At 61.3% G+C, this 57,671-nt stretch carries 51 protein-coding genes (2 of these 51 only partly in view); 17 read left to right on the forward strand and 34 right to left on the reverse strand.

From position 1 onward, the window contains the following. A protein-coding gene (cls, locus tag IF189_RS28515; protein WP_192552610.1) for a cardiolipin synthase crosses the window boundary here: on the forward strand, positions 1 to 92 show its 3' end. It extends 1,348 nt beyond the left edge of the window; only the last 92 of its 1,440 coding nucleotides appear in the window; the start codon falls outside the window, past its left edge; its stop codon occupies positions 90 to 92. A gap of 1 nt (position 93) precedes the next feature. On the opposite strand, the gene cfaB is transcribed toward cls, so the two are convergent. From cfaB to hflK (IF189_RS28540), 5 genes are all read right to left on the reverse strand, one after another. Beyond that, positions 94 to 1,281 carry a C17 cyclopropane fatty acid synthase CfaB gene (cfaB, locus tag IF189_RS28520; protein ID WP_085708771.1) on the reverse strand — a complete coding sequence of 396 codons (1,188 nt, stop codon included), beginning with the start codon at positions 1,279 to 1,281 and terminating at the stop codon, positions 94 to 96. A gap of 177 nt (positions 1,282 to 1,458) precedes the next feature. After that, positions 1,459 to 3,366, reverse strand: coding sequence for a heavy metal translocating P-type ATPase (locus IF189_RS28525; RefSeq protein WP_192552611.1), 1,908 nt, complete (start codon positions 3,364 to 3,366; stop codon positions 1,459 to 1,461). Further along, on the reverse strand, positions 3,363 to 4,421 hold the full coding sequence (hflK, locus tag IF189_RS28530) for a protease modulator HflK (RefSeq protein WP_085708769.1): 1,059 nt from the start codon (positions 4,419 to 4,421) through the stop codon (positions 3,363 to 3,365). The genes IF189_RS28525 and hflK (IF189_RS28530) overlap by 4 nt, the downstream gene beginning before the upstream one ends. Beyond that, positions 4,418 to 5,461 carry a protease modulator HflC gene (hflC, locus tag IF189_RS28535; RefSeq protein ID WP_192552612.1) on the reverse strand — a complete coding sequence of 348 codons (1,044 nt, stop codon included), beginning with the start codon at positions 5,459 to 5,461 and terminating at the stop codon, positions 4,418 to 4,420. Before hflC ends, hflK (IF189_RS28530) begins: the two co-directional genes overlap by 4 nt. After that, complete coding sequence (gene hflK, locus IF189_RS28540) at positions 5,458 to 7,416, reverse strand: protease modulator HflK (RefSeq protein ID WP_192552613.1); 1,959 nt, start codon at positions 7,414 to 7,416, stop codon at positions 5,458 to 5,460. Before hflK (IF189_RS28540) ends, hflC begins: the two co-directional genes overlap by 4 nt. A gap of 194 nt (positions 7,417 to 7,610) precedes the next feature. Between hflK (IF189_RS28540) and lpdA the strand changes: the two genes are divergently transcribed. Further along, the gene (lpdA, locus tag IF189_RS28545) at positions 7,611 to 9,011 is read left to right on the forward strand and encodes a dihydrolipoyl dehydrogenase (protein WP_192552614.1); all 1,401 of its coding nucleotides are present in this window, start codon (positions 7,611 to 7,613) and stop codon (positions 9,009 to 9,011) included. A 7-nt stretch (positions 9,012 to 9,018) separates the two neighbouring features. On the opposite strand, the gene IF189_RS28550 is transcribed toward lpdA, so the two are convergent. Beyond that, positions 9,019 to 9,492 (reverse strand): Lrp/AsnC family transcriptional regulator, encoded by a 474-nt coding sequence (locus tag IF189_RS28550; protein WP_007954205.1) that lies wholly within the window; start codon positions 9,490 to 9,492, stop codon positions 9,019 to 9,021. Between the two features lie 144 nt (positions 9,493 to 9,636). Between IF189_RS28550 and IF189_RS28555 the strand changes: the two genes are divergently transcribed. Then, the gene (locus tag IF189_RS28555; protein ID WP_192552615.1) at positions 9,637 to 10,266 is read left to right on the forward strand and encodes a LysE family translocator; all 630 of its coding nucleotides are present in this window, start codon (positions 9,637 to 9,639) and stop codon (positions 10,264 to 10,266) included. Here IF189_RS28555 and IF189_RS28560 read toward each other — a convergent pair. From IF189_RS28560 to IF189_RS28585, 6 genes are read right to left on the reverse strand one after another with little or no spacing between them, the layout of a single operon-like run. After that, positions 10,263 to 12,398 carry a tetratricopeptide repeat protein gene (locus IF189_RS28560; RefSeq protein ID WP_192552616.1) on the reverse strand — a complete coding sequence of 712 codons (2,136 nt, stop codon included), beginning with the start codon at positions 12,396 to 12,398 and terminating at the stop codon, positions 10,263 to 10,265. The genes IF189_RS28555 and IF189_RS28560 overlap by 4 nt on opposite strands. After that, the gene (locus IF189_RS28565; protein ID WP_134828573.1) at positions 12,385 to 13,581 is read right to left on the reverse strand and encodes a DUF3142 domain-containing protein; all 1,197 of its coding nucleotides are present in this window, start codon (positions 13,579 to 13,581) and stop codon (positions 12,385 to 12,387) included. The genes IF189_RS28560 and IF189_RS28565 overlap by 14 nt, the downstream gene beginning before the upstream one ends. A 55-nt stretch (positions 13,582 to 13,636) precedes the next feature. Beyond that, positions 13,637 to 14,452 (reverse strand): class I SAM-dependent methyltransferase, encoded by an 816-nt coding sequence (locus tag IF189_RS28570; protein WP_134828574.1) that lies wholly within the window; start codon positions 14,450 to 14,452, stop codon positions 13,637 to 13,639. Continuing rightward, complete coding sequence (locus IF189_RS28575) at positions 14,446 to 15,360, reverse strand: class I SAM-dependent methyltransferase (protein ID WP_192552617.1); 915 nt, start codon at positions 15,358 to 15,360, stop codon at positions 14,446 to 14,448. Before IF189_RS28575 ends, IF189_RS28570 begins: the two co-directional genes overlap by 7 nt. Next, complete coding sequence (locus IF189_RS28580; protein WP_134828576.1) at positions 15,357 to 16,661, reverse strand: glycosyltransferase; 1,305 nt, start codon at positions 16,659 to 16,661, stop codon at positions 15,357 to 15,359. The genes IF189_RS28575 and IF189_RS28580 overlap by 4 nt, the downstream gene beginning before the upstream one ends. Continuing rightward, complete coding sequence (locus tag IF189_RS28585) at positions 16,655 to 18,214, reverse strand: glycosyltransferase (RefSeq protein ID WP_225739934.1); 1,560 nt, start codon at positions 18,212 to 18,214, stop codon at positions 16,655 to 16,657. Before IF189_RS28585 ends, IF189_RS28580 begins: the two co-directional genes overlap by 7 nt. Before the next feature lie 428 nt (positions 18,215 to 18,642). Between IF189_RS28585 and IF189_RS28590 the strand changes: the two genes are divergently transcribed. Genes IF189_RS28590 through IF189_RS28625 form a run of 8 tightly spaced genes read left to right on the forward strand, consistent with a single transcriptional unit; the run spans position 18,643 to position 27,628 of the window. Then, positions 18,643 to 19,557, forward strand: coding sequence for a GDP-mannose 4,6-dehydratase (locus IF189_RS28590; protein ID WP_134828578.1), 915 nt, complete (start codon positions 18,643 to 18,645; stop codon positions 19,555 to 19,557). Then, entirely contained in the window at positions 19,554 to 20,525 is a 972-nt protein-coding gene (gene gmd / locus IF189_RS28595) for a GDP-mannose 4,6-dehydratase (protein WP_192552619.1), read from the forward strand. The genes IF189_RS28590 and gmd overlap by 4 nt, the downstream gene beginning before the upstream one ends. 3 nt (positions 20,526 to 20,528) lie before the next feature. Next, a complete protein-coding gene (locus IF189_RS28600) occupies positions 20,529 to 21,971 on the forward strand; it encodes a mannose-1-phosphate guanylyltransferase/mannose-6-phosphate isomerase (RefSeq protein WP_192552620.1) in 1,443 nt (480 codons plus the stop codon). Continuing rightward, positions 21,972 to 22,769 (forward strand): ABC transporter permease, encoded by a 798-nt coding sequence (locus tag IF189_RS28605; RefSeq protein WP_134828580.1) that lies wholly within the window; start codon positions 21,972 to 21,974, stop codon positions 22,767 to 22,769. Next, entirely contained in the window at positions 22,769 to 24,019 is a 1,251-nt protein-coding gene (locus IF189_RS28610; RefSeq protein WP_134828581.1) for an ABC transporter ATP-binding protein, read from the forward strand. Before IF189_RS28605 ends, IF189_RS28610 begins: the two co-directional genes overlap by 1 nt. Continuing rightward, positions 24,016 to 25,383, forward strand: coding sequence for a glycosyltransferase family 4 protein (locus IF189_RS28615; RefSeq protein WP_192552621.1), 1,368 nt, complete (start codon positions 24,016 to 24,018; stop codon positions 25,381 to 25,383). The genes IF189_RS28610 and IF189_RS28615 overlap by 4 nt, the downstream gene beginning before the upstream one ends. Continuing rightward, positions 25,367 to 26,497, forward strand: coding sequence for a glycosyltransferase family 4 protein (locus IF189_RS28620; RefSeq protein WP_192552622.1), 1,131 nt, complete (start codon positions 25,367 to 25,369; stop codon positions 26,495 to 26,497). Before IF189_RS28615 ends, IF189_RS28620 begins: the two co-directional genes overlap by 17 nt. Then, entirely contained in the window at positions 26,498 to 27,628 is a 1,131-nt protein-coding gene (locus IF189_RS28625; RefSeq protein ID WP_134828584.1) for a glycosyltransferase family 4 protein, read from the forward strand. 4 nt (positions 27,629 to 27,632) lie between these two features. Here the strand turns inward: IF189_RS28625 and IF189_RS28630 are convergent, their stop codons facing one another. The 3 genes from IF189_RS28630 to IF189_RS28640 form a co-directional block, all read right to left on the reverse strand. Beyond that, positions 27,633 to 29,657, reverse strand: coding sequence for a pyridoxamine 5'-phosphate oxidase family protein (locus IF189_RS28630; RefSeq protein WP_192552623.1), 2,025 nt, complete (start codon positions 29,655 to 29,657; stop codon positions 27,633 to 27,635). 45 nt (positions 29,658 to 29,702) lie between these two features. Next, complete coding sequence (locus IF189_RS28635; protein ID WP_192552624.1) at positions 29,703 to 30,329, reverse strand: glutathione S-transferase family protein; 627 nt, start codon at positions 30,327 to 30,329, stop codon at positions 29,703 to 29,705. A 104-nt stretch (positions 30,330 to 30,433) separates the two neighbouring features. After that, positions 30,434 to 31,360 (reverse strand): LysR family transcriptional regulator, encoded by a 927-nt coding sequence (locus tag IF189_RS28640; RefSeq protein ID WP_134828587.1) that lies wholly within the window; start codon positions 31,358 to 31,360, stop codon positions 30,434 to 30,436. A 228-nt stretch (positions 31,361 to 31,588) separates the two neighbouring features. Here IF189_RS28640 and IF189_RS28645 point away from each other — a divergent pair, with 228 nt between their 5' ends. The 6 genes from IF189_RS28645 (at position 31,589) to IF189_RS28670 (ending at position 36,775) form a co-directional block, all read left to right on the forward strand. Further along, the gene (locus IF189_RS28645) at positions 31,589 to 32,365 is read left to right on the forward strand and encodes an ABC transporter substrate-binding protein (RefSeq protein WP_134828588.1); all 777 of its coding nucleotides are present in this window, start codon (positions 31,589 to 31,591) and stop codon (positions 32,363 to 32,365) included. Between the two features lie 89 nt (positions 32,366 to 32,454). Continuing rightward, positions 32,455 to 33,144, forward strand: a complete 690-nt coding sequence (locus tag IF189_RS28650; RefSeq protein WP_102359135.1) for an ABC transporter permease — start codon at positions 32,455 to 32,457, stop codon at positions 33,142 to 33,144. 13 nt (positions 33,145 to 33,157) lie between these two features. Further along, positions 33,158 to 33,856, forward strand: a complete 699-nt coding sequence (locus IF189_RS28655; RefSeq protein ID WP_192552625.1) for an ABC transporter permease — start codon at positions 33,158 to 33,160, stop codon at positions 33,854 to 33,856. Between the two features lie 9 nt (positions 33,857 to 33,865). Next, positions 33,866 to 34,978, forward strand: coding sequence for a succinylglutamate desuccinylase/aspartoacylase family protein (locus tag IF189_RS28660; protein WP_192552626.1), 1,113 nt, complete (start codon positions 33,866 to 33,868; stop codon positions 34,976 to 34,978). Positions 34,979 to 34,996: 18 nt separating this feature from the next. Then, positions 34,997 to 35,761 (forward strand): ABC transporter ATP-binding protein, encoded by a 765-nt coding sequence (locus IF189_RS28665; protein ID WP_134828591.1) that lies wholly within the window; start codon positions 34,997 to 34,999, stop codon positions 35,759 to 35,761. A gap of 105 nt (positions 35,762 to 35,866) precedes the next feature. Continuing rightward, a complete protein-coding gene (locus IF189_RS28670; RefSeq protein WP_134828592.1) occupies positions 35,867 to 36,775 on the forward strand; it encodes a MurR/RpiR family transcriptional regulator in 909 nt (302 codons plus the stop codon). 46 nt (positions 36,776 to 36,821) lie between these two features. On the opposite strand, the gene IF189_RS28675 is transcribed toward IF189_RS28670, so the two are convergent. The 19 genes from IF189_RS28675 to mnmG all read right to left on the reverse strand — a co-directional run. Further along, positions 36,822 to 38,228: an amino acid permease gene (locus tag IF189_RS28675; protein ID WP_134828593.1), complete on the reverse strand. Its 1,407-nt coding sequence runs from the start codon at positions 38,226 to 38,228 to the stop codon at positions 36,822 to 36,824. Positions 38,229 to 38,325: 97 nt separating this feature from the next. After that, a complete protein-coding gene (gene hutH, locus IF189_RS28680) occupies positions 38,326 to 39,858 on the reverse strand; it encodes a histidine ammonia-lyase (protein ID WP_192552627.1) in 1,533 nt (510 codons plus the stop codon). A gap of 2 nt (positions 39,859 to 39,860) precedes the next feature. Next, positions 39,861 to 41,552, reverse strand: coding sequence for a urocanate hydratase (hutU, locus tag IF189_RS28685; RefSeq protein ID WP_192552628.1), 1,692 nt, complete (start codon positions 41,550 to 41,552; stop codon positions 39,861 to 39,863). 404 nt (positions 41,553 to 41,956) lie between these two features. Beyond that, positions 41,957 to 43,789 (reverse strand): glutamine--fructose-6-phosphate transaminase (isomerizing), encoded by a 1,833-nt coding sequence (gene glmS, locus IF189_RS28690; RefSeq protein WP_192552629.1) that lies wholly within the window; start codon positions 43,787 to 43,789, stop codon positions 41,957 to 41,959. 2 nt (positions 43,790 to 43,791) lie between these two features. After that, positions 43,792 to 44,568: a DeoR/GlpR family DNA-binding transcription regulator gene (locus IF189_RS28695; protein WP_085713102.1), complete on the reverse strand. Its 777-nt coding sequence runs from the start codon at positions 44,566 to 44,568 to the stop codon at positions 43,792 to 43,794. A gap of 132 nt (positions 44,569 to 44,700) precedes the next feature. Beyond that, a complete protein-coding gene (glmU, locus tag IF189_RS28700; RefSeq protein ID WP_192552630.1) occupies positions 44,701 to 46,068 on the reverse strand; it encodes a bifunctional UDP-N-acetylglucosamine diphosphorylase/glucosamine-1-phosphate N-acetyltransferase GlmU in 1,368 nt (455 codons plus the stop codon). Positions 46,069 to 46,186: 118 nt separating this feature from the next. Next, entirely contained in the window at positions 46,187 to 46,612 is a 426-nt protein-coding gene (locus tag IF189_RS28705; RefSeq protein WP_007954164.1) for a F0F1 ATP synthase subunit epsilon, read from the reverse strand. A 45-nt stretch (positions 46,613 to 46,657) separates the two neighbouring features. Beyond that, a complete protein-coding gene (gene atpD / locus IF189_RS28710; RefSeq protein WP_007954162.1) occupies positions 46,658 to 48,034 on the reverse strand; it encodes a F0F1 ATP synthase subunit beta in 1,377 nt (458 codons plus the stop codon). 27 nt (positions 48,035 to 48,061) lie between these two features. Next, on the reverse strand, positions 48,062 to 48,922 hold the full coding sequence (atpG, locus tag IF189_RS28715; protein ID WP_008084419.1) for a F0F1 ATP synthase subunit gamma: 861 nt from the start codon (positions 48,920 to 48,922) through the stop codon (positions 48,062 to 48,064). 50 nt (positions 48,923 to 48,972) lie between these two features. Further along, the gene (gene atpA, locus IF189_RS28720; protein ID WP_085606310.1) at positions 48,973 to 50,517 is read right to left on the reverse strand and encodes a F0F1 ATP synthase subunit alpha; all 1,545 of its coding nucleotides are present in this window, start codon (positions 50,515 to 50,517) and stop codon (positions 48,973 to 48,975) included. 21 nt (positions 50,518 to 50,538) lie between these two features. After that, the gene (locus tag IF189_RS28725; RefSeq protein ID WP_007911956.1) at positions 50,539 to 51,075 is read right to left on the reverse strand and encodes a F0F1 ATP synthase subunit delta; all 537 of its coding nucleotides are present in this window, start codon (positions 51,073 to 51,075) and stop codon (positions 50,539 to 50,541) included. A gap of 12 nt (positions 51,076 to 51,087) precedes the next feature. Then, on the reverse strand, positions 51,088 to 51,558 hold the full coding sequence (locus IF189_RS28730) for a F0F1 ATP synthase subunit B (RefSeq protein WP_192552631.1): 471 nt from the start codon (positions 51,556 to 51,558) through the stop codon (positions 51,088 to 51,090). Between the two features lie 58 nt (positions 51,559 to 51,616). Further along, positions 51,617 to 51,874: a F0F1 ATP synthase subunit C gene (gene atpE, locus IF189_RS28735; protein ID WP_003097235.1), complete on the reverse strand. Its 258-nt coding sequence runs from the start codon at positions 51,872 to 51,874 to the stop codon at positions 51,617 to 51,619. 134 nt (positions 51,875 to 52,008) lie between these two features. Continuing rightward, on the reverse strand, positions 52,009 to 52,878 hold the full coding sequence (gene atpB, locus IF189_RS28740; protein WP_085686128.1) for a F0F1 ATP synthase subunit A: 870 nt from the start codon (positions 52,876 to 52,878) through the stop codon (positions 52,009 to 52,011). 16 nt (positions 52,879 to 52,894) lie between these two features. Beyond that, positions 52,895 to 53,302 (reverse strand): F0F1 ATP synthase subunit I, encoded by a 408-nt coding sequence (locus tag IF189_RS28745; protein WP_003229783.1) that lies wholly within the window; start codon positions 53,300 to 53,302, stop codon positions 52,895 to 52,897. 148 nt (positions 53,303 to 53,450) lie between these two features. Further along, positions 53,451 to 54,323 carry a ParB/RepB/Spo0J family partition protein gene (locus IF189_RS28750; protein WP_085713100.1) on the reverse strand — a complete coding sequence of 291 codons (873 nt, stop codon included), beginning with the start codon at positions 54,321 to 54,323 and terminating at the stop codon, positions 53,451 to 53,453. A 9-nt stretch (positions 54,324 to 54,332) separates the two neighbouring features. Next, complete coding sequence (locus IF189_RS28755) at positions 54,333 to 55,130, reverse strand: ParA family protein (RefSeq protein WP_085713099.1); 798 nt, start codon at positions 55,128 to 55,130, stop codon at positions 54,333 to 54,335. 18 nt (positions 55,131 to 55,148) lie between these two features. Further along, on the reverse strand, positions 55,149 to 55,793 hold the full coding sequence (gene rsmG, locus IF189_RS28760; protein WP_007911906.1) for a 16S rRNA (guanine(527)-N(7))-methyltransferase RsmG: 645 nt from the start codon (positions 55,791 to 55,793) through the stop codon (positions 55,149 to 55,151). Next, positions 55,790 to 57,671 carry the 3' portion of a tRNA uridine-5-carboxymethylaminomethyl(34) synthesis enzyme MnmG gene (mnmG, locus tag IF189_RS28765; protein ID WP_114886523.1) on the reverse strand. 17 nt of this gene lie beyond the right edge of the window, so 1,882 of the gene's 1,899 nt are visible here — the last part of the coding sequence; the start codon falls outside the window, past its right edge; the stop codon is at positions 55,790 to 55,792. Before mnmG ends, rsmG begins: the two co-directional genes overlap by 4 nt.

Consider the following 57,671-nt stretch of genomic DNA (forward strand, 5'->3'; position numbering starts at 1 on the left):
CCTACGAAATTGCCAAAGAAGAAGGCCGGGAGATCCACCGCCTGCAACAGCTCGGCATGCGGATCGCCCGGCTGATTTCACCGATTCTCTAGCTCAAGGGTTGTAGATGTCGTCACGGGTCCACGGCAGTTCATGGCTGCCATCGGCGTGGGCCTTCACCGCGAGAATCTGGTGCAGATTGATCCAGCCACGGGCAAACGCGTAGGCGCAACCGGCCAGGTACAGGCGCCAGATACGCAGGGCCTGATCCGGCACCAGTTTGCCGGCGGCTTCGAGGTTGTCTTCCAGTCGTTCGCTCCAGTGGTCCAGCGTGCGCGCGTAATGCAGACGCAGGCTCTCGACATCGACGATCTCCAGACCGGCCTCGCTGATCTCGGCCGAGATCATCGCCAGGTGCGGCAGTTCGCCGTTGGGGAACACGTATTTCTCGATGAAGTCGCCGGCACCGCGTCCCACCGGACGGCCATCGGTGTGCTTGGCGGTGATGCCGTGGTTCATCACCAGACCGCCCTCTTTCACCGCGCCGAACAAGGTCTTGCAGTACTCGGCCAGATTGGCGTGGCCCACGTGCTCGAACATGCCGACGCTCACCACTTTGTCGAACCGCCCGTCCTGCGGCAGATCGCGGTAATCGAGCAGTTGCAGTTCGACCTGGTCTTCCAGGCCTTCGGCTTTGACTCGCTCCCGAGCCAGCGCCAGTTGTTCCTTGCTCAGGGTGATACCGAACACCTTGGCACCGAACTCACGGGCGGCGTAACGCGCCAGACCGCCCCAGCCGCAGCCGACGTCCAGCAGGTAATCGCCCGGTTGCAAACGCAGCTTGCGACACAGGTGCCGGAACTTGGCCTGTTGCGCCTGCTCCAGGGTCTCGCTGCCGGTTTCGAAATAGGCGCAGGAATACGCCATGTCGCTGTCCAGCCAGAGCTGATAGAACGCGTTGGACAGGTCGTAGTGATAGGAAATGGCTTTGGCGTCGGTTTCCTTGTCGTGCACGGTTCGCACCGGCTGACTGTCTTCATCTTCATCGAGCAACGCCGTGCTCAATTCGTCGCAAACCCGGATGACCTCGCTGATCGAGCCCTCGAGTTCGAGTTTGCCCTCGACGAACGCCGCCCCCAGCGCGTCGAGACTTGGATGGGTCAACTGGGACACCATCAACGGGTCCTTGACCACGATGGTGACGCTGGGCGTCGGGCCCAGATTGAATTCATGGCCGTCCCAGAGTCGCAGGCGAAGCGGAAGCTGCAGATTCTGTAAGGCCGGTGGAAGTTGCGCGAGCATGGAATATCCCCCTGGTTTCAGACGTCTGATCTGAGGGTAGACCATCCTTGAAAATTAGCAGGCTATCGATTCGATAGTCGCCACCTATCAGCCAAATCGGCCGTAACGGCACCGATCTCCGTGCTTCAGTGCGCCTTCTCTGAAGACTTCAAGACCGGCGCACAGTTCGAAAAATGATCAGTTCTGCTCGTTCAACTTCAACAGCGGCTCCTGGAATCGCAACAAACGACCGGCATTGCCCAACACCAGCAATGTGCTGAGGTTGTGCAGGAGCGCAGCAATCATTGCCCCGGCCGCGCCCAACCAGCCGAACGCCGCGAACACCACGATGGCCAGCGTCCACCCCAAACCGATGATCACGTTCACTTGCAGCGTGCGCCGGCATTGGCGACTCAGACGCACACAGGTGCCGAGCCGGCGAAGGTCGCTGCCGATCAGCACGATGTCGGCGGACGCCAATGCGATGTCCGCACCGCCCGCCCCCATCGCAACCCCCACCACCCCGGCCTTGAGTGCCAGCGAATCGTTGATGCCGTCGCCGACCACCATCGGCCGGAAACCGTTGTCGATTTCCTTCAACACTCGATTGAGTTTGTCTTCGGGCAAGGCTTGAGCTTCGACTTCATGCAGGCCGACATCCCGCGCCAGGGTTTGCGCCACGCTCTGACGGTCGCCGGTCAGCAACAGTTGCCGACCGAGGCCCAATTCGCGCAGTTCGCTCAAGGCGAAGCGTGCTTCCGGTTTGACGCTGTCAGCCAGTAACAACCAGGCGAGAAACTCACCATTCAAGGCCAGGCCGGCGATCGGGCCGTCGTGATCGGGAACCGATGTGGTCGGGATGCCCAGTTGCGCAAACAGCTCCGGGCGACCGAGTGCCGCTTCACCCTGCTCCGTCTTGGCGACCACACCCAAACCTTGTCGTTCGTGAATGTCGGTCAGTACCAGCACGTTGTCCGCATGAACCAGACCCGCCAGTGCACGACTGACCGGGTGACTGCTGGCAGCGCCAAGACTGGCAGCCAGCGCCATCACGGAATCGTGATCCGCCTGCGCGCTGTTGATCGACTGCAAACGCAACGTGCCGTAGGTGAGCGTGCCGGTCTTGTCGACCACCAGGGACGTGAGGTCAGCCAACTCTTCAAGGAACGCCGAACTGCGGATCAGAATCCCGTGCCGCGCCGCGACCGCCACACCGGCAATCGCCGTGGCCGGTGCCGACAACACCAGCGCGCAAGGACAAGCTGCAACCAGCACCGCCAACATTGCCTGCGCATCGTTGGTGACAAACCAGGTCACCGCCGCGAGCAGCAACACCAGCACCATGTAGCTGCCCGCATAACGCTCCAGCAGCCGGGTGATCGGAGGTTTGGAACGCTCGGCGTTCTGCATCAGGGCGATGACCTTGCCCAGGGTCGATTCATCGCCGGTGCGGGTCACCTCGATACGCAGCAGGCCATCGAGGTTGATCGCCCCACCAAACACGGTCATTCCGACGCCCGCCTCCACCGGCACTGACTCACCGGTAATCGAGGCAGTGTCGAGGCTGGCCTGACCGGACAACACCCGACCGTCCGCTGGCACTCGATCACCAGCGCGGACTTCAACGGTGTCACCCGCCTTGAGCGCGCCGTTATCGACTTCGATTACAGTGCCGTCCGCCTGGATTTTCCGTGCATGGCTGCGAGTAAGTTGACCCAACGCGTGAATCGCCTCCTGCGAGCCAATCACGCTACGTTCCTCCAACACATGGCCGAAGATCATGATGATCGGTAACAGCGCAGCGGTCAGCAGATCCCCAGTGGCCCAGGCCCCTAGCATCGCCAGTGCGATCAACTGGTCGGTAATGCCGTGCAGGCTCGGATAACGCAGGCTGAACCAAGCAGAACGCATCACCGGCACCGCGACCAATAAGGAAGCAAAACCGAGCAGCAACTGGCTGACCCCGGTTTGCTCCGGCATCAACCAGCGCCAGATCAGACCGAGCCCGAGCAGGCCGAGGGCGAGCATCGCCAGGGTCAACTGGCGCGCAGCGCGGCGTTGCTCGGCCGAGGACAACAGGCTCGGTGCAGCGGTAGTGGCAGTCATTTACTGGCTCCCTGGATGATCAGGCGGGAATCGTCTTTCGGATCGACCGTGGTGACCGAACCGGCCTGGCCGAGAATTTTCGGTATCCGTTCGCGGTACAGGCGCAGCAGCATTTGCGGGTCGGTGCCCTGCTGTCGGGCCTGAGCCAGACTCAGAACGGTGGCGGTATCCGCGGAGGCTTTCGCCAGACGCTCACCGGCCTGGGCGTGGGCCACCTGCAACGTACGGTCGGCCAATTCGTTGGCGGTCTGGGTGATTTTTTCAGCGTCGGTGCGGGCATTGGCCACGGCCTTGTCAGCCTGTTGACTGGCGGTCAGCACGGCATTGAATGCACCGACAGCCGGCTCGGGCAGGCTCGATTGCACATCGACCCGGGCCACTTCAATACCGATGCCCTGCCCGCTCGCCTTCAATTCAGCCAAGCGACGATTGATGCCTTGCACCAGATCGCCACGTAGCCGTTCACGTCGTTCGGCGGCTTGATTGTCGGCGCCGATCAGTTCCGGTCGCGCTACCAGAATGGTGTCCAGATCCCGCGCCGCCGTCAGAGCCACCGCGCTGCGAGTCACCAGTCGATCCAGTGCCGGCAGCACATGGTCGCCTTGCAGTACGAAGTCATAGGGATCGGTGACCTTGTAGAACACCCGCACATCCAGCTGCACCACACCGGCGTCACCGGTGAGCAAATAGCCGGAACCGGCCAGCGCATCGCTTATCGGCGTGGCAAATGTCGCGACGCGATCTGCCTGTATTGCAGCGGGACTGCGCAGCAGGTTTTCCACTCGACGTTCAATGACCCGATCCGCTGCCGGCAGCAAAACAACCTGTTCGAACGGCTGCGGCCAGGCCAATAACAACCCGGCATTCTGGATACGATCCAGTGCGCCGAAATGCATGACCACTGCGCGATTCTGCGGATCGATCTGCCGCACATTGGAAAACGCCCAGGCCAACGCCGCCAACACCGTCACCGCGTACAGGGCAAAGAACGCCAGACGTCCCGCCTGAATCCACGGACTGTTCAACGAATTTGTTCCACGTGGAACTTCACTCATGGCTGCGTTCCGGTCTTGCTGTCCATATTCGGCGGACCATCTACCAACACACGGAATGGCGCGGCGTCGGTGCGCAGGATCAATTTGGTGTCCGGCGTCACGATGGTGCCGAGGGTGTCCAGCGAGCGCAGCAGGTTATACAGCTGTGGCGATCCGGCATAAGCGCGGCCATAAATCTGCGCAGCTTCGACTCGCGACTGCGCTTCGATTTCAGCCGCTTTCACCGTCGCGTCAGCCTGCACAATTCGCGCATCACGCTCGGCGCCAGAACGAATCTGCGCCGCTTCACGCTTGCCGATGGCAGTGCGTTCAGTCGCGATGGTTTCACGCTCGGCGCGCATCCGGTCAACCGTCGCGGTGAGTGTCACCGACGGCAAGGTCAATCGCTCGATGCCCACTTGCACCACGCGCACGCCGTAAGTGGCGAGCAATTGTTGATCGATCTGCTGACGCAACTGCGTTTCGAAATCGGCGATGTGCACCTGACTGGCATCGGTGTTCACCAGATTGGCCAGATCGAAACTGCTGGCGGTGGTCTCCAGTGCAGAGCCAACAAAGGTGCGAATCTGCCGCGCCGCTTCGTCCGGCTGATTCTGCACCGCACGCATGAAACGCTGGACGTTGTCCGCATCGCCCTGCACCTGCCACGCGACATACGCTTGCACGATGATGCGCAAACCGTCACGGGTGCCGACGTCCTGCAAACCACTCGATGTGGTGCGCAAACGCAGATCCACCGGGATCGCCGCTTCGAACGGCGCCGGCCAGCGCCAGCTCAGACCCGGATCCAGCAACACCCGGGACGGATTGCCAAAACGGGTGATGACCGTGGCTTCACCGGAACGCACCTGCACCAGACTGGCCGCTGCGATGGCAAACGCCACCAGCAACACGGCCCAGACCATGCGTCGCCACGGAAAAGGCCCCGCCTCTTCCGGCGCGCCATGATGATGGTGGTGATGCCCGTGATGGTGGTGGCCGCCATGAGCATGGTCGTGACCGCTGTGGTCATGATGATCGTGTGTATGCGACTGGCTCAATGGGTGGCTCCTGGTTGAGCGGTGGTGCGCGCCGGCGTCGGGTCAGCCGGCAGCGTGAACGTGCGCAGGTCAATGGTCGGCGCGTTGTTGCTGCCGCCCAGACGATGGTCGAGCACCAACAGTTTGGCTTTGCCCAGTCCCTGACTGAGCTGGCTGAGGTATTGCTCCAGCACGAAAGCCTGACCGGCGCTGGCGTAGGCTTTTTGCTCGGCGCTGAATTTCAGATCCGCCGCGCGGGCGGTCGAGCTGGTTTCGTGGGCATTGGCCGTGGCTTGGTCGCGAGCAAGGCTGGCCTGCAACTGCGCCTGATTGCTCGCTTCGGCAGCCGCCCCACGCTCGCGAGAGATCAACGCCTGGGCGCCAATCTGCGCCGCTTGTACGCTGTGATAAGCATTGGCGGCACCGGCTGGCGGGTGAATCGCCTCAACCACAGTGGCAAGAATTTCTACGCCACTGTCGAGTTTCTGTAGATCACTTTGCACGGCTCGGCCGATCTCGTCAGCCAGCCCGACTCTGTCCTGCCCCAGCAAACCGTCGAGCGTGCGCGATGCAAAATCGTGGACGAGAATCCGGCTCGCAGTGCTGCGGATCAGCGTCGGCACATCCGCACTGTTGTAAGTCGCAGCCAATGCCGCCTGATCGCTGAGGCCGATGCGGTAGACGAAACGCACGTCCATGTTGACGATCTGGAAGCTCTGTTGCTCGCCACGGCTGCTGGCAATGACCTGGGATTTGTCGTTGACGTGACTGGCATCCCACAAGCGGTTGGCGGTAATCGGGGCCGGACCTTCCGCCGGATCCGGCTGAACCGGCGCGGGGTTCTCGCCGACGCTGGTCGCCAGTTCGTGTACTACGCCGTTCTCCACGCTCAACACCCGGCCCAATGGCCACGGCAGACCGGCATGCAAACCGGGGCCGAACACCTGCACCGGTTTGCCGAAGCGCTCGTAGATGCCACGGCTTTGTAGCGGAATCTCATGAATGCCGGTAAGCAACCACCCGACTGCAGCCACCAGCATCAGTACCGGCAGGAACGCGCGACGCATGTAGCTGAAGGCCCAGATCTGCCGCAGATCGATTCCGAAACGGTTGTGCAATTCGTGCTGCAACGCGAGCAGCGGTTGTGGTGGCCAACGCAGCAGATCGGCGACGAAACTGCGGGCCAGCAGCACCGGTTCGAGCTGTTCGCGACGTGGACTGAACAACGACAGCACCGCACGCAGCAGCAACTCCGCCGCGACCAGCCCCGGCAGGATGCCGATCAGCACCGCCAATCGCACGGGCCAGACCGAATTCTCACTGGCAAACAGCAAGCAGAATGCGCCCAGCACCAGGCTGATGATGGTCACGCGCGTCAGTTGCGCCACCGCACCGGCCTCGGGCCATTGCGCCGGGTTTTCCTGAGCCAGTTGCCGCTCAAGCACCAGCAGACCGAACGCCAGCAGCAGCGCAATCGCCGCGCAGACAGAAGCGGACAAACCCACGGCAGTCGGTTGCAGCGTGAGATTCCACACCTGCTCGATGCCAAGTAACGCCAGCAGCGCCAGACCGCCCAGCCATAATGTCGCTGCACCAATCTGCCCCAGTACATGCAGGCTGCGGCGGCTCAGCCGATCCAGCAGTCGCTCGTACCAGCCGTCCGGCCCGGGCGTTTCCTCCGCGACGGTAACCGGCACCACCGGGTTGATCACCCGCGCTCGCCAATCGGTCACCCACCACGCCGATTGCAACCCGGCGACCAACACCAGCAACGCCGCGCTCAGATTGACCAACAGCGCCGGCCACAGCGATTGCGAGGCAAACAGGCCAACAAAAAAAGCCAGCACCACCCCGGCCACGGCCAACCCGCCGAGTCCGAGGGCCAACCGGCGCAATCGGCGACCTTGGGCTGCCGCTTGCTGAAAGCGCGGCAAACCGGTCACTTGCGTGCCATCAACGTCCAGATCGACTTGCATAACCCCCCAAAACCCTTGGCTCACTGCTTAACTCGTTACGATATAACGAAAGCAGTGAAATATTTGTACTCATTTGCGCCATTCAAAGTCGCTCAACCTGTCGCGTTCCTGAAGCCTTGACCGAAATGTCCGGAAACGCACATATTACGTACGTAATTTTTAGCGATCCGCATTCTTCAGCCAGGAGTAAGCGCATGAGCAACTATGACGTAGTGATTCTGGGCGGTGGGCCCGGCGGTTATAACGCAGCGATCCGCGCCGGCCAGTTGGGCCTCAAGGCCGCGTGCGTGGAAGGCCGCGCCACGCTGGGCGGCACCTGCCTCAACGTCGGTTGCATGCCGTCCAAGGCGTTGTTGCACGCGTCCGAACTGTACGACGCGGCGATGGGCGCGGAATTCGCCAACCTCGGTATCGAGGTCAAACCGACGCTCAACCTCGCGCAAATGATGAAGCAGAAGGACGAAAGCGTCGCCGGCCTGACCAAAGGCATCGAATTTCTGTTCCGCAAGAACAAGGTCGACTGGTTCAAGGGCTGGGGCCATATCGACGGCCCCGGAAAAGTCAGCGTGACCGGCGATCAGGGCAGCCGGATCGAACTCACCGCCACCGACATCATCATCGCCACCGGTTCCGAGCCCACTCCCCTGCCCGGCGTGACCATCGACAATCAGCGCATTCTCGATTCCACCGGCGCGTTGTCCTTGAGTGAGGTGCCCAAGCATCTGGTGGTGATCGGTGCCGGCGTGATCGGCCTCGAACTCGGCTCGGTCTGGCGCCGGCTCGGCGCGCAGGTGACGGTGGTGGAATACCTCGACCGCATCTGCCCCGGCGTGGACGGCGAAGCCGGCAAGACCCTGCAGCGCTCGCTGAGCAAACAGGGCATCAGCTTCAAACTGAGTTCAAAAGTCACCAGCGCCACGTCCTCGGCCAGCGGCGTGCAACTGAGCATCGAACCGGCCGCCGGCGGCACCGCCGAACTGCTGGAAGCCGATTACGTGTTGGTCGCCATCGGCCGCCGCCCCTATACACAAGGCCTGGGGCTGGAAAACGTAGGCCTCAGCACCGACAAACGCGGCATGCTTGCCAACAAACACCATCGCACCGAAGCGCCGGGCGTCTGGGTGATCGGCGATGTCACGTCAGGGCCGATGCTGGCACACAAGGCCGAAGACGAAGCGATGGCCTGCATCGAGCAGATCGTCGGCAAGGCGGGCGAGGTCAACTACGACCTGATCCCGAACGTGATCTACACCAAACCGGAGCTGGCCAGCGTCGGCAAGACCGAGGAGCAGCTCAAGGCTGAAGGCCGGGCGTACAAGGTCGGCAAATTCCCGTTCACCGCCAACAGCCGGGCGAAGATCAATCACGAAACCGAAGGCTTTGCCAAAGTCCTCGCCGACGCGCACACCGACGAAGTCCTCGGCGTGCATCTGGTCGGCCCGAGCGTCAGTGAAATGATCGGCGAGTACTGCGTGGCCATGGAATTCAGCGCGTCGGCCGAAGACATCGCCCTGACCTGCCACCCTCACCCGACCCGTTCCGAGGCGCTGCGTCAGGCGGCCATGAATGTCGAGGGCCTGGCGACACAGATGTAGGCAAGTATCAGGACGGCAAATGCCCCAGGGGCAGCGCTCCTGGGGTCTTCACCGTATGAATCGCAAAATTGCTGCGAATATCGCTGACGCCCGGCAACTTCAGCAGACAACCGGTTAAAAAACGGTCGTAGGCGCGCAGATCCGGCACCACCACTTGCAGCAGAAAGTCCGATTCCCCGGACACCAGAAACGCTGAAATCACCTCCGGCAACGCCGTCACCGCTCGGTGAAACGCCTCGGCCTGTTCATCGTTGTGGCGCTCCACCTTGACCCCGACGAACACCGTCAGCCCCAGCCCTACCTCATCACGGTCCAGGTTCGCCTGATAACCGCGAATCACCCCCGCCTCTTCGAGCATCCGCACCCGGCGCAGGCACGGCGACGCGGACAAACCGATTTCGTCCGCCAGTTGCACATTGCTCAGGCGCCCGTCCCGTTGCAGCGCGGCGAGAATCTTGCGATCGAAGGCGTCGAGTTTCATGGTTGGCAGATCCTGATGGTGTAACCGTAAAAAGAAAGCAGGTTATGCCAATCCTGACGGTTATAGAAGCCAACTACGCAAGCACCTGCCCTGCCCCTCGGTCATAGACTGATTGCACCGAATCGACAACGAAAGGGGTGCGACATGGCGAGTCTCTGGCTGTTTTTCCTGGCTTTGGCGGTGGTCTATCTGCTGCCCGGCCCGGACATGATCCTGCTGTTGCAGACCGGTGCCCGCCAGGGTCGCGGTGCAGCGCTGGCTACAGCAGTGGGATTGGCGGTTGCCCGAGGTTGTCATGTAGCGCTCGCGGCGCTGGGACTGGCGGCACTGTTCAAGGCTGCGCCGTGGACATTCGATGCAGTGCGGATGGCCGGGGCCGCGTACCTGCTGTGGATCGGCATTCAATGCCTGCGCACCACACTGCTGCCGAATCTGAACGCCGACACCGTAACGGCGAGCCATGGCCAGTGGCGCGCAGCGATCCGTCGCGGCCTGCTGACCAACCTGCTCAACCCGAAAGCCTTGTTGTTCTGCTCGGTGCTGCTGCCGCAATTCATCGTGGCGGATGGCGCACCGGTGCTGAAGCAGTTTGCGGCGCTCGGCGCGATGCTGGTGGCCGCAGGATTGCTGTTCGACAGCGCCTATGCCTTGCTCGGCACGGCGTTGGGCCGCTGGCTGAAACACAGCCCGACGGCCCAACGGGTGCAGCAGTGGTTATTCGGCAGCCTGTTGATCGGCTTTGCCGTGCGCCTGACCTTCGTGCAGCAGGCTTAGGTTTTACGGGTCTTGCGCTGACGGCGGCTGATCAGCAACAACGCAACGGCCGTGAACGCAACAATCGCACCGATCACCGGCCACTTGTAGGGCCGCAGTGTCGAGCGCACCGAGTCGGTTACCTGCGTGACATAGCGCTTGTCGGCATTTTCGAAGTCCGGATACGGGCACTGATGACCGAAATCCACTGCCCATGGAACGTAAGGCCCTTCATCGACATAGCGCTTGTACAACGCGCTCTGCTCTTCCAGGCTGCTGTTCCAGCCGGCGGCCGAACACAGCACGGCAGCGAACGCCTGACTGGTGTGCGGCAGGTTATCCGCCGCACGGCTGGCCAACGCCGTGGCAACAAACCGATAGTGATAGCGCTCATCCGGCTGCGCTTCACTGGCCTTCTGCCGTTGCACCTCGGCTTCGCTCACCAGTGGCCCGACTTTCAGCTCGGGGGTTTCCAGGCTGTAGTTGCCACCGAAGGTCGCGTAATCCGGGGCCATTTCGTAGCCCAGGATGTCCATGCCCCACTCGCGGGCCGTCCACGCGGCATTGAACAGCGCACTCGCGCGCTTGGTCGGCCACCACGCCGAATCGGCTTTCATCCGTTGCTGGCCGTAGAGCCGGGCCTTGTGCTGCAGATCGGGATTGTCGAAATAGCCGACCGCCTCTTCGTAGTGACCCTCACGCAACAAGCGTCGCCCCAGCAGATTGCGCAGGCTCGCGGCCACCGGCAGCGGCACGTAATTGTCGCGATCTTTCTGGCTCAGCACGGGCGGCGCCGGAACCTTGGTATCGACATACTGTTTGAGCTCATCAAGCGTCAGGACCCGCTCGGCCACGGTCGCGGCGTCGAACCAGTAAATGCTCTGGCTGCGATACAACTGATCGAACGCCTGCAGATACTCGCCACGTTGCAGCGCCAGAATCGCGCTTTCACCTTCGACCCGGCATTTAGGCTGAAGGGATTCCAGATTCCAGTCGGCGGTACGCCGTTCGCCCCAGGACTCGTCCTGCGGGAAGGCTTGCGCGGCTTTGGCATAAGCCGCTGCAGCGGCGTTTTTATCACCGTCGCGCACCGCCAGTTTCGCCCGCAGCCACCACGCCAGGCCGCTGTCGCCTGCATGTTCGAGGAACGCCTTGGCGCTGGCGTAATCGCCCTGTTGATAATTCATGGCCGCCAGCCGATCCGCGTTATCGAGGCTGCCGCGGGTGCTCTCTTGCAGGGCCTTGATCAGTTTTTTCTCGTTCGGTGGCTCATCGCCGAACGACCAGCCGATCCGGCTGATCAGCGAGGCGGTGACCAATTGCTGCACCGCTTTGCCACGCAGCAACTTTTCCAGCCGATCTTCCGGTTCTTCGGCCAGATCGTTCATCAACAACTTCAACGACGTGTAGCCGACGTTCGAACCGTGCAGATTTTGCGTGGCGTAGAGTTCGATGGCCTTGTCCCAACTGCCCGCCGTGCGCAGCGCTCGTGCTTCTTCGCCGAGGCTGGCCACGCCCAGTTCCAGCGGATCGCTGAAACCGTCGATGCTCAGTTGCCGCGTCTGGCGGAAGGCTTCGATGGCGTTTTCCAGCGCCTCGAGCGCATCACCCGCTTCGCTGCTCATGGCGAAGAACGCCCGGCCCAGCGAGTAAGCGGCCCAGGTGCTGCGTAACGGACGTTGATCGGCCGGCAGCGCCAGCAACTGGCGGAAATATTCGACGGCCAGTTGATGATCGCCAGCGCCGAATGCCACGGCGCCCGCCACATACAGACGCAGCTCCGCCGGCAGGCTCGCACCCTGCTCCTCGACCTGACGCGCATCGGTCAGGCTGCGCATTTGTTTGACCAGCGCTTGCTGCTCCGCGCTCAGGCCCTGCTGCTCGGCCTTCTCACGCAGTTCAGCGGGCTCCTTCGGTTCGCCATAGATGTCGTCCGGGTTGTAGGTGACCGCCGTGACGTTCTTCAGCCCGGCAATGGTTTTGCCGAGGCGACTGATTTCGAACCTGAAGTTGCCCTCCGGCAGTTCCGCCAGGGATTGCCCGCGATCGTCGAGCAGACGCATCGGGAAATCCGGGCCGCAGGCCAGCGCCGATCCCAGCGGCAGGCTGAGGCTCAGGCAAAGCAGGTGACGGGGCCAGTTACGGGTCAACATGCGAACCTCCTTGATCAATATTTGCGCAACGTGCCCAACCGATCGCACGCTGCCCGCCCGCCGGCAATCGGCCGTCGCGCAGGCGGGTGAAGGTAAGCAGATCCGCAGTCTGTTGCAACGAATAACCGGCCAGTGCATCGGCACCTTCGCAGCCACTGGCTTTTACTCGCAAACGCGCAGGCCAGGGGCTATCAAGGTTGCCGGCGTTGCTGAGCGTTATATCGTAGAGGCCGTCCTGCGCCTTGAAGCTCACGTCGAGTTTGCTGGACAGCGCATCACCTCTGGCCACTGCACCCAATGTGGTCAGACTCCAGGCACGGCGGTCATTGGCCAGCGGCAGGCGGAACCAGATCAGCCCGGCCAGGTGCGCCGGTCTATCCTCGCGCAGCTCTGTGGCGAGTCGGCTCAGTTGCTGCGGGTCGGCCAGCAATTCGCGGCGTTCCCCGCTTCGCTCCAGCGTCACCTCGCTTTCCACCACTGGCGCGCCACCGTCGTCCGGCAACAGCGCCACACCGTAGGCCGGCAGGGCCAGGTAGAACGGTTTATCGCTGATCCGCCCCCAGCGCTTCGCCCAGTTGCGCGCCTGCTCAGGGTCGAACAGACCACGTCGCGGATCGCTGACCGCATGTACCTGCAATACGCTGCTGTCGACCGTCTCCAGCAGCGCCGACAGTTGCGGGCTGTCGAGCCAGGCCGGCAGCGCAGTAATGCTCAAGGGAAGTGATGACGGCAAAGCAGCACGCAGATGAGTCAGGAAGTCAGCGTAGGCTGGCAGCCGCGCATTGCCGGCATCGTGGTCGATCTCGATCCCGGCCAGCGTAAGTCCCTGGCTCTGCCAGTCATCGATCACCTGAAGGATCTGTGTGGTGACCTGCTCCTGATCCAGCGCCTTGAGCTGACCATCGAGGCGAATCACCGCGATCAGCAGCCGCCCGTCGCGCTTTAGCAACTGCGGATCAATTCTCGCCCGGCTCCAGCCCGCCTGAGGAAAGGCCTGCAATGCCAGAACGCGCAGGGTCGAGAAATCCGCACGGCTGTCCTTGAGCGCCGCCTCATGGGCCGATGTCCACTGGCGTTGCCAGACGTAGAGTTGCTGATCGAGCGCCGGCGCGTCCGATTGGCTGCACGCACCCAGCAACAACAAGGAAACCAGCAGCGCCGGCAGACCCACGATAACCCGCATACCTTGGCGAACCTTCGAATACACAAGGCTGCAAGGTTACACAAAAGCCTGTGGGTCAGGGCTTGCGAGCGATGATCACCTGACTTTTCGCCACGACGCCATCCAGCGCTTCCTTGATCTGCGCACCACGCGGCGAGTTGAGTACCGCCTGCCACGTCTCGGCCCAATGGTTGAGCAGCGGGTGATCCGGGTTGCTCAGATCGACCTTGGCGTCCCAGAACAGCAGCATCCACAGCGACCAATAAAAGCCGTACTGGCTATGACTGATGATCTCCAGGCCGGACGCGCTGACCATCGCCTTGAACTGCTCTTCGCTGATGATGCGAATGTGGTTGGGGTGCTCGAAATACGCCGGCGCGGCGATGTCCTTCTGCAGGTTTTCCGAGCTCGGATGCGGCACGCTCAACAGGTACAGCGCACCCGGTTGGCCAACGCGCACCAGCTCGGCGAGAAACTGCGCCGGGTCATCGACGTGTTCAAGTACTTCGGTGGATACCACGCGGGTCGCCGTATTGTCGGCAATCGGCAGCGGATTGCCGTCGGTGACATGGCACACGACACTTTGCGCCGTGGTTTCGCCCAGACGCTGGCGCGCAGCGTCGATCTTGCCCGCGTCGATGTCGGCAACGATCAGCTTCGCCCCGCGCATGCCGCAGAACTGCATGTTGCCGCCGTCACCACAGCCGACATCCAGAACCGTGTCGTCGGCGGACACCGGGAAGCCTTTGTACAGCTCGCCGGTTTCGTGGTTGAACCAGCCGCTGAGCATGGCGTCGCGCAAGCCGAGCTCGAACGAGTTGATCGTCTCGGCCGCAGGCAGCGATGGCTGCGCGGGCGTCGTCGCCGTGAGTTTCTTCAAAAGGCTCAGCATGGGGTGGCTCCAGAAAGAGGTTCGGCGGTGGACGAAGCGGTTTGCAGCGGTTTGCGGGCGATGATCACCTGACTCTTGGGCATCAGTTGATCGAGCAGTTGTTTGATCGCCGGTCCGTCGGGCAGCGCCAGCAGGTCTTGCCAGGTGCGCGCCCAGCTTTCCATCAACGGCGGATACGGCGCCTGGATACGATCGCGCACCGCGCCTTCCAGATCGCGACCGGCCGCCCGTTCGCTGGCCCAGAAGAAGATCATGCCCATCACCCAGAAGAAACCGTTGACCTGACGATGCTCGATCACCAAACCAGCGTCCTCCACCAAGGCGGCAAACCGTTCGTGCGTGAAGATCTGCACATGATTGGGCGACTGGTAGTAACTGGCGGGGGCGATACCTTTTTGCAGATGCTCGCCCACCGGGGCCGGGACACTCAGCAGATACTGGGCGCCGGGGCGGCCCATGCGCACCAGTTCGGCCATGAACGGTTCGGGCTCGTCGATATGCTCGAGTACTTCCATGCACACCACTTTGCTGGCGCAGCCATCGGCCAGCGGCAATGGCAGGCTGTTGCTGACCAGGCCCAGATTCGTCCGTGTCGATTGCGCCTCGACCTGCCGGGCGAGGTCGCGCACCTTGTCGAGCTCGCTGTCGGTGAAGATCACCGACGCCCCCTGACGCACCGCAAACAGGGTCGCCACACCTTCACCGCAACCGACATCAAGCAAGGTATCGTCCGCGCCGATGGCGAAACCCTTGAGCAACTCGCCGGTTTCGCCACGAAACCAGCCATCGAGGATCGCGTCGAGCAAGCCGATATCCCGCGGTGAACCGCGCTCGCTGACAGGTTCAGGGAGCGGCACTGGCGCGGGTTGCGCCGCCGGGCGCAGGCGTCTGATCAATGCGCGGATCATGAGCCGGAAGCCTCGACCGCCGCCATTGCACGATGCTCGAACAGCTGCGCGAGAAAGTCCCGCAAACGCTGCTCGGCCACAGCCTGACTGCAAAACCCTTGCAGGCTCAGGACGGCTTGAGCCGACATCTGCGCGTAACGCTGTGGCTGGTGTTTCGCCACCTCGTAGCTGTTGCGATAGGCGACGCAGACCGACGCCCAGTTGGTCATGTAGCGCAGCGTGCGGAACGCTTTGCGCGGATCGTGAGGCCACGCGGTGAGTTCATCGGTGGACTCGACCAGGAACGCATTGTCTTCGCTCAGGTAATCGATCATCGCCGTGGTGCGCGGCGCCACCGCCGGTTTGCCGCAAGACATGAACTCCATCAGCGGCAGGCACTGGCCTTCGCCATAGGACGTGTTCACCACGTAGCGGGTGGCCTGCACCAGGCGCTCGTAGTCCGCGTCCGCGAGGTAGCCGTAAATCAGCACGATGCGGCAGCGGTAGGAGCGGTTTTTGTACAGGTGATGAAGGATGTCGCTGAGGGCTTCTTCGGCATCGTGGTGGGTGAGCTTGAGCACCAGCGTGGCGTCTTCAACCTCACGGAACGTCACGCAGAACGCACTGAGCATGTCTTCCCAATTCTTGCGCCCGTCGCCGGGGTTGAACACCGAGGTGTACACCACGCCGTCCAGCAACAACTCCTGCTCGCGGACCGGCGCCTCGAAGTCGATGCCCTTGCCACGGCGCAGATGCTTCGGGCCGAAGGCGTCGAGATCGAGCTGGCGACTGTCGGCCACCAGCCCCTTGATCTTCAGGCGCACCGGCCCCGTCGAGGGCTGGCCTTGCAACTGGGCGCCCCGGGCGGCAAAGCGGTCCCACACCGGCGCCGGCACCGCGACAATCGGGTAGTCGGCGCCCATGGCCTCGCGCACCGCGTTGACCGTGTAGCTGGAATGGGTGATTGCCGCCCCGCAGGCGCGCAGCACCGTGCGCCAGTCATTGCGCGGCTCGCCGTCGAAAGGCTCGTTGGGGATGGTGCTGAACTCCCAGGCGAACACCGGCAATGTCGGGCAAGCCAGATGAATCGGCGTGCGATGGGGCGGCGAGAACGACAGGAACACGCACGGTTCGCCACGGGCCAGGCATTCCAGGTACAGCGCGTCGACTTCGCGGGCCGGGTCCGTCACTTCCACCACCCGCCCGAGACGCTCGAGCACCGGGCGGTATTCCTTGAGCACGAAGTAATAGCTGTACTCGGAACGGCCAAGGTTCTGCGCGATGGTGTGCTGGTTGGTTTCCGAATGAATGATGATCAGCATGGGGCGTTGTCCGTCACGGGGGCGTCATCGGCAGCCGCCGGCACCAGGCCGAAGAAGTCCGCCAGGCGCTGCTGCACCGGGGCGAAAGCGCAGTAGTCGTGCATGCGCTCGACAGCGGCGACCGACATTCGGCGATAGTCCTGCGGCTGTGCCTTGGCCATCCGGTAACTGTTCTCGTAGGCACTCTTGAGCGAGCCCCAGTCCGGCCGGTAACGCAGGGTGCGGTAGATGATGCGGGTGTCCTGGGGCCAGATCGTCAGCTCTTCGCTGGACTTGACGACAAAGGCCACCGAGTCGTCGATGTAGTCTTCCATCGCCGTGTGATCCGGAGCGATCACCGGTTTGCCGCTGGACATGAACTCCATCAGCGGCAGGCACAGGCCTTCGCAGCGTGACGCGTTGACGTAAAAACTGGCGGCCTGGTAGAGCCGCGCATATTGCGGATCGTCCAGATAGCCATGCATTACCAGCACCCGGCAGGCGAACGGTGTCAGTTGCGCGAGCAGGGTCATCAGTTCGTTGTAGTAGGACGCCAGATCGTTCTGGGTGATCTTCAACACCAGCGTCGCGTCAGACGTTTCTCGAAAGGCCCAGCAGAACGCCGTGATCAGTTGATGCCAGTTCTTGCGGCCATCCCTGGGGTTGAACACGGTGACGTAGATCACGCCATCGACGGTGGTTTCCACCACTGCCGAAGTGTCCGGCAGTTCCAGCGGCGGTTCGTCCACCGCCACTTCATGGGGACCGGCAATGTTCGGCAGGCGTCGTTCGAGCCAGGCATGGGCCTTGTCCGAAAACAGATCGCGAAAGCCTTCCCAGTAGCCGTGGTGCAGGTATTTCACGCGGGCCATGGGCTCGGGTTGATCGCTCGGATTCAACGCCCACAGACGCAGGTAATGACGGGCAATGACCAGTCGGCGCTTGAGTGTCAGGGGTGGCGGGCGCCGTGCCTCGATATCGGCCAGTTGTTCGGCGGTCAGCGGTTTGGGCAGCAAGTCATCGGCACAGAGTCCCAGCGTTCGGCTGTCGAAAATGCAGCCCTTGATCGCCAGGGTGGTTCCGGGGTTGATCGGCGCGCTGACATGTTGCTCACGAATGGCGGCGAAGTTTTCCCACAGCGGCGTCGGCAATACCAGGACCGGAAAGTCTTCGCCCATGGCCCGGCGGATCGCCCGGGCGGTGTGGCTCGACAGCGTGATGACCCGTCCCTGTCGGGCAAGCATCTGCGTCCAGTCCTGACGTTGATCACCGTCCCACGACTCATCGGGGATGGAGTCGAACTCCCAGGCAATCACGCAGATCGTCGGGCACTCGAGATCGGTCGGGGTATTCTGCGGCGGGGTGAAGGACAGGAACACACTGCTTTCGCCGGCAGCGAGCAGTTGTCGATACAGTGGATCGACCTCGGCGCGAGTAGACACCACATGCACCCGGCCCAGGCTTTCGAGCACCGGGCGATAGGCCTTGAGCACGAAGTAGTAGCTGTATTCGGGACGCCCGAGACTCTGGCTGATGGAGCGGTCGTTGACGTCCGAGTAGAGAATGAAATTCATGGCATCCCACGGTGCGGCCACCATCCCGGCAGCCTCACGCTATGACGGCCAGGCATCGGATCGGGTCGGCATGGCCGACAATCGTCCTGTGTCCCGAAGCACGTCGTCGTTCTTGTTTTAGTGGTCAGTTTCACCGTGCCGCACAACCTCTCCGGCAACGCCCGGCAAACCGCGACGAGGGGCATTCTAAACACATCCGTTCGGGATTCGTGAACCGCCCGGCGAGAAAAACCGGGCTACGCTGACGAGAACTGACCGGTCACGGTTTGGTCGGTTGAAATTGCTGCGCAATTGGCACAGATTGGCAGCCAAACAACTACAACAACGACTTCACCCGTCTTCCGACCGAAACTTACACACGGTCTGACAGACATTCCCCATTCAAGCCTGTGGGAAAAGGTGAGAGTTAAAGACCAAGGGGTCGCTGTTTGAAAAGAAGTCTGTTCATCACGGGTCTCAGTGGATTCGTGGGACAACATATCCAGTCGCGTCTGATGCTCGATGACTCGGCGTGGGAACTGCTGCCTGCCGCTTCACCCTATGACCTGACGGATCCGCAAAGCCTCGTCGACCTCTGGCCGCAATTGCCTGACGCCGTCATTCACCTGGCTGGCCAGACCTTCGTGCCTGAAGCGTTTCGCGACCCGGCCCGCACCTTTGACATCAACCTGCTCGGCACCCTGAACCTGTTGCAGGCGCTCAAGGCCAGAGGTTTCAAGGGCCCGTTCCTGTACGTCAGTTCCGGCGACGTGTACGGTCAGGTCGAAGAGTCCGCACTGCCGATCACCGAACAACAACCGCCCTGCCCGCGCAATCCCTACGCCGTGAGCAAACTGTCCGCCGAATTCCTCAGCCTGCAATGGGGCCTGAGCGAAGGCTGGCCGGTGCTGGTGGCGCGCCCGTTCAACCACATCGGTACCGGGCAGAAAGACAGCTTCGTGATCGCCAGCGCCGCACGGCAGATCAACCGCATCAAGCAGGGGCTGCAAGCGCCGCAACTGGAAGTCGGCGACATCGATGTCACCCGGGACTTCCTCGACGTCGACGACGTGGTTTCGGCCTATTTCGCGCTGCTGGAAAAAGGCACGCCGGGACAGGTGTACAACATTTGCTCAGGCCATGAGCAAAGCATTCGCAGCCTCATCGAGCAGATGGGCGACCTGGCCGAGGTCGAGCTGCAACTGGTTCAGGATCCGGCGCGCCTGCGCCGCGCGGATCAGCGTCGCGTCTGCGGCAGCCATCAACGGCTCGCCCGGACCACAGGATGGACGCCGCAAATCTCTATACAACAATCCCTGCGGGCGATCCTGTCCGACTGGGAGAAGCGAGTACGACAAGAATGACAAAAAGTGCATTGATCACAGGGATCACCGGTCAGGATGGCGCCTATCTGGCCAGACTGTTGCTCGACAAGGGCTACAAGGTTCACGGCCTGGTGGCGCGACGCAGCAGCGACTCGCGCTGGCGCTTGCGGGAAATGGGCGTCGAAGGCGACATCGTATACCTGGACGGCGACATGGCCGACGCCTGCTCGGTGCAGCGCGCAGTCATCAAGTCGGCGCCGGACGAGGTGTATAACCTCGCCGCACAAAGTTTCGTCGCCGCGTCCTGGGATCAACCGGTGACCACCGGCATCGTCGATGGTCTGGGCGTGACTCACCTGCTTGAAGCCATCCGCCAGTTCAGCCCGCACACGCGCTTCTATCAGGCGTCCACCAGCGAAATGTTCGGTCTGATCCAGGCCGAGCAACAGGACGAGAACACCCCGTTCTACCCGCGCAGCCCTTACGGCGTGGCCAAACTCTATGGCCACTGGATCACCGTCAACTACCGCGAAAGCTTCAACCTGCACGCCAGCAGCGGCATCCTGTTCAACCATGAATCGCCACTGCGCGGCATCGAATTCGTGACCCGCAAGGTCACCGACGCCGCCGCCCGGATCAAGCAGGGCAAACAGCAGGAGCTGGCCCTGGGTAACATCGACGCCAAGCGCGACTGGGGCTTTGCCGGCGATTACGTCGAAGCCATGTGGCTGATGCTGCAACAAGACAAGCCTGACGACTTCGTGGTCGCCACCGGCGTCACCACCAACGTGCGCGAGATGTGCCGCATCGCCTTCGATCACGTGGGCCTCAACTACCGCGACTACGTGAAGATCGACCCGGCGTTCTTCCGCCCGGCCGAAGTCGAAGTACTGCTCGGCAACCCGGCCAAGGCTCAGCGCGTGCTGGGCTGGAAACCGAAGACCGACCTGGACACCCTGATCCGCATGATGATGGATGCGGACATGAAACGCGTCGCCAAGGAGTAGGCCATGCTGATCCCCGTGATTCTGTCCGGCGGTGCCGGTACGCGTTTGTGGCCGGTGTCCCGCGAGGGCCATCCGAAGCCGTTCATGACCCTGCCCGACGGTCAGTCGCTGCTGGGCAAGACCTATCGGCGCGCCGCCGGCCTGCTGGACGGCTGGGGCGACATCGTCACGGTGACCAACCGCGAGTACTACTTCCAGAGCAAGGATCACTATCAGGCCGCGCGCCTGTCGCGGCATCGCGGGCACTTCCTGCTCGAGCCCACCGGGCGCAACACCGCCCCGGCCATCGCAGCAGCGGCGCTGTCGCTGCAAGCCCTGCATGGCGATGCGGCCATCATGGTGGTGATGCCCGCCGACCATTTGATCATCGACGAAGACGCACTCAAGCGTGCGGTCGAACACGCGGTCAACCTGGCGAAGGACGGTTATCTGGTGACCTTCGGCGTGGTGCCGACTGCCCCGGAAACCGGCTTCGGCTACATCGAGACCGGCGCCCCGCTGGATGCAAAAGGCGCAGCCAAGGTGCAGCGCTTCGTGGAAAAACCCGACCTGCAAACCGCCACTCACTACCTGGAAAGCGGCAACTTCCTGTGGAATTCGGGGATGTTCTGTTTCTCCATTGCGACTCTGATCGCCGAATTGCAACTGCACGCCCCCGAGCTGCTGGAACAAACCCGCGCCTGCATGGCGGCGAGTGAGCCGCTGGAAACCACCGGTTACCTGCAACAGGAACTCTCTGCGGCGTTGTTCGCCGAAATCACGGACATTTCCATTGATTACGCACTGATGGAGCGCTCGGAAAAGGTCGCGGTCGTGCCTGCCGGTTTCGACTGGAGCGACATCGGGTCGTGGGGTGCGGTCGCCGCGCTGGTGCCGGCCGACGCCGACAACAACCGCGCCAGCGGCGAAGCGATCTTCATCGACAGCCGCAACAACTTCGTCCAGAGCGAAGGCCGGCTGGTGGCCGCCGTGGGTGTGGAAGACCTGATCGTGATCGACACCGCCGACGCTGTTCTCGTCGCGCACGCCGACCGCGCCCAGGATGTGCGGCGGGTCGCCAAGCAGCTCAAGGACAAATCCCACGAAGCCTATCGCCTGCACCGCACGGTCAGCCGTCCGTGGGGCACCTACACCGTGCTTGAAGAAGGCCCGCGCTTCAAGATCAAGCGCATCGTGGTCAAGCCCGGCGGCAAGCTGTCGTTGCAGATGCACCATCACCGCAATGAACACTGGGTGGTGGTCGAAGGCATGGCCAAGGTCACCAACAACGGCAGCGGCACGACCCTGGTGGCGAAGAACGAATCGACGTTCATCGCCGCCGGCCACAAGCATCGTCTGGAAAACCCCGGCGTGATCGACCTGGTGATCATCGAAGTGCAAAGCGGCGAATACCTGGGAGAGGACGACATCGTCCGCTTCGAAGACCAATACGGCAGGACGGTGTGAATGCTGCTTTCCCTGTACCGCTCGCTGCATGACTACCGGGGTTTCATCCTCGGTAGCGTCAAGCGGGAGTTTCAAGCGCGGTACCGCAATTCGCTGTTCGGCGCGCTGTGGACGGTACTCAACCCGCTGTCGATGATCATCGTCTACACCGTGATCTTTTCCCACATCATGCGTGCCCGTCTGCCCGGCGTGGACGACGGCATGGCCTACAGCGTCTACCTGTGCGCCGGGTTGCTGACCTGGGGCCTGTTCTCGGAAATCACCCTGCGCAGCCAGAACATGTTTCTGGAAAACGCCAACCTGCTGAAGAAAATCAGCTTCCCGCGCCTCTGCCTGCCGGTGATCGTGCTGCTCAATGCCGGGATCAATTTCGCGATCATCATCGGCCTGTTTCTCGGTTTCCTGCTGATCACCGGGCGCTGGCCGGGCATGGCGCTGTTGGCACTGGCGCCGCTGCTGGCGCTGCAAGTGCTTTTCTGCGCCGGGCTGGGCATGATCCTCGGCGTGCTCAACGTGTTCTTTCGTGATGTCGGGCAGTTGTTCGCCATCTGCCTGCAATTCTGGTTCTGGCTGACGCCGATCGTGTATCCGCTGAGCATCCTGCCCGAGTGGGTGCAGCGCCTGCTGCAACTCAACCCGTTGACCAACCTGATCGGCAGTTACCAGAACCTGTTTCTCTATGGTCAGTGGCCGGTGTGGAGTTCGCTGCTGCCGGTCTTCGTGATCGGCCTGCTGCTGTGCGCGGTCGGCCTGCGCCTGTTCCGCCGGCGGGTCGGTGAAATGGTGGATGAACTCTGATGGGGCACATACGCGTCACAGGCCTGGGCAAGGCCTACAAGCAGTACCCCACTCGCTGGAGCCGTCTGGCCGAATGGCTGATTCCGTTTTCACCGGTGCGTCACCGCCAGCACTGGGTGCTGCAGGATGTGAATTTCGAAATCGCTCCCGGTAAAGCGGTGGGCATTGTCGGGGTCAACGGTGCCGGCAAAAGCACACTGCTGAAAATGATCACCGGCACCACCCAGCCGACCTGCGGCCAGATTCAGCTCGAGGGCCGGGTCGCGGCTCTGCTGGAATTGGGCATGGGTTTTCACCCGGACTTCACCGGCCGGCAGAACGCCGTGATGGCCGGGCAACTGCTGGGCATGCAGGTCGAAGAGATCGAAACCCTGATGCCGGACATCGAACGTTTCGCGGAAATCGGCGAGGCCATCGATCACCCGGTGCGCACCTATTCCAGCGGCATGCAGATGCGCCTGGCCTTCAGTGTCGCCACCGCGCGCCGCCCGGACATCCTGATCGTCGACGAAGCGCTGTCGGTGGGCGACTCGTATTTCCAGCACAAGAGCTTCGACCGCATCCGCAGCTTCCGCAAGGCCGGCACCACGCTGCTGATCGTGTCCCACGACCGCTCGGCGATCCAGTCGATCTGCGATTCGGCGATCCTGCTCGAAGGTGGCCACGTGGCCATGCACGACAAGCCCGAAGCGGTCATGGATTACTACAACGCCCTGCTCGCCGAACGCGAAGGTCAGAGCGTACGCCAGGAAACACTGCCCGGCGGCCAGGTACAGACCGTGTCCGGCACCGGCGAGGCCGGCATTCTCAGCGTGCGCCTGCTCGATGAGCACGAGCGCTCCATCGATGCCGCCGAAGTCGGCCAGGCGGTGGTGCTGGAGGTGCAGGTCGAAGTCCGTCAGGACATCGAGCGGCTGGTGCTGGGGTTCATGATCAAGGATCGTCTCGGGCAGGCCATGTACGGGATCAACACCCATCGCCAGAACCAGGCCCTGGAAGACCTGCACGCTGGCGAGCGCATTACCTACCGCTTTGCTTTCGTGATGGGGTTGGGCAAGGGCAACTACTCTATAGCCCTGAGCCTCTCACGACTGGACTCCCATCTGGACCGCAATTTCGAATGGCGCGACTACGGGCTGGTGTTCCACGTGATCAACAACCGTCAGGAAGATTTCGTCGGCTGCTCTTGGCTCGGAGCCAGAACATCGATCACCCGGCGTACTGAAGCCCTCGCGGAGCGTGCGCCATGACTCGCCTGCTGGTCGAATGCACCCACGTGTTCCGCCACCCGAAAGTCAATTCGGGCATTCAGCGGGTGGTGCGCAACGTCATCAAGCAATTGCCGCCGAGCGCGGAAGGGGTCGAGTGTGTGCCGGTGGTCCTGCTCAAGGGCAAGCTGTACCGCGTGACGCGCCTGGCGCCACTGGACTCGCCGCTGTTCAACGCCATCGTCACGTTCGGCGAGCGCCTGGAACGACTGGCCCATCGTTTCTGGCAACTGCATCAGCGCCTCGACAGCCGTTGCCGGAGCAAACTGACGCGACGTGCTCTATACGTCGGCTATCGTCTGGCTTCGTTCGGTCTGTTCGGCATTCCGCTGCGGCTGGTCGAACAGGTCAATCGCTATCAGTTGCCCCAGCGCTGCGAGCCTTTGCAACACCGGCCGGGCGATCAACTGGTGTTGCTGGATTCGTCCTGGCACTCGGACTTTTTCCTGCATGCCGAACGGCTCAAACGCGAAGGCGTGGGCATCGTCGCAGTGATCTACGACCTGATTCCCCTGACCCACCCGCAGTTTTACGACACGCGGCTGGTGCAGGTTTTCAGCGAATGGTTCGACTGGATTACCCGAACTGCCGACGGCTATCTGGCGATTTCCGCCACGGTGCGCGATCAGGTTCGCGAGGAAGTGCAGCGCCGCCTCGGTTCGGCACAGGTCGAGAAACGCTGGTTCGACTACTTCCACCTCGGGTCGGAACTCGATCTGCAGAGCGTCGAAGCCGCTGTCGAGCCGCGCCTGGAACGCCTGTTCGCCACACCGGAGCCGGTGTTCCTGATGGTCAGCACCATCGAGCCACGTAAAAACCACGACTATCTTCTGGATGCCTTCGAACGCGCCTGGGCAGCCGGTTCGAACGCACGCCTGTGCATCGCCGGACGCATCGGCTGGAAGTGCGACGCCCTGCTCGCCCGGGTGCGCAACCATGCCGAACTGAACCGGCGCCTGTTCATGTTCAACGACCTGAGCGACACCAGCCTGGAACACGCCTATGCCCATTCCAGCGCCTTGGTGTTCCCGTCCTTCGTCGAAGGCTTCGGCCTGCCGCTGGTGGAGGCCATGCAGCGCGGATTGCCGGCCATGGGCAGCGACATTGCGGTGTTCCGTGAAATCGGCGGTGAGTTCATGGCCTATTTTGATTTGCACGATCCGCAACAGCTCGCCGGACTGGTCATGGCCTTCGAGCGCAGTGGCCAATTCCCCGCCGCCCGCGATGTGACCGAGTGGCAATGGATCGGCTGGCGCGAAGCCAGTCAGCAACTGGCCGAACGCACCGCACGCCATGTGCTGCAGGCGCCTGCGACGCAAGCGAGGTCCCATGCGCATAGCCCTTAACGCGCGGATTCTCCAGGCGCCACGCACCGGGATCGGTCACTACGTCGCCGAACTGGTGAACGCCTTGCACACCGAGACCGATATCGACGTGGCGCTGTTTCACGGCTGGGGCTGGAGTTCGCAGCTGCCGGAAGCGGCAATGCCCGGTTACTCGCGCCTGACCCCGATGCTGCGCAAGATCCCCGGTGCCTATCAGGCACGCCGCTGGCTGGAGCAGAAACGCTTCGATCAGGGTCGTACAACCGACATCGACCTGTACCACGAACCGAGCCTGTGGCCGCTGGCCTTCGACGGCCCGACCGTGATCACCCTGCACGACCTCACGCACCTGCATTTCCCGGACACCCAACCGCAGGCACGGCTGAGGGAAATCGAGCGGCGCCTGGCCGACGGCCTCCAGCAAGCGCGGGTGATTCTGACCGATTCGCAAGCCATCGCCGACGAAGCACAACGCTATTTCGGACTGCCTGCCGAGCGCTTCGTGGTGGCGCCCTTGGGTGTCGCCGAGCGTTTTCATCCGCGCGAACCGCAAGCCATCGACGCGGTGCTCAAGGCCCATGCCGTGGAGGCGCGGGAGTATTTCCTGTGCGTCGGCACCCTGGAGCCGCGCAAGAACCTGAGCCTGGCCCTGCGCGCCCACGCGCGATTGCCCGAAGCCGTGCGCCAGCGTTTTCCGCTGTTGATCGTCGGCATGGCCGGCTGGCAGCGCGAACAGTTCAGTGAGGAATTGCGTCAGGCCCTGGCCAGCGGTCATGTGTGCCTGCTCGGCTACTTGCCCGATGAGCAGGTCGCGCAATTGCTGGCCGGCGCCCGGGCGCTGGTTTTTCCCTCGTTGTATGAAGGTTTTGGCCTGCCGGTGCTGGAAGCGATGGCCAGTGGCACGCCGGTGGTGGTCACTCGCTCATCGGCAATGCCGGAAGTGGCGGGGGCTGCCGGAAACTATATTGAAGCTGACGATGCGGACGGTTTGCGCGATGCGCTGAGCCGCCTGATCGACGATCAAGCGCATTGGCAGGCATGCCGGGAAGCCGGATTGCAGCAGGCACGGCTTTTTTCCTGGAAGCGTTGCGCGCAGGCCACGGCCGGCGCCTACCGCCAGGCTTTGGGAGGTTGAATGCGAGTTCTTCATTTTTTCAAGACGTACCTGCCTGACTCGGTCGGTGGCATCGAGCAAGTGATCTTCCAGCTCTGCGAAAGCGGCGCCCAGCACGGTATCGAAGGCCAGGTGCTGACCCTCAGCGCCAATCCCGAGCCTGCGGTGCTGCAACTGGGCCAGCACGAAGTGCATCGCGCCAGGCTCGACATCCAGTTCGCCTCCACCGGTTTTTCCTGGAGCGTGTTCAAGCAGTTTCGCGAACTGGCCGCCGAAGCCGACGTGATCAACTATCACTTCCCGTGGCCGTTCATGGACCTGGTGCATTTCGCCAGCGCCGTGAACAAACCGAGCGTGGTGACTTACCACTCGGACATCATTCGCCAGAAGAACCTGCTCAAGCTCTACCGTCCGCTGATGAACCGCTTCCTCGCCAGCGCCGACCGGATTGTCGCGGCCTCGCCGAATTACCTGCATACCAGCGATGTGTTGCAGCAGTTCCAGGACAAGACCCGCGTCATCCCCTATGGCCTGAACAAGGCCGGTTATCCACAGCCCGACGTCGAGCGCATGAACCGCTGGCGCCAGCAGCTTGGGGATAAGTTTTTCCTGTTTGTCGGGGTGATGCGCTACTACAAGGGCCTGCACATCCTGCTCGATGCCTTGAAAGACGTGGACTACCCGGTGGTGATCGTCGGCGCCGGCCCGCTGGAACAGGAACTGCACGCCCAGGCCGCTGCGCTGGGGCTGCGCAACATCCATTTCCTCGGGCGGGTGAGCGATGAAGACAAGGTCGCCCTGCTGCAACTGAGCTACGCCATCGTCTTCCCGTCGCACCTGCGTTCGGAAGCGTTCGGCATTTCCTTGCTGGAAGGCGCGATGTACGGCAAGCCGATGATCTCCAGCGAGATCGGCACCGGCACCAGTTACATCAACATCCACAACGAAACCGGACTGGTGGTGCCGCCGAGTCATCCACAGGCGTTTCGCGAAGCGATGCGCACCCTGTGGGAAAACCCGACCCGCGCCGCCGAAATGGGCATCAAGGCTGAAGCCCGTTACCGGCAGTTATTCACAGCCGACGAAATGGGCCGCAAGTGGACCGAGCTGTATCAGGAACTGCTGGAGGAAAAGGCGCTGTCCTACGCCTGATCCTCTACAGATCCAGCACCAGCGGCTGGGCACTTTGCGCCGGCACCGCACAGCAGATCAGCACCTGCCCTTCCTCCGGCACTTCGGCCGGGGGCTGTGGATAATTCACCGCGCCGCTGATCAACCGCGTCTTGCACGTGCCGCATGAACCTCCGCGACAGCTGAACTCGGGGCGCAATCCACGGCTTTCCGCCAGCTCCAGCAGACTTCCGCCCTCGGGCTGCCACCGCGCTTCCTTGGCCGAACGCTCGAAGACCACCGGCACCGAGGAGGTGGCGGCCGGCAGTTGTTCGATCACGATGGCGTCCGGATCGGCCTGGCGTTTGAGGGTCGAAGGGCCAAAGGTTTCGGCGTGGATCTGATCGTCGCGCACGTCCAGTTCACGCAGGCTGTCGTAAAGGCCCTGGGTAAAACCGCCGGGGCCGCAGAGCACAAAATCGATCTGATCAAATTCGTCGATAAGGTTCCTCAACAACGCACCGTCGATGCGCCCGTGCAGATCGTAATCCTCGCCTTCCACCAGATCGGGCTCGGGCTGGCTGAGCAGGCGCAACACCCGCACCGCATCGCCGGCGTCCTCCAGCAAGCGGTCCAGTTCCGCGCGAAACGGCTGGTCGGCAAGGCTGCGGGAACTCTGGATCAGCCAGGTCGGACGAATCCACCGGGTGCGCAGGCCCTGATACACCACCTCGCGCAGCATCGACAGCAACGGCGTGATCCCGACCCCGGCTGCGAGCAGAACCAAGGGCCGGCGCTCCAGCGGCGCCACGGTGAAATGCCCTTGAGGCGAACGCGCTTCCAGTACATCACCGACGCGCACCTGATCGTGCAGGTGGGTCGATATCCGCCCTTCACGTTTCACGCTGATCCGGAAGAAGTCGTCCGACGGAGCGCCAGACAGACTGTAAGTGCGGATGAACACCTCGCCATCGAGATTGAAGCGCAACGGCAAGTGCTGCCCGGCCTGGAACACCGGCAGACCGGCACCGTCCACGGGTTCGAGGTAGAACGAACGAATGTGTCGGCTCTGCGCTTCAATCCGCGCCACCCGCAGCGGCCGCCAGCTGTCACCCAGGGCCTGCGCCTGCAAACGGGCATCGGCCTGGGCCCAGGTACCGGTCAGCAGACTGGTCGGCGACATGCCGTCGAAGCGCCAGCGCAGGGCCAACGCGCCCGGACGCCGCACCGCTTTTTCCACCTCGAACGTCCACAACCGCTCGGCGCCCTGGAAGGCTGCGATCTGCGGCCCTTCGAGAATGACCTCCGTGCGGCCGCTGAGCTGCAGCACGTCACCTGTGGAAAAGTCGATGAACAGCAAGCCGGCCCGGGGATTGAGCAGCAGGTTGCCGAGGGTGTTGAAATGCAGGTTGCCGGCAAAGTCCGGGATGGTCAGGCGATTGCCTTCCACCCGCACGAAACCGGCCTGGCCGCCACGATGGGAAACATCCACCGAGCGCTCGCCGTCGACATCGACGTAGCTGGCGACAAAGAAGGTGTCGGCGGTTTCGATCAGCGCGACCGCCGCGTCATCGAGCCCGTCGAAATGTTCGGCGCGGCGGGTCTGCGGATCAGTCAGCGGCACCCGCTGGAACTGGCGTAACTGTATGTACTGCGGGCAGTTGCCGAAGGATTGATCGACCGTCAAATCGAAACCGCTCGCGCCAAGATTTCCGATGTGGCCATTGAGGCGATTGCGCCGACGGGTGTGCAACTCGATGCCCAGCAGGCCAATCGCCGCGCCGTTCTGCAACTGCGCGGGGTCATCGGCAGCGGGCAAACTGTCGAAGTGCAATTGCGTCGGCTCGGGAGAGTGAGCGAAACCCGGCTCGCCCTCCAATACGCTGGCCCATGGACGGCCCTCGGCATCCACCGCGCCGAACAGCATGAAGGGCAATTGCTGATAGAACTGGCGATGCTGATCCGGCATCCAGGTGCGAATCACCTTGCGACCGAATTCCTCCATGCGCTCGGCAACACCGACCTGCGCTTGCAGTTGCCGCTCGCCGGCGTGCCAGGGTGAACGTTCCATGACGACCTCTCCCCCACGCCAGCGGCGCAGTCTGGACGATGAACCTCAAGCCGTGGCTTGCAGACCGGCAACGGTGCGTGGCATCGCGACGAAACCGGGCAATGCTTCAATCCGCGCCAGCCAGGCGCGCACATTGGCGTAGTCGTCCAGCGACACATTGCCTTCCGGCGCATGGGCGATGTAGCTGTAGGCCGAGACGTCGGCGATGGTCGGCTCGCTGCCGACCAGGAACGGAGTCTTGCCCAGTTCCAGATCCATCACCTTCAGCAGGTTGTGCGCACGGGTGATCGCTTCATCGGCATTCAGCTTCGCCCCGAACACCGTGACCAGCCGCGCTGCTGCCGGGCCAAAGGCAATCGGCCCGGCCGCCGCCGACAGCCAGCGCTGGACCCGCGCCGCACCGACCGGGTCGTCTGGCAGCCAGCGACCGTTACCGTACTTCTGCGCCAGATACACCAGAATTGCATTGGAATCGGCCAGCACCACGCCGTTGTCATCAATGGCCGGTACTTGCCCGAAGCTGTTGATCGCCAGGTATTCGGGTTGTTTGTGCTCGCCCTTGGCCAGATCGACGAAGATCAGTTCGGTCGGCAATTGCAGCAGTGACAGCATCAGCTCGACCCGGTGGGCGTGGCCGGAACGCGGGAAGTTGTAGAGTTTGATCGCTTGCATGGTCGACTCCGCTGGACGTTTGCGTCGCCCGATATGGGCGACAACCGTGGCAGCCATCTTCCGCCTATCGCGAAAACAACAGAATCACCAGCAAACGCAATCCATTATTTCATTGGATGAAATAACGCCGCGTTTTTCAGGGCCGGATGTTCGCGCAAGGCGTTCACGGCGTAGTCGACAAAACTGCGCACCCGGGTCGGCGCCTTGCGCCCACCCTGATACACGACATGGATTGGCAGCGGCGGCAACTCGTACTCGGCGAGGACGATTTCCAGCTCCCCGGAAGCGATCTTGCCGGCGACCTGATAAGACAGCACCCGTGTCAGTCCGAGCCCCAGACAAGCGGCGGTGATTGCCGCCTGATTGCCGGTGACCACCAGCCGCGGCTCGGGGCGGACGACCAAGGGCTCACCGTCCTCCAGAAACGGCCAGTTGCGCAGTTGACCGATGGACGAGGTCGCCACCACCGGAGCGCCGGCCAGTGCCTGTGGATGGGTTGGCCGACCGTGAATGGCAAAATACCCCGGCGAGCCGCAGATCACCCGGCGCACCTCGCCTACCCGAATCGCATGCTGATTGCTGTCCGGCAAATCACCGATGCGGATCGCCACATCCACGCCTTCCTCGACCATGCTCACCACGCGATCCAGCAGCAAGGCGTTGATGGAAACGTCCGGGTATTGCGTCAGATAACCCGCCATCACCGGTGTGACAAACAACTCGCCGAACAGCACCGGCGCCGTCACCGTCAATTGCCCACGGGGCTGGGTGTGGCTGCCGGCGGCGGAGTCTTCCGCTTCCTGCACCTCGGCAAGAATCCTCCGACAGTCTTCCAGGTAACGCTGGCCCGCCTCGCTCAGATGCACGCTGCGGGTGGTGCGAATCAGCAACTGCGTACCGATCCGCTGCTCCAGCGCCGCCACTGCCCGGGTGACGCTGGCCGCCGACAGCCCCAAGCGCCGCGCGGCAGCGGAAAAGCCCTGTTCCTGAGCAACGGCCGCGAAGACCTGCATTTCCTGGAAGCGATCCATGGTGTCCCCGAAGTGGATGAAAACCGCCTCGCATTATAGGCAGCCCACGGAGCTCAACGGACATGGCCAAACGACCGCCGATCCAGAATTGATATTTTTATTTTCAGTTGTATTGATGAATGATTTATTTCGTGTCATTTATAGCCTCGCCGATCACAGGAATGATCCAGCGCGCCACCCCGGATGGCGGGCACCTGTTTTCCTAACGCCCTCCCAGGAGTCGACAAAATGAACAAGACAGAACTTCTAGGTGCGCTGGCGCTGTGCGCATTCAGCTTCATGGCCCATGCCGATGAAGACAGCTTGCGTATCGGTATCGAAGCCGCCTACCCACCCTTTTCCTACAAAACGCCGGAAGGCAATGTCAGCGGCTTCGACTACGACATCGGCAACGCCTTGTGCGAAGAGATGAAGGTCAAGTGCGAGTGGGTGATTCAGGAGTTCGACGGCATGATTCCGTCGCTCAAGGTGCGCAAGATCGATGCCGTGCTGTCGTCGATGTCGATCACCGAAGACCGGATGAAGTCGGTCGACTTCAGCAAAAAGTACTACCACACACCTGGCAAGTTCGCGATGAAGGCCGGCAGCGTGATCAACGACCCGCTGGTAGACCTCAAGGGCAAGAAACTCGGCGTACAACGCTCTTCGACCTATGACCGGTTTGCCACCGAGCAACTGGAAAAGGCCGGAGTCGTCGTGGTGCGTTACGGCTCGCAGAACGAAGCGTTCCTCGACCTCGCTTCGGGTCGCCTGGACGCCACCCTCGCCGACATCGTCAACACCGACGAAAGCTTCATCAAGACACCCGCCGGGCAAGGTTTCGCCCTGACCGGGCCGGACATCAACGACCCGAAATACTTCGGTCGCGGCGCCGGGATCGCGCTGCGCAAGGGTGACGTCGCCAACGCTGCGCGCCTGAACGCGGCCATCGACGCCATCCGCGCCAACGGCAAATACCAGCAAGTGATGGGCAAGTATTTCGCCTTCGATATCTACGGCGAATAAACCGTCGCCTCCGCCCGGCGCCGGCCCGCTGCGGGCGCCCTTCGGTCTTGTCTTGCGCGCTTTCGGGCGCACGCTTGAGGAACTTCATCATGCTCCACGGCTACGGATCGAGCATTCTCGATGGTGCCTGGCTGACCATCAACCTGGCCCTGACCTCCATGTCGCTGGCCATTGCCCTGGGCCTGATCGGCGCGGCGTTTCGCCTGTCGCCGCTGAAATGGCTGGCCATGCTCGGAGAGGGCTACACCACCCTGATTCGCGGCATTCCCGATCTGGTGCTGATCCTGCTGATCTTCTATGGCGGCCAGGATCTGGTGAACCGCATTGCACTGGCGTGCGGCTACACCCGCTACATCGACATCAACCCGTTCATTGCCGGCGTCTGCACCATGGGTTTCATTTTTGGTGCCTATCTCTCGGAAACCTTTCGCGGCGCGTTCATGGCCATCCCCAAGGGTCAGGCGGAAGCCGGTGCGGCCTACGGCATGCGCGGCACGCAAGTGTTCTGGCGGATTCTGGTGCCGCAGATGATTCGCTTCGCCATCCCGGGGTTCACCAACAACTGGCTGGTGCTGACCAAATCCACCGCGCTGATTTCGGTCATCGGCCTGCAGGACATGATGTTCAAGGCCAAGAACGCCGCCGACGCCACCCACGAGCCGTTCACGTTTTTCATCGCGGTGGCGGCGCTGTACCTGATGCTCACCAGCCTGTCGCTGCTGGTGCTGCGTGCTCTGGAAAAACACTATTCGGTCGGCATCAAAGCCGCCGAGTTGTGAGGAGAACCTGCCGATGATTCTCGACTACAACCTGATTTGGGAAAACCTGCCGCTGTATCTCGACGGCGCCTTGTTGACCCTAAAAGTCCTGCTGATTTCCCTGAGCCTCGGGCTGGTTCTGGCGGTTCCGTTGGCGCTGATGCGGGTGTCGCGCTCGCCGCTACTCAGCTTCCCCGCGTGGCTCTATACCTATGTGATTCGCGGCACGCCGATGCTGGTGCAACTGTTCCTGATCTATTACGGCCTGGCGCAGTTCGAATCGGTGCGCCAAAGCGCGCTCTGGCCTTACCTCTCCAGCGCCACGTTCTGTGCCTGTCTGGCATTCGCCATCAATACCAGTGCCTACAGCGCGGAATTGCTGGCGGGCAGCCTGAAATCCACGTCCCACGGTGAAATCGAAGCCGCCCGGGCGATGGGCATGTCCCGCCTGACCCTGTACCGCCGCATCCTGCTGCCATCGGCCTTGCGCCGGGCACTGCCGCAGTACAGCAACGAAGTGCTGATGATGCTGCAAACCACCAGCCTGGCCTCGATCGTCACGCTGGTGGATATCACCGGCGCGGCGCGCACGGTGAGCTCGCGGTTCTATATGCCGTTCGAAGCGTTCATCACCGCCGGCCTCGTTTACCTCGCCCTGACTTTCATTCTGGTGCGCCTGTTCAAGCTGGCCGAACGCCGCTGGCTGGCCTACCTGGCACCGCGCAAGCACTAAGGAGCTGACATGGAAAAGATTCAATACCTGTTGCCGTGGAGCGCTTCGGGCACCGAGCGGACACTGTCGGTATTCCGGTTTGGCGCCGGCCCGCGCAAGGCGTACATCCAGGCCTCCCTGCATGCCGACGAGCTGCCGGGGATGCGCGTGGCCGTCGAGCTCAAGCGCCGCCTGCTGGAACTGGAAGCACAGGGTCGCCTGAACGGCGTGATCGAGCTGGTGCCGATGGCCAACCCGATCGGCATCGCCCAGATGTTCCAGGCCACCCATCAAGGTCGCTTCGAGTTCGCCAGCGGCAAGAACTTCAATCGCGACTTCCCGGAGCTGGCCGAAGCCGTGGCGCCATTGCTCAAAGGCCAGTTGGGCGATGATGCCGAGGCCAACGTCGCGCTGATCCGCCGCGCCTTGATCGACACCCTCGCCGACATGCCGCCACCGGCCTCGGAACTCGATGGCCTGCGTCGCCTGTTGCTGCAACATGCCTGCGACGCCGATGTGGTGCTCGACCTGCACTGCGATTTCGAGTCGGTGATGTTGCTCTACACCATGCCGCAACACTGGGGGCGCCTGCATTCACTGGCCGCACGCCTCGGTGCCGAGGTCACGCTGCTGGCCGAGGATGCCGGCGGCAGTGCTTTCGACGAGGCTTGCGCGGTGCCGTGGCTGCGGCTGACCGAGCTGTTCCCGGAAGCCAATATTCCCTTGGCCTGCGCGGCGACCACCATCGAATTGCGCGGCATGGCCGACACTGAACGCGAACCATGCACCCACAGTGCGCAGGCAATTCTCGGCTATCTCGCCGAGCAGGGATTGATCAGCGGTGAATGGCCGCCAGCACCGTCGAGCCGTTGCGAAGCGATGCCGTTCGCCGGCGCGCAATACGCCTGTGCGCCGCATCCGGGCGTGGTCAGTTTCCTGCAGCCGCTGGGCGCGCGGGTCAAGGTCGGCGATCCGCTGTTCGAAGTCCATGACCCGCTCAACGACCGTCACAGCATCGTCCGCGCCTGCACCGACGGCGTGCTCTATGCCCGCGAACGCCTGCGTTTTGCCCAGCCCGGTCTGTGGCTGGCCAAGGTCGCCGGTTTCACCCCTATTCGCCAGGGCCGCTTGCTCAGCGACTGATGCCAGAGAGTTCAAATCATGTACAAACTTGAAATTCAGGACCTGCACAAAAGCTACGGCGCCCACCAGGTGCTCAAGGGCGTGTCCCTGCAGGCCCAGGCCGGCGACGTGATCAGCATCATCGGCTCCAGTGGTTCAGGCAAAAGCACCTTCCTGCGTTGCATCAACCTGCTGGAGCAACCCAACGCCGGCAGCATCGTGCTCAATGGCGAGCCACTGAAACTGGTGGCCAACAAACTGGGCGGCCTCAAGGCCGCCGAACCCCGGCAGTTGCAACGCATGCGTTCACGGCTGTCGATGGTGTTTCAGCACTTCAATCTGTGGTCGCACATGAGCGCCCTTGAAAACGTCATGGAAGCCCCGGTGCATGTGCTGGGCGTGGGCAAGAAAGAGGCCCGGGAAAAGGCCGAGCACTATCTGAACAAAGTCGGCGTGGCCCATCGCAAGGATGCCTGGCCCGCCCACATGTCAGGTGGCGAACAGCAACGGGTAGCGATTGCCCGCGCACTGGCCATGGAACCGGAAGTGATGCTGTTCGACGAGCCGACTTCGGCGCTCGATCCCGAGCTGGTGGGTGAAGTGCTCAAGGTCATGCAGGATCTCGCCCAGGAAGGCCGCACCATGGTGGTCGTGACCCACGAAATGGGCTTCGCCCGTGAGGTTTCCAATCAACTGGTGTTCCTGCACAAAGGGCGGGTCGAGGAGCGCGGAGATCCGCGTGAGGTGCTGGTCAATCCGCAGTCCGAACGCCTGCAGCAGTTCCTCGCCGGCAGCCTGAAGTAAGCCCCCGCGCGCGGCGTTGTCCTGCAACGGTTGGCTTCGGATACACTCCAGCCAACCTTGTCAGGCGCAGCCCTTCTCTCACTTTCAGGAACTGTTGATCCGGATATGCCCAGCTCATCGAAAGACACCACGGTCTATGCCGCACCGGTCATGCGCAAACTGGCGGAAATCGTTGCCGATCTGCCGCCGTCACTGCGCAAGGTGGCTGATTTCATCCTGCGTCATCCGCTGAAAGCTGCGACGCTGACTATCGAGGAGATGGCCCACGAAACATCGACCTCGCCGGCCGCCGTCAACCGACTGGCTAAGGCGATGGACCTCGGTGGCTACATGGGCATGAGGGCTGAACTGGTAGCGACGTTGCAGCAGATGGTGTCGCCGGTCGACAAGCTGCGCAATGAACTGGCCCATCGTCCGGGCGGGGCGTTCGGCCTGCATGAACAGATCGAGAGTGCCAGCAGCAACCTCGCCACGACGGCGACCAACAACCATGCCGAAGCCTTCGAAGCGTTCGTCACCCGGCTGACCACCGCGCGCAAGATCTACATCCTCGGGTTCGGCAACAGCGTCTATTTCGCCGGCCTCGCCGCCTCGACCCTGATGCCGTTCTGCGCCGACGCCACCGCCATCAGCATGGAGGGCGGCAACGAAAACGCTGCGTACCGACTGGCCGCGATCACCGATCAGGATGTGTTGCTGGCGATTTCCCTGCCGCGTTATTCCCTGGATACGCTGCAGCTGGCCCGATTCGCCAACGAACGCGGCGCGTCGGTACTGGCCATCACCGACTCACCGGCCTCGCCGCTCACCGGCATTGCCGAGCATGTGTTGTTTGCGCCTTGCGATCATCCGGTGCTGACCAGCTCCAACGTGGCCATGCTGGCATTGATCGAGGGACTGGTGGCGGGCGTGATGGCGCGCAACAAGGAAGCGGTCAAGCTGGCGACCGAGCTGACCGAAAGCGTGATGTCTTACCTGCACATCCCCAACGGCAGCAAATTGCCGAAGAAGTGATGCGTGAAAGGGACGCCGGCCAATCCCGAGCGTCCCTTCGATCAGATCAGGACTGAGAAACCGGCTGATCGCCGGTCACCTGCGCAGCCTGTCCGGCTGCCGGCTTGACCCACGTCAGATACGCCAGCACCAGCAACCCGATCCAGACCACACCGACGATCAACGCGGCCTGGGTGTCCGGGAAGTAACCCAGCACGCCGAACACGAACAACATGAAAGCAATCGCCGCCATCGGTGCATACGGCCAGAACGGTACCGGGAATTTCAGTTGCGCCACCTGCTCGGCTGTCATGGAACGACGCATGGCCACCTGGGTGAACAGAATCATCAGCCAGACCCACACCGTGGCGAAGGTCGCGATGGAAGCGATCAGCAGGAACACGTTTTCCGGGATCAGGTAGTTCAGCAACACGCCCAGCAACAGCGCGCAGCTCATCACGATCACCGTCAGCCACGGCACGCCATTGCGCGACAGGCGCGCAAAGCCTTTCGGTGCATGCCCTTGCTGAGCCAGGCCGTACATCATCCGGCCTGCACCGAAGATATCGCTGTTGATCGCGGACACCGCCGCCGAGATCACCACGATGTTCAGAATGGTGGCCGCCGAGCTGATGCCCAGGTGGTCGAAGATCTGCACGAACGGACTGCCCTGGCTGCCGATCTGCTGCCACGGGAAGATCGACATCAGCACCAGCATCGTCAGCACGTAGAACAGCAGGATGCGCATCGGCACGGCGTTGATCGCCTTGGGCAATACACGGTGCGGGTCCTTGGCTTCACCGGCGGTCACACCGATGATTTCGATGCCGCCGAAGGCAAACATTACCACGGCAAACGAGGCGATCAGGCCGCCCACGCCATTGGGCATGAATCCGCCCTGGGTCCACAGGTTGCTGATATCGGTGGCCTGACCGGGAGCGGTGCTGATGCCGAACAGCATGATGCCGAAGCCGCCGAGGATCATTGCGACGATGGCCGCGACCTTGAGCAACGACAGCCAGAACTCCATTTCACCGAAGACTTTGACGTTGCACAGGTTCAGCCCGCCGACCACCGACACGATGCCGAGTACCCAGATCCAGCGCGAGACTTCCGGAAACCAGAACCCCATGTAGATGCCGAACGCCGTCACGTCGGCCATGCCGACGATGACCATTTCGAACGCGTAGGTCCAACCGAGAATGAAGCCCGCCATGGGGCCGAGATAAGTGCTTGCATACTGCCCGAACGAGCCGGCGACCGGGTTGTGCACCGCCATCTCGCCGAGGGCGCGCATGACCATGAACACCGCCGCGCCACCGATCAGGTAAGCGAGCAGAACGGCGGGACCGGCCATCTGGATGGCCGAGGCAGAACCGTAGAACAGCCCGGTTCCGATCGCCGATCCCAGGGCCATGAAGCGAATGTGTCGGGCCGAGAGCCCGCGTTTCAAACCTTTTGCTGACTGCTGCATTTTTCGTCCTTATTTATTTTTATTCGACGCAAAAATCGAAACGCCAACAGGCCGGCCTCCACGCAGAGTGGAAGACAGCCTGTTGGCGATGAGGCACTTACAGACTCGGCAGCAGGTTCGCCGGCACCAGATCATTCAGCGTGCGCGACGCCAGCAGTTCGGTCGCGGCATTGATGTCCGGCGCAAAGAAGCGGTCCTTCTCGTAGAACGGCACTTCGCGACGCAGGATTCCCCGGGCCTTTTCCAGTTTGGTCGAGGTCTTCAGGCCGTTGCGCAGGTCCAGACCCTGCACCGCCGCCAGCCATTCCACCGCCAGAATGCCGCGCGTGTTCTCGGCCATTTCCCACAGGCGCTTGCCGGCGGCCGGGGCCATGGAGACGTGGTCTTCCTGGTTGGCGGAGGTCGGCAGACTGTCCACCGAGTGCGGGTGAGCCAATGCCTTGTTCTCGCTGGCCAGGGCCGCAGCGGTCACCTGGGCGATCATGAAACCGGAGTTCACCCCGCCATTGGCCACCAGGAACGGCGGCAGTTGCGACATGTGCTTGTCCATCATCAGCGAAATGCGGCGCTCACTCAGCGAGCCGATTTCGGCGATGGCCAGCGCCATGTTGTCAGCGGCCATAGCGACTGGTTCGGCGTGGAAGTTGCCGCCGGAAATCACGTCGCCTTCAGCCGCAAACACCAGTGGATTGTCGGAGACGGCGTTGGCCTCGATGACCAGCACTTCGGCAGCCTGACGGAACTGGGTCAGACAGGCGCCCATGACTTGCGGCTGGCAACGCAGCGAGTACGGGTCCTGGACCTTTTCGCAGTTCTGGTGCGAGTCGGAGACTTCGCTGCGCTCACCGAGCAGATCACGGTAAGCGGCAGCGGTATCGATCTGGCCTTTCTGACCACGGGCGGCGTGGATGCGCGCATCGAATGGCGAACGCGAACCCAATACCGCTTCCACCGTCAGACCGCCCAGCGCCAGCGCGCCGGCGAACAGGTCTTCACCTTCAAACAGGCCGCGCAGCGCGAATGCGGTGGAAACTTGCGTACCGTTGAGCAGCGCCAGACCTTCTTTCGCCGCCAAAGTCAGCGGGGTCAGACCGGCGACTTTCAGCGCCTCGGTGGCTTCCATCCACTCGCCCTTGTAGCGCGCCTTGCCCTCGCCCAGCAGCACCAGCGACATGTGCGCCAATGGCGCGAGGTCGCCGGAGGCACCGACCGAACCTTTCAACGGAATGTGCGGGTAAACCTCGGCGTTGATCAGCGCGATCAGCGCATCGATCACCACGCGGCGGATACCGGAGAAACCACGGCTCAGGCTGTTGACCTTGAGCACCATGATCAGGCGCACCAGCTCATCGCTGATCGGCTGGCCGACGCCGGCGGCGTGGGACAGCACCAGCGAACGCTGGAGGTTTTCCAGGTCTTCGCTGGCGATGCGGGTCGAGGCCAGCAGGCCGAAACCGGTGTTGATGCCGTAGGCGGTGCGGTTCTCGGCGAGGATCTGCTCGACGCAGGCGACGCTGGCTTCGATCTGTGCAGCAGCGCTGTAGTCGAGGGTCAGTTTGACCGGGTGCTGGTAGACAGCACGCAGTTGCGACAGGCTCAGTTGGCCAGGGATCAGGTTCAGTGCAGTCATGTTCAGGCTCCTTTAACCGAAGTAATCATTGGCAGGTTCAAACCCTGCTCCTTGGCGCAGTCGATGGCGATCTGGTAACCGGCATCGGCGTGACGCATCACACCGGTGCCCGGGTCGTTGTGCAGCACGCGAGCGATACGCTCGGCCGCTTCATCCGTACCGTCGCAGACGATCACCATGCCCGAGTGTTGCGAGAAGCCCATGCCGACGCCGCCGCCGTGGTGCAGGGACACCCAGGTCGCGCCGCTGGCAGTGTTGAGCAGGGCGTTGAGCAGTGGCCAGTCGGAGACGGCGTCGGAACCATCCTGCATCGATTCGGTTTCACGATTCGGGCTAGAGACCGAGCCGGAGTCGAGGTGGTCGCGGCCGATGACGATCGGGGCCGACAATTCGCCGCGACGGACCATTTCGTTGAACGCCAGACCGAGTTTGGCGCGCTGGCCCAGGCCGACCCAGCAGATCCGTGCCGGCAGACCCTGGAAGCTGATGCGCTCGCGGGCCATGTCCAGCCAGTTGTGCAGGTGGGCGTCGTCCGGGATCAATTCTTTGACCTTGGCGTCGGTCTTGTAGATGTCCTGCGGATCACCCGACAGCGCCGCCCAGCGGAACGGACCGATGCCACGGCAGAACAGCGGACGGATGTAGGCCGGTACGAAACCCGGGAAGTCGAAAGCGTTTTCCACGCCCTCTTCCTGGGCCATCTGGCGAATGTTGTTGCCGTAGTCGAAGGTCGGGATGCCTTGCTTCTGGAAATCCAGCATGGCTTTGACGTGGACGGCCATCGATTGCTTGGCAGCCTTGATCACCGCGGCCGGTTCGGTCTTGGCGCGGGCGCGGTATTCGTCCCAGGTCCAGCCGGCCGGCAGGTAGCCGTTGAGCGGATCGTGGGCGCTGGTCTGGTCGGTGACCATGTCCGGACGCACACCGCGACGAACCAGTTCCGGGAGGATTTCGGCGGCGTTACCCAGCAGCGCGATGGAAATCGCTTTGCCTTCCTTGGTGTATTTCTCGATGCGGGCCAAGGCGTCGTCGAGGTCTTTGGCCTGCTCGTCGACGTAACGGCTTTTCAGGCGGAAATCGATGCTGACCTGCTGGCATTCGATGTTCAGCGAGCAGGCACCGGCCAGGGTTGCAGCCAGAGGCTGAGCGCCGCCCATGCCGCCGAGGCCGGCGGTCAGAACCCAGCGGCCCTTGAGGTCGGAGTTGTAATGCTGGCGACCGGCTTCAACGAAGGTTTCGTAAGTGCCCTGGACGATGCCCTGGCTGCCGATGTAGATCCAGCTGCCGGCGGTCATCTGGCCGTACATGGCCAGGCCCTTGGCGTCGAGTTCGTTGAAGTGTTCCCAGGTCGCCCAGTGCGGCACCAGGTTGGAGTTGGCGATCAGCACGCGCGGGGCGTTGCTGTGGGTCTTGAACACGCCGACCGGTTTGCCGGACTGCACCAGCAAGGTCTCGTCGTCGTTCAGGTTGGTCAGGCTTTCGACGATCTTGTCGTAGCACTCCCAGTTGCGCGCGGCGCGGCCGATGCCACCGTAAACCACCAACTCTTTCGGGTTTTCGGCCACTTCCGGGTCGAGGTTGTTCATCAGCATGCGCAGCGGCGCTTCGGTCAGCCAGCTCTTGGCGGTCAGCTTGTTGCCGCGCGATGCACGAATTTCAACGTCACGGAATTTAGTAGTTTTTGCGTCAGTCACGAAAAAGACTCCTCAGCGATCAATTCAAACCAACCCTGGCGATGGGCAAGCGGCTTGTGCGCTTCAATGCGCGACAAGCGAATCAGTGGACGAAATGCTCGGCTTCTTTCAACTCGTATGCATACGTCTTTACTTGTACATACAAGCATATGCAATTGAACGGCCAACTTATGAAGAAGCTGTCTGACAAAACCGACGGACATCGGCGAGGACACCGAAATCACGGGACATCGAGTGATTGAATTTTTTTCGAAGGAGCGCTTTTTGAAAGCAGAGAGGCTGTTACAGGAGCGTGGCATTGCACCGCGCTGGGGTGTTCGGTAACAAAAAGTGGGAAACATCCCACAGCCTGGAAACCCAATGAGTCTCCAGGCTGTGGCTGTTTATTGTGACGTGTGGATAACTTATTCCACCGTCACCGACTTCGCCAGGTTACGCGGCTGGTCAACGTCAGTGCCCTTGAGCACAGCAACGTAGTACGACAGCAGTTGCAGCGGGATGGTGTAGAGGATCGGCGACAGGATGTCGTGGATGTGCGGCATCTGCACCACGTGGGTGCCTTCGCCGTTGGTCATCCCGGCCTTCTCGTCAGCGAACACGATCAGTTCGCCGCCACGGGCACGGACTTCCTGCAGGTTGGACTTGAGCTTCTCGAGCAGTTCGTTGTTCGGCGCAACGGTCACCACCGGCATGTCGTTATCCACAAGCGCCAGCGGGCCATGCTTCAGTTCACCGGCAGGATAAGCTTCGGCGTGGATGTAAGAGATTTCCTTGAGTTTCAGGGCCCCTTCCATCGCTACCGGATATTGCGCACCACGACCGAGGAACAGGGTGTGGTTCTTGTCGGCGAACAGTTCGGCGATCTTTTCCACGGTGCTGTCCATGGCCAGCGCTTCACCCAGACGGGTTGGCAGGCGACGCAGTTCTTCGACCAGCGTGGCTTCAACGTCTTTGCCCAGCGTGCCGCGCACCTGGCCCAGGGACAAGGTCAGCAACAGCAGGCCAACCAGTTGCGTGGTGAACGCCTTGGTCGAGGCCACGCCGATTTCGCGACCGGCCTGGGTCAGCAGGGTCAGGTCGGATTCGCGCACCAGCGAACTGATGCCGACGTTGCAGATCGCCAGGCTGCCGAGGAAACCCAGCTCCTTGGCGTTGCGCAGCGCGGCCAGGGTGTCGGCGGTTTCGCCGGACTGGGAAATGGTGACGAACAGCGTGTCCGGCTGCACCACGACCTTGCGATAGCGGAACTCACTGGCGACTTCGACCTGGCACGGAATCCCGGCCAGCTCTTCGAGCCAGTAACGGGCAACCATGCCGGCGTGGTAACTGGTGCCGCAGGCAACGATCTGTACGTTGCGCACTTTGGCGAACAGTTCGGCGGCTTGTGGGCCGAACGCCTGCACCAGTACCTGGTTCGGGCTGAGGCGACCTTCCAGGGTGCGTTGCACTACGGATGGCTGCTCGTGGATTTCCTTGAGCATGTAGTGGCGGAACTCGCCTTTGTCGGCGGCTTCGGCACCGTCGGTGTACTGCACGGTCTGGCGCTCGACGGCTTTGCCGGTCACGTCCCAGATCTGCACCTTGTCACGCTGGATTTCGGCGATATCGCCTTCTTCCAGGTACATGAAACGGTCGGTGACCTGACGCAGGGCCAGTTGGTCGGAAGCCAGGAAGTTCTCGCCCAGACCCAGGCCGATCACCAGCGGGCTGCCGCTGCGGGCAGCGACCAGCCGATCCGGCTGCAGCGCGTGGATGACCGCCAGACCGTAAGCGCCATGCAGTTCCTTGACCGTGGCCTTCAGCGCGTCGGTCAAGTCCGGCAGTGCCTTGAGTTTTTCGGTCAGCAGGTGAGCGATGACTTCGGTGTCGGTGTCGGAAGAGAACACGTAACCCTGGGCCTTGAGTTGCTCACGCAGCGCCTCATGGTTTTCGATGATGCCGTTGTGCACCACCGCGACGTTGCCGGAGAAATGCGGGTGGGCATTACGTTCGCTCGGCGCACCGTGAGTTGCCCAACGGGTGTGGGCAATGCCGAGACGGCCAACCAGCGGGTGTTCCGCCAGGGCCGCGTCCAGTTCGCTGACCTTGCCCACACGACGGGTGCGCTCCAGCGTGCCGTCATTGGTGTACACCGCGACACCGGCACTGTCATAACCCCGGTATTCGAGGCGCTTGAGGCCTTCGACCAGAATGGCGGTGATATTACGTTCAGCTACCGCGCCGACAATTCCACACATGCTTATTTCTCCTGACTGACCGTCGCGCAAATCAAATTGATACCGCGAGCCTGAATCTGATCCCGTGCCTCCTGCGGCAGGCGATCATCGGTGATTAGGGTATGGACGCTGCTCCATGGCAGCTCCAGGTTTGGAATCTTGCGGCCGATCTTGTCGGCCTCGACCATCACGATCACTTCCCGCGCCACTTCCGCCATCACCCGGCTCAAACCGAGCAGCTCGTTGAAGGTGGTGGTTCCACGCACCAGATCGATGCCATCGGCACCGATGAACAACTGATCGAAGTCGTAAGAGCGTAGTACCTGCTCGGCGACCTGGCCCTGAAAGGATTCCGAATGAGGATCCCAGGTGCCACCGGTCATCAGCAGGACAGGTTCATGTTCGAGTTCGCTCAGGGCGTTGGCGACGTGCAGGGAGTTGGTCATCACCACCAGTCCCGGCTGCTGGCCGAGCTCGGGAATCATCGCGGCTGTGGTGCTGCCACTGTCGATGATGATGCGGGCGTGCTCACGTATACGGGTGACCGCAGCGCGGGCAATCGCCTGTTTGTACTTGGAAACGTTCTGACTGACATCGGCCACCAGTTCCTGGGGCATGGTGATCGCTCCGCCATAACGGCGCAGCAGCAGACCATGACTTTCCAGCGCGGCCAGATCCTTGCGAATCGTAACTTCCGAGGTTTCGAAACGCTTGGCGAGCTCGTCGACACTGACTTCGCCCTGCTCGTTGAGCAAGGCCAGTATGTTGTGGCGGCGTTGGGGTGTATTGCGTTTCGACATGGCTTGGTAAGTTTCGATTCGAAAGATAACGGAAGAAATCAAAACCTATCGACGCAAAGTCGTCAAGCCGGGGATGAAAAAAAATCGCTGCCCTGAGGCAGCGATCTTTTTGATTGAAGCGCTGTGGATAACTCAGCTCTTCTTGATTTTCTCCGGCCGCTTCCAGCCATCGATGTTCTTCTGCCGCGCGCGACCGACGGCCAGCTGGGCGTTATCCACATTCTGAGTGATGGTCGAACCGGCTGCAGTGGTTGCACCGGCGGAGATATCCACAGGCGCCACCAGCGAGTTGTTGGAGCCGATGAACACGTCTTCGCCCAACACGGTTTTCCACTTGTTGGCGCCATCGTAGTTGCAGGTGATGGTGCCGGCGCCGATGTTGGTGCGGGCACCGATCTCGGCATCGCCCAGATAAGTCAGGTGTCCGGCCTTGGCGCCCTCGCCCATACGGGCGTTTTTCAGTTCGACGAAGTTACCCACATGGGCGCGAGCTTCCAGCACGGTGCCCGGACGCAAGCGTGCAAACGGGCCGGCATCGCTGCCTTCACCGAGCACTGCGCCTTCGATATGACTGTTGGCCTTGATCACCACACCCTTGCGCAGGGTGCTGTCCTTGATCACGCAGTTCGGGCCGATCACCACGTCATCCTCGATGACCACTTTGCCTTCGAGAATCACGTTGATGTCGATCAGCACGTCGCGACCAACGGTCACTTCGCCACGCACATCAAAGCGGGCCGGGTCACGCAGGGTTACACCTTGCGCCATCAGGCGACGGCCGGCGCGCAACTGATAGTGACGCTCCAGCTCGGAAAGTTGCTTGCGATCATTGGCGCCCTGCACTTCCATCGGATCGTGGGGCTGCTCGGTCGCTACCACCAGACCATCACCGACCGCCATTTCAATCACGTCGGTCAGGTAGTACTCACCCTGGGCGTTGTTGTTCGACAGGCGCCCCATCCAGTCAGCCAGATGGCTGGCAGGCACGGCGAGAATCCCGGTATTACCTTCTGTAATCGCGCGTTGCGCTTCAGTGGCATCCTTGTGCTCGACGATTGCCGCAACCTTGCCGTTCGCATCGCGCACGATGCGGCCGTAGCCGGTCGGGTCATCCAGTTCCACGGTGAGCAATCCCATCTGACCGGGAACGACATGCTTGAGCAGGCGTTGCAGGGTTTCGACTTCGATCAGTGGCACGTCACCGTAGAGAATCAGCACGGTGCCGGCCGTAATAAACGGCACAGCTTGGGCAGTCGCATGGCCGGTGCCCAATTGCTTGTCCTGCAGCACGAAATTGAGATCATCGGCGGCCAGGCGTTCGCGCACGACATCGGCGCCATGGCCTATGACGACGTGAATGCGCTGTGGATCGAGTTGACGGGCACTGTGGATAACATGGCCGAGCATGGAGTCGCCGGCAATCGGGTGCAGCACTTTCGGCAGTGCCGAACGCATGCGGGTGCCTTGGCCGGCCGCGAGGATAACGATTTCAAGAGACATGACTGGCTACCAATCCTGGGTGGTCAGCAACTGCGACCGGGTTTGTAGAATTCTGAAAAGAAAAAAGGGTAGCCGAGGCTACCCTTTTTTATCAATCGCACAACAAGTGGCTGACGGATTAACCGCCAAACTTCTTGCGGATCTGCTGGACGGTGCGCAGCTGAGCTGCAGCCTCGGCCAGACGTGCGGACGCAGCTCCGTAGTCGAAATCTGCGCTCTTCTCATGCAGAGCGGCCTCGGCAGCCTTGAGAGCTGCCTGAGCCTGAGCTTCATCCAGGTCGGCGGCACGTTGCACGGTATCGGCAAGCACCTTGACCATGTTCGGCTGAACCTCGAGGAAACCACCGGAGATGTAGAACACCTCGGCTTCCCCGCCTTGCTTGATCAGGCGGATCGGACCCGGCTTGAGATTCGTGATCAGCGGCGCGTGACCCAGAGCGATACCAAGATCACCCAGAGCACCGTGCGCAATCACCATCTCGACCAGGCCGGAAAAGATTTCTCCTTCCGCGCTGACGATATCGCAATGGACTGTCATAGCCATCTGATTGCCTCAACCTAAATGAGCGCCCGTTGCCGGGCGCCGGGATTACAGTTTCTTGGCTTTCTCGATCGCTTCTTCGATGCCGCCGACCATGTAGAACGCTTGTTCTGGCAGGTGGTCGTAGTCACCGTTGAGGATGCCTTTGAAGCCAGCAATGGTGTCTTTCAGGGAAACGTATTTACCCGAAGCACCGGTGAAGACTTCAGCCACGAAGAACGGCTGCGACAAGAAGCGCTGGATCTTACGAGCACGGTTTACCAACTGCTTGTCGGCTTCCGACAGCTCGTCCATACCCAGGATCGCGATGATGTCCTTCAGCTCTTTGTAACGCTGCAGCACGTACTGAACGCCGCGAGCGGTCTCGTAGTGATCGTTGCCGATCACGTTCGGGTCCAGCTGACGCGAAGTCGAGTCCAGTGGGTCTACCGCCGGGTAGATACCCAGGGAAGCGATGTCACGGGACAGAACGACGGTGGCGTCCAGGTGAGCAAACGTGGTCGCTGGCGACGGGTCAGTCAAGTCGTCCGCTGGTACGTATACGGCCTGGATCGAAGTAATCGAACCTTGCTTGGTCGAAGTGATGCGCTCTTGCAGCACGCCCATCTCTTCAGCCAGGGTCGGCTGGTAACCTACTGCCGAAGGCATACGGCCCAGCAGTGCGGATACTTCGGTACCGGCCAGGGTGTAACGATAGATGTTGTCGACGAACAGCAGAACGTCGTTACCTTCGTCACGGAACTTCTCGGCCATGGTCAGGCCGGTCAGCGCTACGCGCAGACGGTTTCCCGGTGGCTCGTTCATCTGACCGTAGACCAGCGCTACTTTGTCGAGAACGTTGGAGTCCTTCATCTCGTGGTAGAAGTCGTTACCCTCACGAGTACGCTCACCCACACCGGCGAACACGGAATAACCGCTGTGCTCGATGGCGATGTTACGGATCAGTTCCATCATGTTTACGGTCTTGCCTACACCGGCACCACCGAACAGACCGACTTTACCGCCCTTGGCGAACGGGCAAACCAGGTCGATAACCTTGATGCCGGTTTCCAGCAGCTCGTTGCCGCCAGCCTGTTCTGCGAAGGAAGGAGCGGCGCGGTGGATACCCCAGCGCTCTTCTTCGCCGATCGGGCCAGCTTCGTCGATCGGGTTGCCCAGTACGTCCATGATCCGGCCCAGAGTCGCTTTACCGACCGGTACGGAGATGGCTGCGCCAGTGTTGTTGACGTCCAGACCGCGCTTCAAGCCTTCGGTGGAGCCCATCGCAATGGTACGAACCACGCCGTCGCCCAGCTGCTGCTGAACTTCCAGAGTGGTTTCGGCGCCTTGAACCTTCAAGGCGTCGTAGATGCTCGGTACGCTGTCGCGTGGAAATTCCACGTCGATAACGGCGCCGATGATTTGAACGATACGTCCGCTACTCATAGCTGGATCCTCTGAATATTTGAACCGTTAAACCGCGGCAGCGCCGCCGACGATTTCCGAGATCTCTTGGGTGATCGCAGCCTGACGCGCCTTGTTGTAGATCAGCTGCAAATCGCTGATCAAATCACCGGCGTTGTCGGTAGCGTTCTTCATCGCGATCATCCGCGCAGCTTGTTCGGCCGCGTTGTTCTCGACCACCGCCTGGTACACCTGCGACTCCACGTAACGCACCATCAAGCCGTCAAGCAGCTCTTTGGCGTCTGGTTCGTAGAGGTAGTCCCAGTGGTGCTTGAGATCCTGATCCGGGGTCGCTACCAGCGGAATCAACTGCTCCACGGTAGGCTGTTGCGTCATGGTGTTGATGAACTTGTTGGATACCACGGACAGGCGGTCAATACGGCCGTCCAGATAGGCATCCAGCATCACCTTGACGCTGCCGATCAGATCATTGATCGACGGCTCTTCACCCAGGTGGCTGATAGCTGCAACGACGTTACCGCCGAAGTTGCGGAAAAAGGCCGCACCCTTGCTACCAACGACACACAGATCAATCTCGACGCCGTTTTCGCGGTTTACCGCCATGTCCTTGACCAGGGCCTTGAACAGGTTGGTGTTCAAGCCGCCGCACAGACCACGGTCACTGCTCACCACGACATAACCAACGCGCTTGATGGCGCGGTCGATCATGAACGGATGGCGGTATTCCGGGTTGGCGTTGGCCAGATGCCCAATTACCTGGCGGATACGCTCCGCATAAGGACGGCTAGCAGCCATGCGCATTTGTGCCTTGCGCATTTTGCTGACCGCCACTTTTTCCATGGCGCTGGTAATTTTTTGCGTGCTTTTGATGCTCGCAATCTTACTGCGAATCTCTTTTGCGCCTGCCATGTAACACCTATCAGGTTAGCAAGCGGGAGCCTTGCGGCTCCCGCTGCGGCTTACCAGGTTTGGGTGGCCTTGAACTTCTCGATACCGGCTTTCAGGCCAGCGTCGATTTCGTCATTGAAGTCACCTTTAACGTTGATCTTCGCCATCAAGTCGGCGTGATCGCGGTTGAAGAAAGCAATCAGCGCTTGTTCGAAGCTGCCGATCTTGGCGATTTCAATGTCAGTCAGGAACCCACGCTCAGCGGCATACAGCGACAGCGCCATGTCGGCGATCGACATCGGTGCGTATTGCTTCTGCTTCATCAGCTCGGTAACGCGCTGACCATGCTCAAGTTGCTTGCGGGTCGCTTCGTCCAGGTCAGAAGCGAACTGGGCGAATGCCGCCAGTTCACGGTACTGAGCCAGAGCGGTACGGATACCACCGGACAGCTTCTTGATGATCTTGGTCTGAGCGGCACCACCCACACGGGATACCGAAACACCGGCGTTCACTGCAGGGCGGATGCCCGAGTTGAACATGGCCGATTCCAGGAAGATCTGACCGTCGGTGATGGAAATCACGTTGGTCGGAACGAACGCGGAAACGTCGCCAGCCTGGGTTTCGATGATCGGCAGTGCGGTCAGGGAACCGGTTTTGCCGGTCACTGCGCCGTTGGTGAACTTCTCTACGTACTCTTCCGAAACGCGGGATGCGCGCTCCAGCAGACGGGAGTGGAGATAGAACACGTCGCCTGGGTAAGCTTCACGGCCTGGTGGACGGCGCAGCAGCAGGGAAATCTGGCGGTAAGCCACTGCTTGCTTGGACAGATCGTCATAAACGATCAGCGCGTCTTCACCGCGGTCGCGGAAGAATTCACCCATGGTGCAACCGGAGTACGGAGCCAGGAATTGCAGTGCTGCAGATTCCGAAGCGCTCGCTGCAACGATGATGGTGTTAGCCAGTGCACCGTTTTCTTCCAGCTTGCGAACCACGTTGGCGATGGTCGATTGCTTCTGACCGATTGCCACGTAGACGCAGAAAATGCCGCTGTCTTTCTGATTGATGATCGCGTCGATCGCCAGAGCGGTCTTGCCGATCTGACGGTCACCGATGATCAGCTCACGCTGGCCACGGCCGACAGGGATCATGGCATCGACAGCCTTGTAGCCAGTCTGTACAGGCTGGTCTACCGACTTACGCCAGATCACGCCCGGAGCAACTTTCTCGACCGCGTCGGTCTCGGTGTTGCCCAGTGGACCTTTGCCGTCAACAGGGTTACCCAGTGCGTCGACAACGCGACCCAGCAGTTCCTTACCAACCGGAACTTCGAGGATGCGGCCGGTGCACTTGGCGCTCATGCCTTCAGCCAGAGTCGTGTATGCGCCCAGTACAACGGCACCTACGGAGTCTTGCTCCAGGTTGAGGGCCATACCGTAGACGCCGCCCGGAAACTCGATCATCTCGCCGTACATGACGTCGGCCAGACCGTGAATCCGCACGATACCGTCAGATACGCTGACGACAGTGCCTTCGTTACGGGCTTGGGAGGTCACATCGAGTTTTTCGATGCGGCCCTTGATAATTTCACTTATTTCGGAAGGATTGAGTTGCTGCATTGCTCTGCTGCCCCTTCAAACTCAAGATTTCAATGCTTCGGCAAGTTTCGCGATTTTGCCGCGAATCGAGCCATCGATAACCAGGTCGCCGGCGCGGATAACGACACCACCTATGAGGGCAGCATCCTCCGCAACTTGCAGGCGCACTTCCCGGTTGAGTCGTGCACTGAGAACCTTGGCGAGTTTGTCTTGCTGTTCTTGGTTCAATGCAAAAGCACTGGTCACTTCAACGTCTACCGATTTCTCTTGTTCGGCCTTGTACAGGTCGAAAAGAGCAGCGATCTCCGGCAGAAGCGGGAGACGGTCGTTTTCGGCAACGACATTGATGAAGTTCTGTGCCTTGGCATCAAACTTGTCGCCGCACACGTCAATGAACGTGGCGGCCTTTTCTGCGCTCGTCAGTCGCGGGGCCTTGAGCACGCGCTGCATGGTGTCGTCTTGCGACACCGCTGCAGCCAGGCCGAGCATGGCTGACCAATTGGCCAGTTGCTGGTGGGCCTGAGCGTGCTCGAAGGCCGCCTTAGCGTAAGGTCGGGCCAACGTGGTCAGTTCTGCCATGATCGCCCTCGCTTAGATTTCAGCAGCCAGTTGGTTAACCAGCTCTGCGTGCGCGTTTTGATCGATTGTGGCACCCAGGATCTTCTCGGCGCCGCCGACAGCCAGCAAGCCCACTTGGGCGCGCAGCTTGTCTTTGACACTGTTCAGTTCCTGTTCGATCTCGGCTTGAGCCTGAACCTTCACACGGTCAGCGTCGACACGGGCCTTTTCAACGGCCTCTTCGACAATCTGGTTACCGCGTTTCTTGGCTTGCTCGATGATTTCAGCTGCCTGAGCTTTCGCTTCGCGCAGTTGCTGACCCGCTTTCTCTTGGGCCAACTCCAGGTCGCGAGCTGCACGGCTGGCAGCGTCCATACCATCAGCGATCTTCTTTTGACGTTCATGCAGAGCTGCGATGACCGGAGGCCATACGAACTTCATGCAGAACAGTACAAAAATCAGGAACGCAACGGACTGGCCAATCAGGGTCGCATTAATGTTCACGCCAACACCTCGCAGTTACGTTGTCCATCACACCAAATCACTCGGAAAATCCGAATGATTAGCCAGCGATTTGACCAACGAACGGGTTCGCAAAGGTGAAGAACAGAGCGATACCAACACCGATCATGGTTACGGCGTCGAGCAGACCGGCAACGATGAACATTTTAACTTGCAGCATTGGAACCATTTCTGGCTGACGCGCTGCGCCTTCCAGGAACTTGCCGCCCAGCAGGCCGAAACCAATTGCGGTACCCAGTGCGCCCAGGCCGATCAACAGTGCAACAGCGATAGCGGTTAGACCAACTACAGTTTCCATCTTTCCTCCCGACTTTTACGTCGTATGGTTTAGGTTTTTTAGATTAAAGCGGTAAAACAAATCGTTTCATGGTGCCCCGTGAGGAGCCCCTCCCCGTGTTACCGGGAAGGACATCAGACTGGTCGAGACCGGTCTTAATGGTTTTCTTCGTGCGCCATCGACAGGTAGACGATGGTCAGCATCATGAAGATGAACGCCTGCAGGGTGATGATCAGGATGTGGAACACAGCCCACGCCCACTGCAGGACAACGCCCAGGCCGCTCAGCCAGAGCAGGCCGCTGCCGAACATCACAGCGATCAGGATGAACACCAGCTCGCCGGCATACATGTTGCCGAACAGACGCAGAGCCAGAGAGATCGGTTTGGCGATCAGGGTCACGAATTCCAGCAGGAAGTTCACCGGGATCAGCAGCGCCTGAACGAAGATGTTCTTGCTGCCGAACGGGTGCAGGGTCAGCTCGCCGATGAAGCCGCCGAGGCCCTTGACCTTGATGCTATAGAAAATGATCAGTGCGAAAACCGAGAACGCCATGCCCAGGGTCGCGTTCGGGTCGGTAGTCGACACGGCACGGAACGGGATGTGGTGGTCGCCGGAGATCAGGATGGCCAGCTGAGGAATCCAGTCGACCGGTACCAGGTCGACGGCGTTCATCAGGAACACCCAGACGAAGATGGTCAGTGCCAGCGGTGCGATCACCGGGCTACGGCCATGGAAGCTGTCTTTCACGCTGCCATCGACGAATTCGACCAGGACTTCAACGAAGTTCTGCAGTGCACCTGGCTGACCGGAAGTCGCCTTCTTGGCCGCCATGCGGAAAAGAATGACGAAGATCAGACCCAGTGCGACCGACCAGCCGAGGGTATCGACGTGGAAAGCCCAGAAGCCCATTTCCTTGGCTTCTGCTGCGGTGTGGGCAAAGCCCCAGCCGCCGTTGGGTAGCTGACCGAAGGTCAGGTTCTGCAAGTGGTGCTGGATATAGCCCGAAGCGGTTGTTTCTGCCATGGTTGCCTCAAACGCCCTAAGGTCTCGAAAGTCTTGTTCTCATCAGCAGGGGAGCGAACCAGCTGACCGACTGAGTCAGCACGAAGGCGCCGAATACAGCGATCGGCGCCAGTGGCTTCACACCTGCAAACACCAGTGCAAAAAGCACTGCCGTCAAAATCAGTTTGCCTGCCTCGCCGGCATAGAAAGACCGGACGATGGACTGGGCTGCTCGGGCGCCGGAAAACCGAAATGCCTTGTGAGCGAAATAAACATTGGGCAGCAAGGCTATCAGGCCTCCGCAAAGTCCCGAGTATCCGGCAACGACTCCGTGCCATTGCCAGAGCGCCAAAGCGGCAATGAGCAAAATGACAAATTGAGCCATCAACACCGGAAAAACCGCCAGGCGATGGAACGGCAGGCGGTTTGGCTTGCGGGTTTCCATCACTATTGCTCTCCAATGGTCGGCTGCCGAAATTCAATAACTTGGCATAATTTGTGCCGACAAAATGCGCGCAGAGTATAGGGGCGGTTCTGCCCCTATTCAACTGTCAGGTAGTGATTTCCGACTGCGCGCTACAAGAGGAATTGTTTCAGCGGATGTGTGCAAGCACACCCTGAAGCTCATCGAGAGAGTTGTAACCGATCACCAACTGACCCTTTCCCTTCTTCCCGTGGCGGATCTGCACCGCAGAGCCTAGGCGCTCGGCCAGACGCTGCTCGAGGCGGGCGATATCCGGGTCCGGTTTTGCAGGCTCCACAGGCTCGGGTTTGCCACTCAGCCACTGGCGAACCAGTGCCTCAGTCTGGCGCACTGTGAGGCCGCGTGCGACAACATGTCGCGCCCCCTCCACCTGCTGATTGTCCGGCAGACCGAGCAATGCACGGGCATGCCCCATTTCCAGGTCGCCGTGGGACAGCATGGTCTTGATGACTTCCGGCAGCGCAATCAGGCGCAAGAGGTTGGCCACCGTGACGCGGGACTTACCCACAGCCTCGGCCACCTGTTGCTGGGTGAGCTGGAATTCCTGCTGCAGGCGCTGCAGGGCCACCGCTTCTTCGATCGGGTTCAGGTCTTCACGCTGGATGTTCTCGATCAGCGCAATGGCGATCGCCGTTTCATCCGGCACATCACGGACCATGGCCGGGATGGTTTCCTGCCCGGCCTGCTGGCTTGCGCGCCAGCGGCGCTCACCGGCGATGATTTCAAAACGGCCACCACCAATCGGGCGAACCACGATCGGCTGCATCACGCCTTGAGTCTTGATCGACTGCGCCAGTTCTTCCAGCGCCTGCGGATCCATATCGCGGCGCGGCTGGTACTTGCCGCGTTGCAGCAGATCCAGTGGCAGGTGCTGCAACTCACGGCTGTCAGCCTGCGCCGCCTGTTCTTCCAGCGAGCTGACAGTCGGACCGCTCAGCAGTGCATCCAGTCCTCGTCCGAGACCTCGTTTCTTGACGGCCATGGGGATTCCTTAAGTTGGCTGGGCAGCGGCGATGCGTGAATTTTTGCGCTGACGGCGAACCATCTCGCCCGCCAGGGCCAGATAGGCCAGCGCGCCACGCGATTGCTTGTCGTAGGCCAGCGCCGGCATGCCGTAGCTCGGGGCTTCGGCCAGACGGATGTTGCGCGGGATGACGGTGTCGTACAGCTGATCGCCGAAGTGTTCCTTGAGCTGGGCCGATACGTCATTCATCAGGCTCAGGCGCGGGTCATACATGGTCCGCAGCAGGCCTTCGACTTTCAGGTTCGGGTTCAGCAGTTCGGCGATGCGCTTGATGTTATCCACAAGGTCGCTCAAACCTTCGAGCGCAAAGTACTCGCACTGCATGGGGATAATGACCCCGTCAGCCGCGACCAGTGCGTTCAGTGTGAGCATCGACAGCGACGGCGGGCAGTCGATCAGGATGTAATCGTAGTTTTCCCGGATCGGCGCCAGCGCGCTGCGCAGACGGCTTTCCTTCATCTGCATTTCCAGCAGCACCACTTCGGCCGCCGTCAGATCCCGGTTGGCCGGCAGCAGTTGATAACCGCCGTGTTCCGAGAAGTGCATGGCCTGAGCAAGATCGCATTCACCGATCAGCAGGTCGTAGACCGAGTTTTCCAGGCCATGTTTATCCACACCGCTACCCATGGTGGCGTTGCCCTGTGGATCGAGATCGATCAACAGCACCCGGCGCTTGGTCGCGACCAGGGATGCTGCGAGGTTGATGCAGGTGGTGGTCTTGCCCACACCACCCTTCTGGTTCGCTATCGCGAATACCTTAGCCATTCTTGCTTGTGTTCCCAATCATGCCGTGCGGCGCAGTATCAGCAGATGGCGTTGGCCTTGGCAACCGGGTACGGCCAGGGCGTGTTCGCTATCGAGTTTGAAGTCTGCCGGCAATGCTACCAGCTCATCGGCCGGATGGACGCCCTTCATTGCCAGCCAGCGCGTATCGGCGTCGCCGAGGTGGCGAGTCCAGTTGGTGAAGTTCTCCATGCTGCTGAATGCCCGGGAAATGATCCCGTTGAATGGCTGTGCAGGCTGGAACGCTTCGACGCGACTGTGGATAACTTGCAGGTTGTCCAGTTTGAGTTCGAGTTTGACCTGAGTCAGGAAGCGGGTTTTCTTGCCGTTGCTGTCCAGGCAAGTCACTTGCGAGTCCGGATACAGGATCGCCAAAGGGATACCCGGCATGCCTCCGCCACTGCCGACATCCAGCCACCGGCCGTTTTCGATGAACGACATCACGCTGAGACTATCGAGCAGGTGGCGAGAAACCATTTCGTCCGGATCACGAACGGCGGTCAGGTTGTAGGCCTGGTTCCATTTGATCAACAGGGCCAGATAACCCAGCAGCAATTCGTGCTGTGTTTCAGTGAGGTTGACACCGAGCTCGCGGGCTCCTGTGGATAACTCTTCGGCGTGTTGCGAAGTGACCTTAGAACTCAAGCGCTTTGCTCCAACTGACGGCCCGCGCCGCGTTTTTTCAAATGAATCATCAACAGCGAAATCGCTGCCGGGGTCACACCCGGGATCCGCGAAGCCTGGCCCAGCGTCTCGGGACGCGTGGCACCCAGCTTGCTCTGGATCTCCTTGGAGAGACCGGAAATGTTGGTGTAATCGATATCCACAGGCAGTTTCGTGTCTTCGCTTGCGCGCAGACGGGCGATTTCGTCCTGTTGACGGTCGATGTAACCGGCGTATTTGGTCTTGATCTCGACCTGTTCGGCGACCTGAGGATCTTCCGCGCCCTGCCCGGTCACTTCGACCAGACCAGCGTAGTCGATTTCCGGACGGCTCAAGAGATTGAGCAGGTTGTATTCGTGAGTCAGCGGCGTGCCGAACTTTTCAGCGATCGCATCGCCCTGCTGGGTGCCCGGGCGAACCCAGGTGCTTTTCAGGCGCTGCTCTTCCAGCTCGATGTTTTCGCGCTTCTTGCAGAACGCCGCCCAGCGCGCGTCATCGACCAGACCCAGTTCGCGACCTTTTTCGGTCAGACGCAGGTCGGCGTTGTCCTCACGCAGGATCAGGCGGTACTCGGCACGGGAAGTGAACATGCGGTACGGCTCTTGGGTGCCGAGGGTAATCAGGTCGTCGACCAATACCCCGATGTACGCTTCATCGCGACGCGGGCACCAGGCTTCTTTGCCTTTCGCACGTAACGCAGCGTTCGCGCCGGCGAGCAGACCCTGGGCGCCGGCTTCTTCGTAACCGGTGGTGCCGTTGATCTGGCCAGCGAAGAACAGACCGCCGATCACTTTGGTTTCCAGGCTGTACTTCAGGTCGCGCGGATCGAAATAGTCGTACTCGATCGCATAACCCGGACGCACGATGTGCGCGTTTTCCATGCCGCGAATCGATTGCACGATCTGCAATTGCACGTCGAACGGCAGGCTTGTGGATATCCCGTTCGGATACAGCTCATGGGTGGTCAGGCCTTCCGGCTCGATGAACACCTGATGGCTTTCCTTGTCGGCAAAGCGATGAATCTTGTCTTCGATCGACGGGCAATAACGCGGGCCGATGCCTTCGATTTCGCCGGCAGCGGAATACATCGGCGAACGGTCGAGGTTCGCGGCGATGATTTCGTGGGTGCGGGCGTTGGTGTGGGTAATCCAGCAACTGACTTGCCGTGGATGTTGTTCCTTGTTGCCCATGAACGACATCACCGGAATCGGCGTATCACCTGGTTGCTCGGTCATGACCGAGAAATCCACAGACTTGCCATCGATACGCGGTGGCGTACCGGTTTTCAGGCGACCGACACGCAGCGGCAGTTCACGCAGACGATGCGCCAGGGCGATCGACGGCGGATCACCGGCGCGACCGCCGGAAAAATTCTGCAAACCGATGTGGATAAGTCCGCCCAGGAAGGTACCGGTGGTCAACACCACGGAATCAGCGAAGAAACGCAGACCCATTTGCGTGACAACACCGCGTACTTGTTCCTGCTCGACGATCAGATCGTCGGCGGCCTGTTGAAATATCCACAGGTTCGGCTGGTTTTCCAGGATTTCGCGGACAGCCGCCTTGTAAAGAATCCGGTCGGCTTGTGCACGGGTTGCACGTACGGCCGGGCCTTTACGGCTGTTCAACACGCGAAACTGGATGCCACCTAGGTCGGTAGCGATGGCCATCGCGCCGCCGAGGGCGTCGATTTCCTTGACCAGATGGCTTTTGCCGATGCCGCCGATGGCCGGGTTGCAACTCATGGCACCGAGGGTTTCCACGTTGTGCGTCAGCAGAAGGGTTTTTGCACCCATGCGTGCTGAGGCCAGTGCTGCCTCGGTACCGGCATGACCGCCGCCGATGACGATCACTTCAAAA

It is taken from the genome of Pseudomonas sp. IzPS59, from assembly GCF_014863505.1.
GTDB classification, from domain to species: Bacteria; Pseudomonadota; Gammaproteobacteria; order Pseudomonadales; family Pseudomonadaceae; genus Aquipseudomonas; species Aquipseudomonas kribbensis.

Bases quoted from the DNA above. Each gene is read 5' to 3' on its own strand.
- IF189_RS28630 (WP_192552623.1), bottom strand. From the start codon at position 29,657: ATGGAACGTTCACCCTGGCACGCCGGCGAGCGGCAACTGCAAGCGCAG.
- IF189_RS28705 (WP_007954164.1), bottom strand. From the start codon at position 46,612: ATGGCTATGACAGTCCATTGCGATATCGTCAGCGCGGAAGGAGAAATC.
- glmU (WP_192552630.1), bottom strand. From the start codon at position 46,068: ATGTCTCTTGAAATCGTTATCCTCGCGGCCGGCCAAGGCACCCGCATG.
- IF189_RS28755 (WP_085713099.1), bottom strand. From the start codon at position 55,130: ATGGCTAAGGTATTCGCGATAGCGAACCAGAAGGGTGGTGTGGGCAAG.
- atpD (WP_007954162.1), bottom strand. From the start codon at position 48,034: ATGAGTAGCGGACGTATCGTTCAAATCATCGGCGCCGTTATCGACGTG.
- IF189_RS28565 (WP_134828573.1), bottom strand. From the start codon at position 13,581: ATGCGGGTTATCGTGGGTCTGCCGGCGCTGCTGGTTTCCTTGTTGTTG.
- IF189_RS28615 (WP_192552621.1), top strand. From the start codon at position 24,016: ATGACTCGCCTGCTGGTCGAATGCACCCACGTGTTCCGCCACCCGAAA.
- cfaB (WP_085708771.1), bottom strand. From the start codon at position 1,281: ATGCTCGCGCAACTTCCACCGGCCTTACAGAATCTGCAGCTTCCGCTT.
- IF189_RS28620 (WP_192552622.1), top strand. From the start codon at position 25,367: ATGCGCATAGCCCTTAACGCGCGGATTCTCCAGGCGCCACGCACCGGG.
- IF189_RS28745 (WP_003229783.1), bottom strand. From the start codon at position 53,302: ATGGAAACCCGCAAGCCAAACCGCCTGCCGTTCCATCGCCTGGCGGTT.
- IF189_RS28675 (WP_134828593.1), bottom strand. From the start codon at position 38,228: ATGCAGCAGTCAGCAAAAGGTTTGAAACGCGGGCTCTCGGCCCGACAC.
- IF189_RS28550 (WP_007954205.1), bottom strand. From the start codon at position 9,492: ATGAAACTCGACGCCTTCGATCGCAAGATTCTCGCCGCGCTGCAACGG.
- atpA (WP_085606310.1), bottom strand. From the start codon at position 50,517: ATGCAGCAACTCAATCCTTCCGAAATAAGTGAAATTATCAAGGGCCGC.
- IF189_RS28585 (WP_225739934.1), bottom strand. From the start codon at position 18,214: ATGAATTTCATTCTCTACTCGGACGTCAACGACCGCTCCATCAGCCAG.
- IF189_RS28625 (WP_134828584.1), top strand. From the start codon at position 26,498: ATGCGAGTTCTTCATTTTTTCAAGACGTACCTGCCTGACTCGGTCGGT.
- IF189_RS28600 (WP_192552620.1), top strand. From the start codon at position 20,529: ATGCTGATCCCCGTGATTCTGTCCGGCGGTGCCGGTACGCGTTTGTGG.
- IF189_RS28605 (WP_134828580.1), top strand. From the start codon at position 21,972: ATGCTGCTTTCCCTGTACCGCTCGCTGCATGACTACCGGGGTTTCATC.
- IF189_RS28640 (WP_134828587.1), bottom strand. From the start codon at position 31,360: ATGGATCGCTTCCAGGAAATGCAGGTCTTCGCGGCCGTTGCTCAGGAA.
- IF189_RS28650 (WP_102359135.1), top strand. From the start codon at position 32,455: ATGCTCCACGGCTACGGATCGAGCATTCTCGATGGTGCCTGGCTGACC.
- IF189_RS28655 (WP_192552625.1), top strand. From the start codon at position 33,158: ATGATTCTCGACTACAACCTGATTTGGGAAAACCTGCCGCTGTATCTC.
- IF189_RS28570 (WP_134828574.1), bottom strand. From the start codon at position 14,452: ATGCTGAGCCTTTTGAAGAAACTCACGGCGACGACGCCCGCGCAGCCA.
- atpE (WP_003097235.1), bottom strand. From the start codon at position 51,874: ATGGAAACTGTAGTTGGTCTAACCGCTATCGCTGTTGCACTGTTGATC.
- glmS (WP_192552629.1), bottom strand. From the start codon at position 43,789: ATGTGTGGAATTGTCGGCGCGGTAGCTGAACGTAATATCACCGCCATT.
- hflK (WP_192552613.1), bottom strand. From the start codon at position 7,416: ATGCAAGTCGATCTGGACGTTGATGGCACGCAAGTGACCGGTTTGCCG.
- atpG (WP_008084419.1), bottom strand. From the start codon at position 48,922: ATGGCAGGCGCAAAAGAGATTCGCAGTAAGATTGCGAGCATCAAAAGC.
- IF189_RS28635 (WP_192552624.1), bottom strand. From the start codon at position 30,329: ATGCAAGCGATCAAACTCTACAACTTCCCGCGTTCCGGCCACGCCCAC.
- gmd (WP_192552619.1), top strand. From the start codon at position 19,554: ATGACAAAAAGTGCATTGATCACAGGGATCACCGGTCAGGATGGCGCC.
- IF189_RS28555 (WP_192552615.1), top strand. From the start codon at position 9,637: ATGGCGAGTCTCTGGCTGTTTTTCCTGGCTTTGGCGGTGGTCTATCTG.
- IF189_RS28660 (WP_192552626.1), top strand. From the start codon at position 33,866: ATGGAAAAGATTCAATACCTGTTGCCGTGGAGCGCTTCGGGCACCGAG.
- IF189_RS28670 (WP_134828592.1), top strand. From the start codon at position 35,867: ATGCCCAGCTCATCGAAAGACACCACGGTCTATGCCGCACCGGTCATG.
- atpB (WP_085686128.1), bottom strand. From the start codon at position 52,878: ATGGCAGAAACAACCGCTTCGGGCTATATCCAGCACCACTTGCAGAAC.
- IF189_RS28525 (WP_192552611.1), bottom strand. From the start codon at position 3,366: ATGACTGCCACTACCGCTGCACCGAGCCTGTTGTCCTCGGCCGAGCAA.
- IF189_RS28645 (WP_134828588.1), top strand. From the start codon at position 31,589: ATGAACAAGACAGAACTTCTAGGTGCGCTGGCGCTGTGCGCATTCAGC.
- hflK (WP_085708769.1), bottom strand. From the start codon at position 4,421: ATGAGTGAAGTTCCACGTGGAACAAATTCGTTGAACAGTCCGTGGATT.
- IF189_RS28610 (WP_134828581.1), top strand. From the start codon at position 22,769: ATGGGGCACATACGCGTCACAGGCCTGGGCAAGGCCTACAAGCAGTAC.
- IF189_RS28575 (WP_192552617.1), bottom strand. From the start codon at position 15,360: ATGATCCGCGCATTGATCAGACGCCTGCGCCCGGCGGCGCAACCCGCG.
- IF189_RS28580 (WP_134828576.1), bottom strand. From the start codon at position 16,661: ATGCTGATCATCATTCATTCGGAAACCAACCAGCACACCATCGCGCAG.
- lpdA (WP_192552614.1), top strand. From the start codon at position 7,611: ATGAGCAACTATGACGTAGTGATTCTGGGCGGTGGGCCCGGCGGTTAT.
- IF189_RS28695 (WP_085713102.1), bottom strand. From the start codon at position 44,568: ATGTCGAAACGCAATACACCCCAACGCCGCCACAACATACTGGCCTTG.
- hutH (WP_192552627.1), bottom strand. From the start codon at position 39,858: ATGACTGCACTGAACCTGATCCCTGGCCAACTGAGCCTGTCGCAACTG.
- IF189_RS28665 (WP_134828591.1), top strand. From the start codon at position 34,997: ATGTACAAACTTGAAATTCAGGACCTGCACAAAAGCTACGGCGCCCAC.
- IF189_RS28560 (WP_192552616.1), bottom strand. From the start codon at position 12,398: ATGTTGACCCGTAACTGGCCCCGTCACCTGCTTTGCCTGAGCCTCAGC.
- IF189_RS28750 (WP_085713100.1), bottom strand. From the start codon at position 54,323: ATGGCCGTCAAGAAACGAGGTCTCGGACGAGGACTGGATGCACTGCTG.
- IF189_RS28725 (WP_007911956.1), bottom strand. From the start codon at position 51,075: ATGGCAGAACTGACCACGTTGGCCCGACCTTACGCTAAGGCGGCCTTC.